Below are 57,671 nucleotides of genomic sequence, written 5' to 3'. Positions count from 1 at the left end.
CCACGCTGGTGCGGGTCGGCAGCCGCCGCTACGCGCGCCAGAACCGCACCTATGGCCTGACCACGCTGCGCCGCCGCCACGTGCAGGTGCGCGGCAGCCGGCTGCGCTTCCTGTTCACCGGCAAGAGCGGCGTCGAGCATGACGTCACGCTGCAGGACCGCCAGCTTGCGCGGCTGGTGCGCACCTGCGCGGACCTGCCGGGCCAGCATCTGTTCAAGTACCGCGACGAGGACGGCGAGCTTCGCGAGGTCGGCTCGGACGATGTCAACGCGTACCTGCGCGAGGTGGCCGGCGAGGACTTCACCGCCAAGGACTTCCGCACCTGGGCCGGCAGCGTGCATGCGCTGGCCGAACTGCGCAAGGCGCCGGCGGCGGAAACCGAGGCCGCCCGCAAGCGCGCGGTGGCGGCCACCATCAAGGTCGTGGCCCGGCGCCTGCGCAATACCGTGGCGGTATGCCGGCAGTGCTATGTCCACCCGACCGTGGTCGACGCCTATATGAACGACAAGATGGCGGCCTGCGGGCAGTGCCGCCGCGCGGTGAGGGCGCTGAGCATGGACGAGACCCGGCTGCTGGCGTTGCTCGAAGGGCAGAGCGCGGCGGCTGGCCGCGGCTAGTGCCGCTGGCGAGGCAGTGCGGCTGGCATGGGTGAGGCGGCTGGGGCTGCTGGGGCAGCTGGCCCGCGGGGCCGGCTGGTGCAGCCTGTGCAACTGGTGCGGCGAGCGCGGGGAGGGCGGTGTCCCGCGGTTCAGCTGTGTTCGAGCAGCTCGTCGATGGTGCGGATCAGCGCTTCCGGCGCGCACGGCTTGCGGCAGTAGCGCACGTTCGGATTCGGCACCTCGGGCATGGTCTGGATGCTGGAGAAAACGACAATCGGTGTACGACTTAGCGACGCATCGCCCAGCAGCAGATGGCACAGCAGCGCGCCGTCGCCGCGCGGCATCACCCAGTCGGTGACCACCACCGAGGGGTGCAGCCGCTGGGCCGCATCGAAGCCGGCCAGTCCATCTTCGGCCAACTCGACGCTAAATCCCGCGCGGCTCAGGGCGCTGGCCACTGCATGGGCCACGGCGGGATCGTCGTCGACGACAAGTACGGTTCGCACGGTAATACCTTGTGTTGGCAGATCGCGATCGTTCCGACCTTGCCATGCAAGCGGCGCGCCAGGGGCGGGCGGCGTGGCCCCGCGCCAAGACGGTATGGCGGTATGACGTTATGACGGTATGGCGTCCGGCGCCCAGCCGTCCGGGCGTGAGGTCGCGAGGGCGCGAGAGCGCGAGGGCGGGAGGGCGCGAAGGCGTGCGGACGTGCGGACGTGCGGTGTCGTTCGGCCGCTCAACCCTTGGGCGCACGGCCCGAGCGCAGTGCCTCGATGCGCCGCTGGACTCCGGTCTGGCTGAACAGCGCCTGCACATCGAAGCGCAGCCGGCGCTGCCAGTTCGGATGGCCGCTGGTGGTGCCCGGCAGGTTGGGCTGCTCGACATCGGCCAGCAGGTCCTCGACCGGCACCAGCCGCAACGGCGTGCGCGCGCGCGACAGCCAGGCCAGGATCGTCGCCACCGGCGCACGGTCGGGGTCGGGCGCCTCGCCCCTGGCCAGTCCCGCTTCGCACAGCGCCTGCCACAGCGCCTGCCGGTCGCGGGCGCGCTCGGCGCGGGCGCCGGCCTCGGTCACGTCGGGGCCGAGCTGGTCCAGACGGGCGCGCCAGGTGATGTCCTGCCCCGCCCACCAGCCGGCGATGGTCGGCAGATCGTGCGTGGTCGACGTCGCGATCGCGTTGGGCGGCCAGCGCTCGGGCGGCACGAAGGGCGCCGGGGCCTCCGGCGCGGGCGTCGCGGTGTGTTCCGCCGGTTGCGGTACGGGTTTGCCGCCCGTGTCGTCGGGCGCGCGGCCGCTCGCATTGCTGTTCATCGCGCCGGTCTCTTCGCTGGTAGAGCGTGCGGCGGACTTGCGGCCGGAACTACCCGCCGTCTCGTCCTTGCCTTCGCTGTCCGGCTGCGCCCGCTCGAACCACAGCACATCGATGCCCAGCATGCCGCGCTCGGCCAGCGTGGTGTTGAAGGTGGCCGGCACCGTGCCCAGGTTCTCCCCGATGATGATCGCGCGATGGCGCCACGATTCGAGCGCGATCAGCCGCAGCAGGTCGTCCATCGGGTAGCGCAGATAGGCGCCCGATTGCGGCGGCACGCCTTCCGGCACCAGCCAGACGCGCGCCAGCCCGAGCGCATGGTCGATGCGCAGCCCGCCGACATGGGCAAGGTTCGCGCGCAGCATCTCGATGAAGGCCGTGTAGCCGTGCCGGCGCAGCCCGCGCGGCGAAAACACCGTGATGCCCCAGCTCTGCCCCAGCGGGTTGTACACATCGGGCGGGGCGCCGGCGGAGAAGCCCTGCAGCATCTCGTTCTGCCGGGTCCAGGCATGGCTGCCGGTGGGGTCGGTGCCGACCGCCAGGTCGCCGATCAGTCCGATCGCCATGCCGGCATCGCGGGCGCTGCGCTGCGCCGCGCGCAGGCCGTCCTCGGCCATCCATTGCAGGAACACGTGATAGCCGATCTCGTCGGGGAAGGCGCTGGCGAAGGCCGTCAGCGCCGCGTCCTGCGGCGAACGGTGCGTGACCGGCCAGCGGCGCCAGTCCCCGGCCACCTGCATCTCGGCGCGCGTCCCCGCCTCGGCCACGTGCTGGGCCTGCAGGGCCTCGAAGGCGGCGTGCGCCAGCAGCGGCGTGCCGCCCTTGCTGCGGAACAGCGCCAGATCGTCGGCGGCGTCGGCGGGCAGCAGCTGGTCCCGGTGGTCCCACAGCCAGCGCGTGATCTTCAGCCGCGCCTGGGCCACCGCCGGCCAGTCGATCTCGGCCTTCGCTTCGAGCGTCTGCATGAGCCCGCCCAGCTGCAGCGCCGAGATGGCGCGCGCCACCGCGGCGTGGCCGAATACCGGCGCCGGGTCGGCATACAGCACGTTCAGGAACAGCCGGCTGGACGGCGAGTAGGGGCTGTAGCGTTCGGGAAAGGCCGCGAAGCCGGCGTGCAGCGGGCTGATGGCGACCGCGTCGGCGCCTTCGCGTGCGGCCGCCTCGGCGAACATCGCCAGCGCGCTCAGGTCGCCCATGCCGGCCGGCGCGCCGCGGCGCAGGCCGTAGACCTGCACCGACGGGCCCCAGGGCTTGCGCCGCATCCGCTCCTGCTCGGACAGGCCAATGCCGCGCAGCGCGTCCTGCACGCCGAAACAGCGCGGCGGCGCGACCGCGACCTTCACCTCGACATCGCCCATCAGCAGGCGATGGTAGCCGGCGCTCTGCACCGCCGGCACGATCAGCGCGCCGCGGGCATCGCGGCGGGCGACGCCGGTCTGCACGCTGCCGTCCTCCAGTTCGAGCCGGAACGGCTGCTCCTGCCGGGTATGCGCCAGCGGCACGCGGATCGGCTTGCCCTGGTCGGCGGTCAGCAGCGGTGCCAACGCCGTGGCGGCGTCGTCGGCCAGCATCCGGGCGCGGGAGGCCTCGCACTGGCCGATGGTCTTGCACGGCAGGCCCAGCCGTTCGAGCACGATGCGCAGCGATTCCTCCGGGACCACGCGATCGCGCCCCTGGGCATCCTGCCAATACACCAGCAGGCCGGCACGCTCGGCGAGCAGGTGCAGCGATGCTAGCGCGGCATCGGGATTGGCTTGGCGCGGCATGGTGGGGCTCCTTTGTGGCTGACTGGTCGGGATGGCGACGTTGGCGGACGATGGCGGACGGTGGCCGGTGATCGGGGCGCTGAATCGGTAGCCGCACCGGGCGCCGAATCGGGTTGCCGAACGAGGCCGTCCGTTACGACGGCCCCGACGGCGCCAGCGTGGCGGCCAGCAGCACCGCGGCGTGCGGCGCGACCGGCTGGACCGGATGATCGAGCGGCGCTTCCGGCAATTCCGGCCGGGCGCTGTCGAACAGGCGGGACCAGATCAGCGCCGGCGGCGGCAGCCGGTATTCGACCGCCTCGGTGCCGGCATTCAGCAGCAGTACCGTCACGTGGACCTGCCCATCGGCGTCGCGTCTGGCGCGCCTGAGCGCCAGCGTCCGTTCCTCGGGATTGGACCACTGTTCGGGCGTCAGCGGTTCGCCATCGACGCCGAACCAGCCGATATCGTGAAGACCTGGTGCGAATTCCTGACGACCGTGGAGAAACTGCCGCTCCGCATAGGCGGGCAGCCGCGCCCGCAGGCCCAGCAGCCGGCGCACGCATTCGACCATGCCGCGCCCGGTGGGCGTCTGCGCGTCGTCCCAGTTCAGCCACGACAGTTCGTTGTCCTGGCAGTAGGCGTTGTTGTTGCCCTGCTGCGAGCGCAGCCATTCGTCGCCGGCGGTCAGCATCGGCGTGCCCTGCGACAGCAGCAGCGTGGCCATCATCGCGCGCGCGACCTGGCCGCGGGTGGCGAGGATCGCGGGATCGTCGGTCGGGCCTTCCACCGACCCGTCGGGGCTCCAGTTGGCGCTGGCGTTGTCGTCGGTGCCGTCGCGGTTGTCCTCGCCGTTGGCCTCGTTGTGCTTGGCGGCGTAGCTGACCAGGTCGGCCAGCGTGAAGCCGTCATGCGCGGTGACGAAGTTGATCGAGGCCCAGGGCTTGCGGTGGCGCCGGTCGAACAGGTCGGCCGAGCCGGTCAGCCGCGCGGCCAGCTCGCCGCGCTGGCCGGGGTCGCCGCGCCAGAAGCGCCGCACCGTGTCGCGGAACTTGTCGTTCCATTCTGCGAAGCCCGGTGGATGGTTGCCGACCTGATAGCCGCCCGGGCCCAGGTCCCATGGCTCCGAGATCAGCTTGACGCGCGACAGCACCGGGTCCTGCAGCACCGCGTCGAAGAAGCCCGCGCCCGGATCGAAGCCGTTGCCCTCGCGCCCGAGCGTGCTGCCCAGGTCGAAGCGGAAGCCGTCGACGTGGTAGCACTGGACCCAGTAGCGCAGCGAATCGAGCACCATCTGCAGCACGCGCGGATGCGACAGGTTCAGCGTGTTGCCGCAGCCGGTGTCGTTGATGTAGTGGCGCTCGTCGCCCGGCACCAGCCGGTAGTAGCTGGCGTTGTCGAGTCCGCGCCACGACAGCGTCGGGCCCAGCTCGTTGCCTTCGCAGGTGTGGTTGTAGACCACGTCGAGAATCACCTCGATGCCGGCCGCGTGCAGCCGGCGGATCGCGACCTTGACCTCGTTGAGCTCGCCGCCGCTGAGGTAGGCCGGCTCGGGCGCGTAGTAGCTCAGCGTGCTGTAGCCCCAGTAGTTGCGCAGTCCGCGCTGGACCAGGAAACGGTCCTGCAGGAAGGCGTGGATCGGCAGCAGCTCGATGGTAGTCACGCCGAGGTGATGCAGATGGTCGACATAGCGCGGGTCGGACAGCGCGGCGAAGGTGCCGCGCTGATGCGGCAGCAGGTCGTCGCGCCGCATCGACAGCCCGCGCAGATGCGCCTCGTAGATGACGGTGCGCTCCCACGGCACCGCCGGCGGGCGGTCGTCGCCCCAATGGAAGCTCTCGTCGACGACGATGGCCTTGGGCATCATCGGCGCGCTGTCGCGCCGGTCCGGCGTCAGGTCGGCGCGCGGGCTCTGCAGCCGGTAGCCGAACAGCGCATCGGCCCAGCGCAGCGGGCCGGTCAGCTTGCGCGCATAGGGGTCCAGCAGCAGCTTGGCGGGATTGAAGCGATGGCCGTGGTGCGGCTCGTACGGGCCGTGCACGCGATAGCCGTACACCGTGCCGAGCGAGGCGTGGGGCAGATAGCCGTGCCAGACCTCGTCGGTGCACTCGGGCATCGTCAGCCGCGCCAGCTCCTTGCGGCCGTTGCGCGAGAACAGGCACAGCTCGACCCTGGTGGCATTGGCCGAGAACACCGCGAAGTTGATCCCGAGGCCGTCCCAATGGGCGCCGAGCGGGTAGGGTTTGCCGGGAAGGAGCGTGCTGGCGATCGGGGAACGCGACAAGCAGGACCCTCCTAGTCGGGCAGATGGCGCAGCAGCAGCATCGCCAGCGGCGGCAGCGTCAGCGACAGCGAGGCGGGCAGCCCGTGCGAGGGCACGGCTTCCGCGAACAGCTCGCCGCCGTTGCCGACATTGCTGCCGCCATAGCACGCGGCATCGGTATTGATGATCTCCTGCCAGCGTCCGGCACGTGGCACGCCGAGCCGGTAGCCCGGCCGCGGCACCGGCGTCATGTTGATCACCGCCAGCACCACGTCGTCGCTGTCGGGCGCGGCGCGGCGCAGATAGGCAAACACGCTGTTATGGCTGTCGTCGCCGATCACCCAGCTGAAGCCGCCGGGATGGTGGTCGCAGGCGTGCAGCGCGGGCAGCTCGCGATAGGCGCGGTTCAGGTCGCGGACCAGCATCTGCATGCCGCGATGGTCGGGATGATCCAGCAGCGCCCAGTCGAGCTCGCTCTCGTGATTCCATTCGTGCCATTGCGCCAGCTCGCCGCCCATGAACAGCAGCTTCTTGCCGGGGTGGGTCCACATGAAGCCGAAATACGCGCGCAGGTTCGCCAGCTTCTGCCAGTGGTCGCCCGGCGCCTTGCCGATCAGCGAGCCCTTGCCGTGCACGACCTCGTCGTGCGACAGCGGCAGCACGAAGGCCTCGGACCATGCGTAGACCATGCCGAAGGTCATGTCCTGGTGGTGCCAGGCGCGGTGCACCGGATCGTGCGACAGATAGCGCAGCGTGTCGTGCATCCAGCCCATGTTCCACTTGAAGGTGAAGCCCAGTCCGCCGCTGTCGACGGGCGCGGTCACGCCCGGCCAGGCGGTCGATTCCTCGGCGATCGTCATCGCGCCGTGGCAGCGTTCGCGCACCACCGTATTGAGCTCGCGCAGGAACGACACCGCCTCCAGGTTCTCCCGGCCGCCGAAGCGGTTCGGCACCCACTGCCCGGCCTTGCGGCTGTAGTCGCGGTACAGCATCGAGGCGACCGCGTCGACGCGCAGCCCGTCGATATGGAACTCGCGCAACCAGTGCAGCGCGCTTGCCAGCAGGAAGCCGCGCACCTCGTTGCGGCCGAGGTTGTAGATCAGCGTGTTCCAGTCCTGGTGGAAGCCCTCGCGCGGGTCCTGGTGCTCGTACAGCGCGGTGCCGTCGAACTCGGCCAGCCCGTGCGGATCGGTCGGGAAGTGCGCCGGCACCCAGTCGAGGATCACGCCGATGCCGGCCTCGTGGCAGCGGTCGACGAAGGCGGCGAAGGCCTGCGGCGGCCCGAAGCGCGCGGTCGGCGCGAACAGCGACAGCGGCTGGTAGCCCCACGAGCCGCCGAACGGATGCTCGGTGATCGGCAGCAGCTCGATATGGGTAAAGCCGAGGTCGCGTACATAGGGGATCAGGCGCTCGCCCAGGATCTCCCAGCCGCGCGCGGGATCATTGACCTCGCGCAGCCACGAGCCGGCATGCACCTCGTAGACCGACATCGGCGTGGAATACGGGTCCTGGCTGGAGCGGCGGCTCATCCAGGCCTGGTCGGTCCAGCCGAACGGCGGCGCCGACACGCCGGCCTGCGTCACCACCGAAGCGGTGCCCGGCGGCAGCTCGGTGGCGAGCGCCAGCGGGTCGGCCTTGTCGGGCAGCGGGTGGCCGTGCGCGTCGCTGAGGTCGTACTTGTAGCGGCTGCCGGGCTGCACACCGAGCCCGGCCGGCACGAACAGCTCCCACACGCCGACGCCGTAGCGCAGCCGCATCGGATGGCGCGCCGGATGCCAGCCGTTGAAGTCGCCGATCACCGAGACGCGGCTGGCGTTGGGCGCCCACACCGCGAAGCGCACGCCCTCGATGCCGTCGACCATCATCCATTGCGCGCCCAGGCAGCGGCCCAGTTCGAAATGCCGGCCCTCGCCGATCAGGTGCAGGTCCAGCTCGCCGAGCAGCAGGTCGAACGAATACGGGTCGGCGCTCAACTGGCGGGTGCCGTCGGGCCAGGTGATATCGAGCCGGTAGTCGCGCCGGCCCAGCTTGTCCGGCAGCGTGCCGGCGAAGATGCCGCCGGCGTGGATGCACTGCATCGGCCCGATGGTATTGCCCAGGGTGTCGGCCAGCGCGACCGACTGCGCGCCGGGCAGGCAGGCGCGCACCACCGTACGGTCGCCTTCGCGGTGCGGCCCGAGCAGCGAGAACGGGTCGGCGTGGCGCGCATCGAGCAGCGCCTCGTATTGCACGGCGGCGTGTTCGGCGTGCCCGGAGTGTCCGTGCGGGCCCCGCGTCGACGCGGGGCCGGAGGAAGTCATGGTGGCCATGGTTGCGTCTCAGACGTGTGGGGCGGGGGGCGGCGAGGCCGGCGGTGCCGCGGCGGTGCCGCCGGGCATGCCCGTCAGCGTGCGGATCAGCCGAGCGAGGCCGTGCACCGGCAGGTCGATCCAGGTCACCCGGTTGTCGGCCTCGTACTTGACCTCGTAGGCGGCGCGCTCGAGCAGGAACAGGTCGAGCAGCGGCTGCAGCTGTGCCGCGCTGGCCCACGGGTGCAGCGCGGTGTCGGCCACCTCGCGGTAGCCGCCGAGGAAGGCGTCGGTCGCGGTCTGGCGGAAGCGCTCCAGCAGGCCTTCGCGCCGCTCGGCCTGCGCCGGTGGCAGCGCCGAATGGGTGCGCTCGCTGCGATCGGTGCCGACCGTGGCCGCGGCATAGTCGAACGAGCGCAGGATGCCCGCGACATCGCGCAGCGGCGAGGTCTTGCGGCGCCGGTAGGCCAGCGGCAGGCCGGGTTCGCCCTCGAAGTCGATGATGTAGGTGTCGTTCTGCGCGATCAGCACCTGGCCCAGATGCAGGTCGCCGTGAATGCGCGTCTGCAGGCTGCCCGGCGCCGCCGCGGCGAGCGAGGCGACCAGCTCGGGCAGCCGCTCGCGGCTGTCGAGCACCGCCTGCACGTCCGCGCGGTAGCGCTCGCCGATCGCGCCCTGCGGCGGCTGGCCGGCGCCGGCGCTCATCAGCTGCAGCGCGGTGTCCAGCGCGGCCATCGCGTCATCGGTCCACTCGCGCACCTGCGCGTCGCCGGCCGGCACGGGCGTGAAGGCCTCGTCCTCGCTCGGCCGCGCCAGCACCGCGTGCAGCTCGGCCAGGCGCCGGCCCAGCGTCGCCGCCATGGCGGCAAAGCCGTGCATCGCCTCGGTGAACTCGTCGTCGCCGTTCTCGTTCTCCATCGGCAGCGCGTCGTCGATGGCGCGGCCGATGTAGTCGAGCGTCCAGTTCCAGCCGTCGCCCTGGTTCAGGATGTAGCCCTGCAGCAGCATCAGCGTGTGTGGAGTGCCGTCCGCGCCGGTGCGCACCACTTCGCCGAGCAGTGCGGCCGCATTGGCGTAGCCCTGTTCGGTCAGGTAGCGCGTCATCTCGCCTTCCGGATGGATGCCGCCGGAGACGCGCCGCACCAGCTTGAGCACCGCCGAGTTGTTGAACGACAGCGAGCTGTTCGATTGCTCGGCGGACATCCACTGGATCGGATCGTCCTCCAGCGCCAGCGCCGCCAGTCCCGGTCCGCCGCGGAAGTGGATCTGCCCGCGCGGCGTGGCGATCTCGGTGCCGGCGCGCAGGGCCTTGACGACCTCCCGCGCGAAGCGCTCGACCACGAAGCCGTCAGTGGCCAGCCCGACGCGGCTGCCGCGGCGCACGCGCGCCATCGCCAGACCGTGCGCCAGTTGGGGGACGCTGGCGCCGGGCGCGTCGTGGTCCCACAGCACGCTGACGGGCAGTTGATAGCACTCGCTTCGTCCCTGCAGTGCGACCTCGACCTCGGACAGATACATCGCCTCGCCGGGCGCGGCGGCGCCGAACGGTACCGCGTAGGCGATCGTGACGCCCTGGATCTTCTCGCTCTTGGCGCCGAACCAGCGGCGCCGCGCGATGTAGTCCGGCAGCACCTCGTTGGACAGGATGCGACGCGACGCTTCGGTCAAGTCGGCTTGCGCGGTGTTTTGCATGATCAGCGTGATCAGCTCGGGCATCTGCTGCGGAGCGTCGACGTGCCAGGACGGCGGCTGCGCCTCGGTGGATAGCACGAACCAGTAGAAGCCATAGGGCGGCAGCGTCAGCAGATAGGTCAACTGGCCGATTGCCGGGAACGGGGTCGCGCCGAGCATCTCGACCGGCACCCGGCCCTCGAACTCGGACAGGTCCAGTTCGACCGCCTGCGGCGCGCGCGACAGATTGGCCACGCAAAGAATGTGCTCACCCTCGTATTCGCGCAGATAGGCGAGGATTTTCCGGTTGCCGGGGAACAGGAAGCGGAAGCTGCCGCGGCCGAAGGCGCGGTGCTGGCGCCGCAGCGCCAGCATGCGGCGCATCCAGTTCAGCAGCGAATGGGTATCGCGCGACTGCGCCTCGACATTGACCGCCTCGTAGCCGTACAGCGGGCCCTGCAGCGGCGGCAGCACCAGCCTTTCCGGATCGGCATGCGAAAAGCCGCCGTTGCGGTCGGGCGACCACTGCATCGGCGTGCGCACGCCGTCGCGGTCGCCCAGATGGATGTTGTCGCCCATGCCGATCTCGTCGCCGTAGTAGATCACCGGCGTGCCGGGCATCGAGAACAGCAGGCTGTTCATCAGCTCGATGCGGCGGCGGTCGCGCTCCATCAGCGGCGCCAGCCGGCGGCGGATGCCCAGGTTGATGCGGGCGCGGCGGTCCGAGGCATAGACCTCCCACAGATAGTCGCGCTCGCTGCTGGTCACCATCTCCAGCGTCAGCTCGTCATGGTTGCGCAGGAAGATCGCCCACTGGCAGTTCGGCGGAATTTCCGGCGTCTGGCGGATGATGTCGGTGATCGGGAAGCGGTCTTCCCGTGCGATCGCCATGTACATGCGCGGCATCAGCGGGAAGTGGAACGCCATGTGGCATTCGTCGCCGTGCGCGGGCCGCTCGCCTGTGGCGGGCGTGCCGCCGAAGTACTGCTGCGCGTCCTCGGGCCACATATTGGCCTCGGCCAGCAGCAGCCTGCCCTGGTAGTGGTCGTCCAGATGCTTGCGGATCTGGCGGATCACCGCATGGGTCTCGGGCAGGTTCTCGTTGCTGGTGCCCTCGCGCTCGACCAGATACGGCACGGCGTCGAGCCGCAGCCCGTCGATGCCCATGTCGAGCCAGAACCGCATCACCGACAGCACGTCGCGCAGCACCAGCGGATTGTCGAAGTTCAGGTCCGGCTGGTGCGAATAGAAGCGGTGCCAGAAGTACGCCCCGGCCACCGGGTCCCAGCTCCAGTTCGACTTCTCGGTATCGCAGAAGATGATGCGCGTGCCGCTGTAGGCCTGGTCGGTGTCGGACCAGACGTAGTAGTTGCGCGCAGCCGAGCCCGGCTTGGCGTGGCGTGCGCGCTGGAACCACGGATGCTGGTCGGAGGTGTGGTTGATCACCAGCTCGGTGATCACGCGCAGCCCCCGCGCATGCGCGGCGGCGATGAAACGGCGCACTTCGGCCAGCGTGCCGTATTCCGGATGGACGTTGCGGTAGTCCGCGATGTCGTAGCCGTCGTCGCGTCGCGGCGAGGGATAGAAGGGCAGCAGCCAGATCGTGTCGACGCCGAGGCTGACCAGATAGTCGAGCTTGGCCAGCAGCCCGGCGAAGTCGCCGACGCCGTCGCCATTGGCGTCGTAGAACGATTTGAGGTGCAGCTGGTAGATGACCGCGTCCTTGTACCAGAGCGGATCGGCGTTGAGCAGCGCGGTGCTGCCGCGCTCGGAGAGGCGCTTCATGCAGACTCCTCGCGTCGTGGCTTGACGTGCCACAGGGCGAACGGCAGCGCGTGCGGATCGAGCCGGATGCGCTGATGCTTGCCCTGCCACTGGAAGCGGTGGCCGTGCATCAGATCCTCGGCGGCCAGCGCGCCGTGATCGGGCAGGCCCCATTCCCACAGCGGCAGTTCGATATCGGCCTCGCGCACCGTGCGCGGGTCCAGGTTGATCGCCACCAGCAGCACGTCGTCGCCGAAGGCCGCGTCCGCATCGTGCGAAGTGGGGACGTAACGCGCGAAGTACAGCACCGCATCGTCGCTCGCATGCAGGAAGCGCAGGCCCAGGTGGTTCTGCAGCGCCGGATGGCTGGCGCGGATCTGGTTCAGCCGCGTGATTTCGGCAACGATATTGCCGGGCCGGTTCCAGTCCCAGGCGCGCAGCTGGTACTTCTCCGAATCGAGATACTCCTCCTTGGTCACGCCGTTGACCACCAGCGGCGTGCCCTCGCACAGCTCGAAGCCGTTGTACATGCCCCAGAGCCCGGACAGCAGCGTTGCCAGCGCGGCGCGGATCAGGAAGCCCGGCCGTCCCGAGTCGTGCAGGAAGTAGGGATTGATGTCCGGCGTGTTGACGAAGAAGTGGGGGCGGAAGTATTCGCGCAGCGGCGTGCGCGTCAGCTCCGTCATGTACTCGATCAGCTCGCGCTTGTGGTTGCGCCAGGTGAAGTAGGTGTACGACTGGCTGAAGCCCAGCTTGGCCAGCCGCGCCATCATCTTGGGCCGCGTGAAGGCCTCGGCCAGGAAGATGGTGTCGGGATGGCGCTCGCGCACGTTGGCGATCATCCATTCCCAGAACGGCAGCGGCTTGGTGTGCGGGTTGTCGACGCGGAAGATGCGCACGCCCTCGTTGACCCAGAACATCACGACGTCGCGCAGCGCGATCCACAGCGCGGGCGCGGCGCCGCCCTTGGCGTAGAAGTCGACGTTGACGATGTCCTCGTACTTCTTCGGCGGATTTTCCGCATAGCGCAGCGAGCCGTCGGGCCGGTGCGCGAACCATTCGGGATGCTCGCGCAGCCAGGGATGGTCGGGCGAACACTGGATCGCGAAATCGAGCGCCAGCTCCAGCCCCGCCGCGGCGCTGGCCGCGCGCAGCCGGCGGAAATCCTCGATGGTGCCCAGCTGCGGGTGGATCGCGTCGTGGCCGCCCTCGGCCGAGCCGATCGCATACGGGCTGCCCGGATCGTCGGGCGCGGCGCGCAGGCTGTTGTTGCGGCCCTTGCGGTTGGCACGGCCGATCGGATGGATCGGCGGGAAATACAGCACGTCGAAGCCCATCGCGCGGATCGCCGGCAGCCGTTCGATCACGTCGTCGAAGGTGCCGTGGCGCTCGGCGTCGCCGCTCTGCGAGCGCGGAAACAGTTCGTACCAGCTGGCAAAGCGCGCCGCCAGCCGGTCGGCCTCGACCGGCATCGCGACGGGGTGGCGCGTGGAGAAGTGGCGCGGATCGGCCGCCTGCATCAGCGTGCGGGTGTGCGGCGACAGCAGGATCTCGAGCCGGCGCAGGTCGTCCTTCGCCGCGGCCTCGAGCTCGGCTACCACCTCTCGCAGCGCGCGCGATGCCTCGCGCTCGCCGGTCCGCCCGTGCCGCAGCGTATTGGCGACCAGGCGCGCGCCTTCCTCGATTTCCAGCGTCACGTCGACGCCGGCCTGCTTCTTCTTGGTGACCTCGTCGCACCAGGTGGCGAAGGCATCGTGCCACGCCTCCACGGTGAATTCGTGCCGGCCCAGCGCGGTCAGCGCGAAGCTGCCGACCCAGCGGTCGTTGACGGTCGGCACCATCGGCGCCTCGTGCCAGCTTTCCTCGCCGGGACCGCGCCACAGCACCACGGCGGCGAGCTTGTCGTGGCCGTCCATCCAGATATCGGCGCTGACTTCCACCCGCTCGCCGGTTACGCGGCGCACCGCGAAGCGGCCGTTGTCGCAGGCCGGCGCGACGTTCTCGATGGCGATGCGCGGCGCCTGCACGGCCGCGGCGACGCTGCGTTCGAGCGCGGCGCGCACCGAGGTGCCGAAGCGCTTGCCCTCGCGCCGGGCCGGCTCGGCCAGCGCCGCCGACGGGGCGGCATGGAACAACTGCACGCCTGCCGGGGCCAGCGTGATGTTGTCCAGCGCATCGAGCAGCGTGCCGGGCTCGACGCCACCGCCAGGTCCGCCATCGGCCGCCAGCAGGGTGCCCGCACCATGCGGCAGCGCGCTGAGGATGCGGTCGGCGCCGAGGCTGGCCGGCTGCTGCAAATCGGGATTGATGACGATGGCCAGTGGCAGCGGCGCGCCGGCGGCGGGCATCGGCAGCCGCGCCAGCGCGACCAGCGCGCCATCGGCGCCGCTCAGCTGGCGCACCGCCAGCGCCGGGGCCGGACCGCGCGCGGCGATCCAGGCGTTGGCATGGATCAGCTCGTGCGACAGGTCGTAGCTGAGTTCAGGATCCGCGTCGCCATCGCGGCCGCCGTGCCGGTCGCGGGATTGCTCGGCGGCTTGGCCGCGGCCTTGATCGCGGGCCTGATCGCGAGGCGGGTCGTCGTCGCAGTCGCCGCCGCCGCATTCGAAGCCGGCGGGCACCAGGATGCCGTCGCCAAGCGCTGCCGCGGTCCACAGCGCGCGCCGCGCCGCCAGCGCGTCGAGGCCGCGCGCCTGCATCGCGGGCGCGGCCAGCACCGCGCCGAAGGGACGCAGCCGGGCGATTTCCTCGGCCAGCCAGGGGCTGCGGTAGTCCCACCACGGCAGCGAGCAGAAGGCGCCGTCAAAGCCTGCACCGGAGCCGCCGCCAGAGCCGCCGCCGGCCAGATCGGCCAGTTGCGCCGGGCTGGTACCGGGCGTCCAGGCCAGCATCAGCGGCGGACGGCGCGCCTCGCCGTGCTTGCCGCCTGCGCCCGCACCCTTCAAAGCCGCGATCAGCTTGCCCCAGTGCCGCCCCGCCACGCGGGCCGGCGCGCGGCACACATAGCCGGCGATATCTAGCTCGGCCAATCCCTGCAGCCGTTCGGTCCACCACGAGACCAGCGCCGCGGCAACGCCTTCGTCGTGCCAGCGCAGGCGCGCCCCGGGCAGATGGTTGTCGGTGTCGCGCGGATCGGGCATCGCGCCGTCGTGCCGCCAGCCCGGATCGATCGGCGCCGCGCCGTCGGGATAGCGGTCCAGCGCCAGCTCCAGCAGGCAGCCCAGCCCTTGGGCCCGGCAGTGGGCGGCCATCGCGGCCAGCGTCTCGGGCGGGGTATGCAGTGGAGAGGCGCCTGCCAGCAGCACATGATCGAAGCCGAGCGCCTTGGCCCGGGCCAGGGCCCCGAGGGTGCCGTCATTGGCCTGGTGGACAAAGTTCGGATCGATCTGGCAGATGCGCACGGATGGGCTCGCCGAAAGAGGACAGTCCGGGCACTGATGCGAAGCGCGTGCCAATATACCGCCGCGTCGGACAAGCACCGACGCGCCCGCGGAGCCTGCCTTGCCCCGCAAGGCATGGCGCGCGATTGCGGCAGGAACGCCGCTTGCCGAAATGACAAGCACCGAAATGTGGCCTGTAAAAACTACAGTGCCGCGCTGGCAGAAAGTATCCGAAGCGGTGCCGCGCGATCCGGCTCAGGCGGCCGGCCGTCCCGCGCCGGGATTGCGAGCACTGCGCCGCCGGCGGGTAGTGCCGGCCGGGCGCAGTGCGGCCGCAACGGGGCGGCTGCCGTCTCCATCCGCGGCGTGCCGGCTTTCGTCTCGGTCTCCGTCTCGATCGGCGGCGGCCAAGGCCGGCGCGGCGCGCGTGGCGGCGGCGGCCGGCAGCGCGGTGCGGGAAGGCGCGGGCGTGGCGCATTCCGCGCTGCGGCGGCACACCAGCACGCAGCCATGGCCGGGCTGACGGCAGTAATCGCGATGCAGCACGGCGGCCACGATGGCCGGATGGCAGTCCAGCAGGCCCGGATAGGTCTCCAGCGCCCACGGCCACGACAGGCCGTCGTCATGCAGCACCAGCAGCGCATGCGGCGGCCAGCCGGCCTGGGCCTGCGCCAGCGGTCCGCGCACCATCGCGCCGCCGTCGACGAGGGCCCCCCTGTGGCGCAGCAACGGCTGTACCGAGACGGTGGCGGCGCCATCGACCGCATCGGCTCCCGGGGTGCCGGGTTCCACCACGCAGGCGCAGAAGCGGCCTGCGCCCGCTACGCGCACGTGGCCCGCATGCGCTTCGATCTGGGCGGCCGCCAGCGCCATGTCGCCGCCCCCGGGCAGCGTGGCGCGGACGCGGTCGATCTGCTGCATCTGCGCGCCGAAGCCCTGCAGCGCGGCGACCCGGCGCGCCGCTTCGGCGCCGCGTCCCAGGCCCAGCACCACGGTCGACAGCCCTCGTGCCGAATGGATGTTGAGTCCGCCCGGCGCGGCATCGCCGTCGGCCGGCGCCCACACCACGCCCACCGCCACGGCCGGCAGAGACACCGGGCCGGGGCGATCGGCCGGGGACAGCGTCATGCGAATCACCGAGCCGGCGGGGCTGTCGTAGCGGTCCAGCGCGGTCACCAGTTCATACAGCTCGGCCAGCCTGCCGGCCACGCGGGTGCGTCCGTGACTGCCATCCCCGCCGCGCAGGGCATCGGGCCGATCGGACCCATCGGGCGTATCGGACGCATCGGAGGTATCGGACACATCGGACACATCGGACGCTTTGGCGGAACGGGGCAGGTCGACGGCCAGGATCTCGACCTGCGGCGCGGCGGCCCCCGTTACCTCCTCCTGCAGCGGCCGCAGATGCAGCACGCCGCCGCCGGCGTGATCCAGCATGCCGGTGGCCGCCGCGACCGCCGCGCGGCCGAGCCGCTCGGTGGCGATTTCGCCGAAGCCGCAGCGCACCGCCAGTTCGGTGGCTGCGTCATGCGCGTTCGCGAGATCGCCGGTCGCGTTGATGGCGATACGAGTCTGCATGGCCGTGTGCCGGGGCGATCAGGCCTGGCCGGCGCGGGCTTCGCTGCCCTGCGCGGTGCGTTTGCCCAGCTCGGCGAACAGCGCGACGATCTCCTGGTTGAACGCGGGGATATCGTCCGGCTTGCGGCTGCTGACCCAGTTGCCGTCGCGCACGACCTCGCGGTCCACCCATTCGCCGCCCGCGTTGCGGATATCGTCGGCCAGCGAGGGCCAGCTGGTCAGCGTGCGGCCCTTGACCAGCCCCGCGGATACCAGCAGCCACGGGCCATGGCAGATCACCGCGATCGGCTTGCCGTCGTCCTGCATCTTCTTGACGAAGCGCTGCGCGGCAGGGTCCATGCGCAGCGCATCGGCGTTCATGGTGCCGCCGGGCAGCACCACGCCGTCGAAGTCGTCGGGATGGGCGTCGGCCAGCGTCGCCTGCACGCCGAAGCGGTCGGCCTTCTTGTCGTGCTGGGCGCCCTGCACCTCGCCATCGTGCGGGGCGACGATCACGGTTTCGGCGCCGGCCTGCTGCAAGGCCTGGCGCGGGCCGGTCAGTTCGACCTGCTCGAACAGGTCGGTGACGAGGAAGGCGATGCGCTTGCCCGTCAGGGGATGATTGGCGTCGGGGGACGTATTGCGGTTCATCTTGCGGTCCTCGTTGCACAGGGAAGTTGCTACGTCGATGCGTCGATGCGAACGCGTCGATACGGAAGCGGACCGGCACGACCTTGTAGCTTTTGCGGCAGGCGGTAAAAAAAGCGCTCGCCGCCGCGCCGCGGGTCTTGCGGGAAGGCGGCGTCCGTGTCCACTTCGGTCCATAGCGGCAAGAAGCGTGCCCCCGCAATTTGGCGCCGCGCCGCGTCGGCCTAAGCCCGATGGGCCGGCGGCGGCCGCTGGCATACCATCGTTGTATCGATGTGCCTGCCGATGGACCCATCGGCCACGCCATCGCAGCCGGAGTCCGCCTTCCATGGACCTTGTCGTAGCGCGGCCCGAGGGCCTGTACTGCCCGCCGGGCGACTTCCATATCGACCCGTGGCGCCCCGTCGCGCGGGCCGTCATCACGCACGCCCATTCCGACCATGCGCGCGCCGGCAGCGGCCGCTATCTGTGCGCGGCGCCGGGGCGCGGCGTGCTGCTGTCGCGCCTGCCCGATATCCATCTGGACAGCCTCGACTATGGCGAGGCCGTGGTGCACAACGGCGTTCGCATCAGCCTGCATCCGGCCGGACACGTGCTGGGCTCGGCCCAGGTCCGGCTCGAATACGGCGGCCAGGTGTGGGTCGCATCGGGCGACTACAAGCTCGCGCACGACGGCACCTGCGCACCGTTCGAGCCGGTTCGCTGCGATACCTTCATCACCGAGAGCACGTTCGGCCTGCCGATCTATCGCTGGCAGTCGCAGGCCGAGCTGATGGCGCAGATCCTGTCGTGGTGGCGCGCCAATGCCGAACAGGGGCGGGCCAGCGTGCTGTACTGCTACGCCTTCGGCAAGGCGCAGCGCATCCTGCATGGGCTGATGACGCAGGCCGGCGAAGCGGGGCTGCCGGGGCCGATCGTCGAGCATGGCGCGATGACGGCGCTGAACCGGGCCTATGCGGCGGCCGGCGTGGCGTTGCCGGCGACGGTGCATGCCTCCGAGTTGCCGCCGCGCAGTCCGTTGCTGCGCCAGGCGCTGGTGATCGCGCCGCCGTCGGCGCAGCGCTCGCCGTGGCTGCGCCGCTTCGGCGATGCCTCGCAGGCCTTCGCCAGCGGATGGATGCGCATTCGCGGCACGCGCCGGCGGCGCGGCGTCGATCGCGGTTTCGTGATCTCCGATCATGCCGACTGGCCCGGCCTGCATGCGGCGATCGAGGCGACCGGGGCCGAGCGCGTGTTCGTCACCCATGGCTATGTGCACGCGATGGTGCGCTATCTGTGCGAGCGCGGGCTGCAGGCGCAGGGCTTCGAGACGCAGTACGGCGACGAGGAAGACCACGACCGCGACGAGCCGGACAGCGAGGCCTTGGCAGAGGCGGATGCGCAGGCCGACGCCAAGACCGACGCCGCTGCCTCGGCCCCCGTCGCGGCCGCGGCAGGGCCGGCCGATGACAAGGCCGGCCCGGCCATCCCCTCCGCCATCGACCCGCGGGACGCATCATGAAGGCCTTCGCCGAGCTGTACGCCGCGCTCGACGCCACCACCTCGAACAACGCGAAGCTGGCGGCGCTGCGCGCCTACCTGCAGGCCGCGCCGCCGGCCGATGCCGCCTGGGCGGTCTATTTCCTCGCCGGCGGCAAGCCCCGCCAGATGGTGCCGGTGGCGATGCTGCGCACGCTGGCCGAGCAGGCGGCGCGGCTGCCGACCTGGCTGTTCGAGGAGAGCTACCAGGCCGTCGGCGACCTGGCCGAGACCATCGCCTTGCTGCTGCCCGAGTCCGAGCATGCCGACGACGCGGGCCTGGCGGAGTGGGTCGAACAGCGGCTGCTGCCATTGCGTGGCCTGCCGCCCGACGTCCTGCTGCCCAGGCTCGATGCACTATGGCGGCCGCTCGACGCGCAGGCGCGGCTGGTGCTGTTCAAGCTGATCACCGGCGCCTTCCGCGTCGGCGTTTCGCGGCTGCTGGTCACCCGCGCGCTCGGCGAGGTGGCCGGCATCGATCCGAAGCGCGTGGCCGAACGGATGGTCGGCTATACCGATATCTCGGCGCGGCCCGATGCCGAGCACTATCTGGCGCTGATCGCCCCCGACGGTGGCGGCGAGCACGGCGAGGGCACCGGCGATGGGACCAACGTGCCGCGCAGCCGAGGCGGGCAGCCGTATCCGTTCTTTCTGGCCCATCCGCTGCAGGCGCCGCTGGAACAGTTCGACGCGGTGCTGGGTCCGGTCTCGCAATGGCAGGTCGAATGGAAGTGGGACGGCATCCGCGCACAGATCGTGCGGCGCGATGGCCAGACCTGGATCTGGTCGCGCGGCGAGGACCTGATCACCGAGCGCTTCCCCGAACTGGCCGAGGCCGCCGCGCCGTTGCCGGACGGCACCGTGATCGACGGCGAGATCGTGGTCTGGCGCGACGAGCGGGTGCAGCCGTTCGCCTTGCTGCAGCAGCGCATCGGCCGCAAGAACCTGGGCGCGAAGCTGCTGCGCGACGCGCCGGCGGTGCTGCTCGCCTACGACCTGCTCGAATGGCAGGGCGAGGACTGGCGCCGGCGGGCGCAGGGCGAGCGCCGCATCGCGCTCGAGAGCGTGCTCGCCGTGCATCGGCATCCGGCGCTGCGGGCGAGTCCCCTGGTGCAGGCGGACGACTGGCCAGGGTACGCGGTGCTGCGCGAATCGTCGCGCGAGCTCGGCGTCGAGGGCTTCATGCTGAAGGCGCTCGATGCCGCCTACGGCGCGGGCCGGACCAAGGATGTCGGCGTCTGGTGGAAATGGAAGATCGATCCGTACGCGGTCGATGCGGTGCTGATCTACGCGCAGCGCGGCCACGGCCGTCGCGCCAGCCTGTACACCGACTTCACCTTCGCGGTATGGAGCGCGCCCCCGGGCACCGAGGGCCGGGTGCTGGTGCCGTTCGCCAAGGCCTACTCGGGCCTGACCGACCAGGAGATGCGGCAGGTCGATGCGATCGTGCGGCGGACCACCATCGAGACCTTCGGGCCGGTGCGCAGCGTCGAGCCGACCCAGGTGTTCGAGCTCGGCTTCGAGGGCATCGCCCGCAGCAGCCGCCACAAGAGCGGCATCGCGGTGCGCTTTCCGCGCATGCTGCGCTGGCGTACCGACAAGACGATCGAGGAGGCCGACACGCTGCAGACGCTGCAGGGCATGCTGCCCTCCGCAGAGCGCGGCGAACGCGCAGAACGTGCCGAACGTGCCGAACGTGCCGAGCGTGCCGAGCGTGATGAACGCGATCAGCGAGATCAGCGCAATCAGCGCGACGACCGCGGCAAACGCGGCAAACGCGGCAAGCGCGGGGAGGCCGCATGAGCGCGCGCGCGGCGGATGCGCTGGCCTCGACCCCGGCGCCGCTGGCGCAGGTGCTGCCGCAATGGTTCGCGCAACGCGGCTGGCAGCCGTTTCCGTTCCAGCGCCAGGTGTGGCAGGCGATCGCCGCCGGCCGCAGCGGCCTCGTGCATGCGACCACCGGCACCGGCAAGACCTACGCGGCCTGGCTCGGCGCGCTGCTGCGCCATGGCGAGCCGGCGGCGCAGTCTTCCATTGCACCGCCGTTGACCGTGCTGTGGCTGACGCCGATGCGCGCGCTCGCCGCCGATACCGCGCGTGCCCTGCAGGCGCCGCTGGCCGATCTCGGACTGAACTGGACCGTCGGGCTGCGCACCGGCGACACTGGCAGCAGCGAGCGCGCCGCGCAAGCACGACGGCTGCCGACCGCGCTGGTGACCACGCCGGAGAGCCTGTCGCTGCTGCTGACACGCGCCGATGCCAAGGAAGCGCTGGGCCGCGTGCGCATGGTGGTGGTCGACGAATGGCACGAGCTGATCGGCAACAAGCGCGGCGTGCAGGTGCAGCTGGCGCTGGCACGGCTGCGCCGCTGGTGTCCCGAGCTGGTGGTCTGGGGTTTGTCGGCCACGCTCGGCAATCTCGACCATGCCAGCGAGGTGCTGCTGTCGGGCACGCCGGCCGAGCGGCGCGAGCTGGTGCGAGGCAAGATCCCCAAGCAGCTGATCGTCGATACGCTGCTGCCCGATGCGGCGGGGCGCTTTCCGTGGGCGGGGCATCTGGGCCTGTCGATGCTGCCGCATGTGGTGCGCGAGATCGATGGCAGCAGCACCACGCTGGTCTTCCTGAACACCCGCTCGCAGGCCGAGCGCTGGTATCTGGCGCTGCTCGAGGCGCGGCCGGACTGGGCGGGACAGCTGGCGCTGCATCACGGCTCGCTCGACCGCGACGTGCGCGATTGGGTCGAGGCGGGACTGAAGACCGGCACGCTGAAGGCGGTGGTCTGCACCTCCAGCCTCGACCTGGGCGTCGATTTCCTGCCGGTCGAGCGCGTGCTGCAGGTCGGCTCGCCGAAGGGCGTGGCGCGGCTGCTGCAGCGTGCGGGTCGCTCGGGCCATGCGCCGGGCCGGCCGTCGCGGGTGACCATCGTGCCGACCCACAGCCTCGAACTGGTCGAAGCGGTGGCGGCGCGCCATGCGGTCATGGCCGGACGCATCGAAGCGCGCGAGTCGCCGGACAAGCCGCTCGACGTGCTGGTCCAGCATCTGGTCACGGTCGCGCTGGGCGGCGGCTTCGTTCCCGACGCGCTGCTCGACGAGGTGCGCGGCGCCTATGCCTACCGCACGCTGACCGACGCCGAATGGCAGTGGTGCCTCGACTTCGTGCGGCAGGGTGGCAGCAGCCTGTCGGCCTATCCGGACTACCGGCGCGTGCAGCCCGACGAGCAGGGCGTCTGGCGCGTGCCGGACGTCCGCCTTGCCCGCCGCCATCGGATGAGCGTCGGCACCATCGTCAGCGATGCGACGATGCAGGTGCGCTACTGGAGTCGCGCGGGACGCGGCGGCGCCTCCCTCGGCACGGTCGAGGAGGGCTTTATCGCGCGGCTGTCGCCGGGCGACTGCTTCCTGTTCGGCGGCCGGCTGCTGGAGCTGGTGCGCGTGCAGGAGATGACCGCCTACGTCCGCCGCGCCGACAAAGGACGCCCCGTGGTACCCCGCTGGAATGGCGGGCGCATGCCGCTGTCGACGGAACTGGCCGACGCGGTGGTCGCCACGCTCGAGGACGCCGCCGCCGGCAAGCTCGATCCCGCGCAGACGCCGGAGCTGCCGCTGATCCAGCCGCTGGTCGATCTGCAGCAGCGCTGGTCGGCGCTGCCGACGCGCACCACGCTGCTGGCCGAGACGCTGCGCTCGCGCGAGGGCTCGCATCTGTTCCTGTATCCGTTTGCCGGCCGCTCGGTGCATCTGGGCCTGGGCAGCCTGCTGGCATGGCGGCTCGGCTCGCAATTGCCGACCACGATCTCGGTCGCGGTCAACGACTACGGGCTGGAGCTGCTGTCGGCCGCGCCGCTCGACTGGGCGCACTGGCTGCCGCTGGTGCTGGCGCAGGAGCGGCAGCGCGATCTGGTCGCCGACGTGCTGGCCAGCCTCAACGCCGGCGAGCTGTCGCTGCGGCGCTTTCGCGAGATCGCACGGGTGTCGGGGCTGGTGTTCCAGGGCTATCCCGGCGCGCACAAGAGCGCGCGCCAGTTGCAGGCCTCGTCGAGCCTGTTCTACGAGGTCTTCCGCAAGCACGACCCCGGGAACCTGCTGCTGGGCCAGGCCGAGCGCGAGGTCCTGAACCAGGAACTGGATGCCGCGCGGCTGTCGCGCACGCTGGACCGGCTGGCGGGGCTGCGGCTGGATCTGCGCGTGCTGAAGCGGCCGACGCCGCTGTCGTTTCCGCTGATCGTCGAATTCCTGCGCGAGAAGTTGAGCACCGAGAAGCTCGCCGACCGCATCGCGCGGATGCTGGCCGAGCTCGAACGGGCCGCGGGGCCGGAGGGCGAGGGCGCCAGCGAGGGCGTTGGCATGTCGGTGCCGGTGGAAGAGCCGCCGGCAGATCGCGTCGCGGAGATCGCGCGCTTCGGCATGGCCGATCATGCCGGGTCGTCGTCGCGGTCGTCCTCGTCCTCGTCCTCGTCTTCGTCTTCGTCTTCTTCGTCGTCTTCGCGCCGTCGGCGCCCGCGCAAGATCTCGAAGCCGCTGCCGCCGCTGTGAGTCCCCCGATGTCGCTTGCTTCTTCGTCGTCTTCGTCGTCTTCGTCGTCTTCGTCCGCTCGCTCGTCGTCCCCCTTGTCCGCGCCCTCGCCCGCATCTACCTCCGCGCGCCGGGTGGAAGTCGCGGGCGAGACGCTGTGGCTGCTGCCCGAGCGCGCGGTCTGGTGGCCGGCCGCGTCGATGCTGCTGGTCGCCGACGTGCATTTCGGCAAGGCCGCGGCCTATCGCGCGCTTGGCCAGCCGGTGCCGGCCGGCACCACGCGCGACAACCTCGCGCGGCTGTCGGACCTTGCGGCTCGTTATCCGGCGCGTGAGCTGGTCTTTCTCGGCGACTTCCTGCATGCCCGCGCGAGCCGAACGCCGGCGGTGCTGGCAGCGCTGGCCGACTGGCGCGCCGGCCTGCAATCCGCGGTGCAACCGGGGCTGCGATGCACGCTGGTACGCGGCAATCACGATGCGCGCGCCGGCGATCCGCCGCCCTCGCTCGACATCGCGGTGGTCTCGGAACCGTGGCGGCGCGGGCCGTTCGCGCTGTGCCATCTGCCGGGCGCGGCCAACGGGGGCTACGAACTGGCCGGGCATCTGCATCCGGCTTATACCTTGCGGGCGGGCTCGGATTCGGTCCGCCTGCCGTGCTTCGTCTTCGATGCGGATGCCGGCATCCTGCCGGCGTTCGGTGCCTTTACCGGCCACGCTCCGGTCAGGCGCGCGCCGCAGCGGCGCGTCTATGTGATCGGCGACGGCCGCGTGTGGGCGGTGCCGGCGCGGTAGTGTCGCGTGGCGCGGAGCCGCGCAGAGGCGTTTTACCGCTCGCTGCGTACCGCTCACCGCGTACCGCTCACAGCTCACAGCTCACAGCTTACGGCTTACGGCTTACGGCTTACGGCTTACGGCTTACGGCTTCCAATTACCGCTTACTGCTCACCGTGGCCACGTCCAGCCGCCCCCCATCGCCTGGTACAGGGCCACGCTGGCATTGAGCCAATCCGCATGCGCCTGGATGAGGTTCAGCTCCGCGCTCAGCAGTCCGCGCTGCGCATCGAGCTGCTCCAGGTACGGCGAATAGCCGGCGCGATAGCGATTGGTTGCGTGACGCAGCGCGGCCGCGAGCGCTTCGCGCTGTTGGCCCAGATGAAGGACCTGTGCTTCGAGTTGACGCAACGCGGCGAGATTGTCGTTGACCTCGCGGAAGGCGGTCAGCGCGGCGCGGCGGTACGCGAAGGCAGCCTGATCGCGCTGTGCCGTCGCAACCTGTGCGCCGGCCTCGATGCGGCCGCCCTCGAACAGCGGTGCCAGGATGCTGCCGCCGAGCGACCAGATACGGACCGGGTTGGCCACGCCGCTGGCGTACAGCAGACCCGCGGAACCGGACAGGTGCAGCTGCGGCAGGAAGGCCTTGCGCGCGGCGCTCAGGTTGGCATCGGTCGCGGCAAGCTGGAATTCGGCCTGCGCGATATCCGGGCGGCGCCGCAGCAGGTCGGCGGGCAGGCCATCGGGCACGGGCGGCGGCCGCAGTGCGGACAGCGCGGCGCCGCGCGCGATCCCGCCCGACGGCGATTCGCCGATCAGCAGCAGCAAGGCGTTCTCCTGTCGTGCGACCGCCAGCTCGGCCTGCGGCACCGCCTGCGCGGTGGACTCGTATTCGGCGCGCGCCTGCGCGAACTCCAGTTGCGAGGTGTAGCCCGCATCGGCACGGCGCCGCGCCAGCCGCAAGGCGTCCTCGCGCGCCGCCAGCGTCTGCCGTACCACGGCGAGCTGGGCATCGAGGGCGCGCAGCGTCAGGTAGGCCCGCGCCGTGGTCGCGGCGACCGACAGCACCGCCGCGTCGTGGGCCGCTTCGCTGGCCCGCGTGCCGGCGCGCGCGGCAGCCGACAGGTCGGCCAGGCGCCCGAACAGATCGATCTCGTAAGCGGCCTGGAACTGCGGCTCGAACGAATTCGAGATCGATTCCCGTCCCAGCGCATTCAGGCTGCGGGAGCGTCCGCCGGTCGCGGTGGCGTCGAGCGTCGGCAGCAGCTGGGCCTGCGCGAGCCGCTGCTGCGCCCGCGCTTCGGCGACACGCGCCGCGGCGACGCCGAGATCGGCGTTGTTGGCCAGTGCGCGTTCGACCAGCTGCGCCAGCACCGGGTCGCCATAGCGGCGCCACCAGTCGCGCTCGAGCGGCGCGCTCGGGCCGGGTTCGACGCGCCATGCGGGGGGCGGCGTCAGCGCGGCTGCGGCCGGCGGCTCCGGCCGCGGGCCCATGCAGCCGAACAGCAGCGGCAGCGCCACCGCGCACAGCGCCATGCGCAACACGGCGCCAATGCGGGCGTGGATACGCGGGCCAATATGCGGGCCAATGCGCGGGGCAATGCGCGGGGCAATGCGCGGGCCAATGCGCGGGGCAATGCGCGGGCCAATGCGCAGGCCAATGCGCGGGCCAATGCGCGGGCCAATGCGCGGGCCGATACGCGGGGCAATGCGCGGGCCTATACGCGGGCCGATACGTGGACCGATGCGCGGACCGACAAGCGGACCGCTACGCGAGTCGAAGCGCCGAATACGTGAGCCGGCCGTCATCGCGCGTGGGACTCCGCCTGCCGGGTATCGACCTCGACCCGCACCGACATGCCGGGCCGCAGCCGCGCCGCAAGAGGCTGGTCCGGATCGATGGCGATGCGCACCGAGATCCGTTGCGCGACCTTGACGAAGTTGCCGGTAGCGTTGTCCGGCTGGATCACCGCGAACTCCGAGCCTGCCGCCGGCGCCAGCTGCTCGACATGGCCGGTCAGCCGCGCATCGTCGAGCCCGTCGACGCGAAAGCTCGCCGGCTGGCCGGGCACCATGTGCGAGGTCTGCGCCTCCTTGTAGTTGGCGATGACCCACAGCGTCGGCGGCACCAGGAACATCGCCTGCGTGCCGGCCGTCACGTACTGGCCCAGGCGCGCGCCGATCTGGCTCAGTTGCCCGTCCTGCGGGGCGCGCAGCACCGTGTTGGCCAGATCGATCTCGGCGAGCTTCAACGCCGCGCGCGCCGCTTCGACCGCCGCCTGCAATCCCTCGCGGCTGACCGCGACGGCCTGCACGTCCTGGCGGGCGATCTCGGCGGCGGCGCGTGCCTGGCGCACGGCGGCCTCGGCCTGCCGCAGCGCGGCGCGGGTCTGGTCGCGCTCGCGCAGCGAGACCGATCCGTCGGCCACCAGCTCGTCGACCCGCCGCATATCGGCCTGGGCCCTGAGCAGTTGCGCCTGCGCGTTGGCCAGGCTCGCCTGCTGCGCCAGCACCGTGGCCTCGCGCGAGCGGCGCGTCTGGTCGGTGTTGCTCAGGTTGGCGATCTGCGTGTCCAGGTTCGCGCGGGCCTGCTCGACGCGCTGCCGATAGATGCGATCGTCGATCTTCAGCAGCACCTGTCCCGCCTTGACCTGCTGGAAGTCGCGCACCGGCACGTCGACCACATAGCCGCTGACCTGCGGGCTGATCACCGTGGTCTGGCCGCGCACATAGGCGTTGTCGGTGCTCTGGATCACGTGCGTGAAGGGCGGGAGTCCCCACGCGTACAGGATGATCAGGATGCTGGCGAGCGCGATCGCGACGACGATGATCGTGGCCCGACGCGTGCCCTTGGGCGGCGACCAGCCGGTCGGCGGGGCGGAGGCCTGCTGCGGTACCTCGACGGGATCCTGCAGACGCTCGGGCGAGTCGGGCTGCGCGGACTTCTGCGCGCTCGTTTGCGCGGAAGCAGCGGGGCCGGGTTCGCGGTTCGGCGTTTGGTCGGTCACCGGTGGCTCCAGATGTTGTTGTTATTGCTGGCGTTGCCGCATCCGTGCCATCGCTTCCAGCGGCTCGGCCATCGGGTTGTGGCCGCGGATGCGATCGCGGATGTAGAGCGCCAGCAGCCAGACGAAGGTGGCGGACGCGATGATGCCGATCAACAGGAAGACGTCGTTGAACGCCAGCACATTGGCCTCGCGCGTGACCTGCTGCGCCAGCAGCGCCGAGCCCTCGGCCTGCCGCAGCGTGGGGTCGGTCAGCACGCGTCCGTAGGCGCCGCCGAGCGCCTGGATGCGCGCCGCATCGAGCGGGTCGGTCAGCGTGATCGACTGCACCAGCGAATGCGAGTGGAATTTCTCGCGATAGATCTGGAAGGTGCCAAGCAGCGCGGAGCCGGCAAGCCCGCCGAGCGATTGCGTGATGCCGAACAGCGCCGAGAAGCTGACGATATGGCTCATGCCCTTCGACAGCGCGCGCAGCATGCCGATCAGCAGCGTCGGCCCCATGAAATAGACCGCGGCGAAGGCGATCAGCGCCTGGCTCAGGTACATGTTGGCCGGGCGCGTCAGGTTGTTCGAATGCGCGTCCATGAAGGCGCCGATCGCGATCAGCAGCAGGGAGATGCGGATCGGCCGTTCCAGGTTCAACGGGTTGACCGTCAGCGCGCTGAGGACGAGGCCGGCGATGGTCGCCAGCGAGACCACCACGTACAGCGGAACCAGCTGGTCGTTGCCCATGCCGAGCGCGGTCAGCAGGCCGACCGCGCCGTAGGCCTGCTCGGACAGCAGCACGCGCACGGCGATGGCGACCAGCGCGAAGCGCAGCATCGCACTGCTGCCGAGCCAGCGGGTATTGAGCAGCGGATTGGCGCGGTTGTGCTCGATCCACAGCGCGGCGGTGATCAGCGCGACCGCTCCGCACAGCGCGTACCCGAGCCACGCGGCCTCGGTCCACCACAGGATGCGGCCCTGGCTCAGCACCGCGCACAGCAGCGCCATGCCGGGCGCGAACAGCGCGAAGGTCACGAAGTCCAGCTTCTCGAAAGCCCGGATGCGCTCGCTGGGCGGCAGCCGCAGCAGCGCCACCGCGACCAGCGACAGCAGCGCCAGGCCGAGTTCAAACAGGTAGAGCGCCTTCCAGTTGCCTGCTTCGAGCATGCCGGAGGTGAACACGCGCGCGAGCGGTGTGGCCAGCTGCGGCACGCCGATGCCGAGCACGATCGCCTTGAGCCGGTGCGCCGCCGGCATCGACTGGATCATGTAATACAGCGCCAGCGTGCTCAGCCCGCTGGCCGCGATGCCGTTGGCCGCGCGTACCAGCAGCGCGGTCTCGAAGGTATGGACGAAGATGTGGGCAAGCGTGATGACCACATAGCCGAGCAGGAACAGCCGCGCGAACTGCTGCAGGCCGTATTGCTGCCGGAACTTGATCAGCAGCATGCTGGCGCAGACGTTGGTCATCACGTAGACCGTCGACAGCCACGCGGCCTGATCGCTGTAGAGGCCGAAGACCCCCTGGATATTGTTCAGGTTGGCGATCACCAGCGCGTTGCCGAAGCCGGCGGTCAGGCCGATCAGCACGCCGACGCAGAAATAGCCGACGCGCCTTGGCGTCGGATGATCGGGCGTCGCAGGGGAGCCCGGAACGGTGGGCCGCTCGTGCGGTTTGAACTGGTATTCGGCCGTGGCAGCGCCCATTGGCATGACGGGGAAGCGGGTTCAGCGAAGGTCCAGCGGGTTCGATCATTGCCGCTGCGGGGCTGAAGTGTCAAGCGATGAGGTAGCCGTCAGGCAAAGGCGCGTGGGGAAGGGAGGTCGGCCTCGGTCGGCCAAAATAGCGATGGCCGGGATCGAAGTCCCGGCCATCCGTGGGCTGCAGTGGGTCTGCCGTCAGGCCGCCATCGCGCGCCGTTCATCCTCGGTCAGCTGCGGACCGTCGAGCGTCACGCGCGAATCGTCGTGGCGGAACTTGCGGATGATGGGCTTGAGTTCCTCCTTGATATGGTCCTCGCTGTAGCCGTTGAACAGGTGGCCGAGCAGGCCGCGGCGCAGATCGCTGGTGCCCATCAGCCAGTCGGCGATCGGGAAGGTCAGGTTCATGTTGTAGTGCATCATGATTCCCTGGTTGTGGTGCGCGGTATGGTGCCGGCGGATCGTGTTGATGAACGGCATATTGCGCACGAACCAGTTGTCATGGACGTGGCAGCAGTAGTGGAATACTTCGTAGACCAGGTAGTGCCCGACCATCGTCATGAAGACGATGTACGCCGCGTTGGCATTGATCAGCAGATAGGCCAGGTAGCCGAGCACACCGCCGCCGACGCCCAGCGTGATCAACACGCGCCAGGGGAAGAACACGATGCGGAATTCGCGCGTGGTGTCGATGGTGGGCTCGATATCGGTGAAGTACTGGTGATGCTGACGCGTGTGCCGCTCGTAGATGGCGCGCAACGCGAACACGTCGATGCGCCGGTGCATCACGTACTTGTGCATGAACCATTCGACCAGGTTGCCGGCGAGAAAGACCGGCAGCACCAGCAGCCACTCCCACGTCGCGTTTTCCAGCTTCGTCGCGCAGTAGTAGAGCGCGGCGATGCCGGCGGCGAAGATCACGCCGATATGCAGCAGGCCGTTGTACAGCGGGCTGATATCGGCCTTGTATTGCTCGCGGAATTTGCGTTGGCGTTCGCTCATCATGATGGTTGTCTCCTGTCTTTGGCGTACTGACATCGTACTAATATATTAGTGGTATATGGCTCGATGTCAAACGATTTGTGCCATCCGCTCGTGCCAAACGATGTCTCGCTGCTGCCTGCCGCTCCAAGAAAACGGCCCTCGCAAGCGAGGGCCGTGGGAAGCGGTCGTCCACGCGTCGGCGCGGACGACATCGCATGTTCGTTCAGCTCGACACTTCCTCCAGGCACTTGCCCTTGGTCTCGATGCCGAGCCACAGCACGGTGATCGCGGCAATTGCGAACGACAGCGCGCCCAGCGTGAAGATGCCGCCCTGGCCGGTGATTGGCAGCAGCACGCCGACCAGATACGGACCGACCAGCGAGCCGATGCGGCCGATCGACGAGGCGAAGCCCGATCCCGTTGCACGCGAGCGCGTCGGATACAGCTCGGGCGTGTAGGCATACAGCACGGACCACATGCCGAACAGGAAGAACTGCATGCACAGGCCAGCGGCGATCAGCTGCTCGACCGGCAGCTTCAGCACGGCGGCCTGGCCGTACAGATAGGCGGACGCGGCGCTGCCCAGCAGCATCAGCGCGCAGGTCGGCTTGCGCCCCCATTTCTCCAGCAGCCACGCCGAGAAGATGAAGCCCGGAATGCCGGCCAGCGAGATATAGACCGTGTACAGCACCGACTTGGTGACCGCGTAGCCGGCCTGCTGCAGCAGTGCGCCAAGCCACGTGGTCAGCCCGTAGTAGCCGAGCAGCGCGAAGAACCAGACGCCCCACAGCATCACGGTGCGTTTGGCGTACGGACCTTTCCACAGTTCGCCGAACATGGCCTTGCGGTCGTGCACGGTAGCGGGCGCGAAGCCTGCCTGTACCGCCGGCAGCGGCTTGCCGCTGGCACGCTCGACGCGCGCCTCGATGCCGGCCATCACGGCCTCGGCTTCGCGTTGCCGTCCCGCCCCTTCGAGCCAGCGCGGGGATTCCGGGACCATCCGGCGCACCACGAAGACGAACGCGGCCGGCAGCGCCATCGCGATGAAGATGCCGCGCCAGCCGATCACCGGCAGCGTCAGATACGCCAGCAATCCCGCCGCGATAAAGCCGATCGGCCAGAAGCCCTCGAGGATTGCGACATACTTGCCGCGGCTCCTGGCCGGCACGATCTCGGAGACCATCGACAGCCCGATCGGGAACTCCATGCCCATGCCGAAGCCGAGCAGCACGCGGTACAGCATCAGCGCCGTCACGCTGTCCGCGAGCCCGCACATCAGGCTGCCCACGCCCCAGAAGATCATGCTGACCTGGAACACCGGCTTGCGGCCGAAGCGGTCGGCCAGCATGCCGGCCACCGCCGCGCCGGCAAACATGCCGAGAAAGCTGGAACTGGCCAGCAGGCCGGTCTGCGCCGCGCTCAGGCCGAACTCGGCTTTGATCGAGCCGAGCACGAAGGTCATCATGCCGAGGTCCATGGAATCGAAGAACCATGCGGTGGCGATGATGCCGAACAAGGTGCGCTGATAGCGGGTCATGGGAAGGCGCTCGAGCCGCGCCGCGACTCCGGGGGTCAGCGCCACACTGCCTGCCGACATGTCCATGGTTGTCTCCTGTCGTTGTCGTGGGGCCGCCTGTGGGCGGTCTGTCTAATATATTAGATGGATGCGATAGGTATGCAAACCGTGTGTGGCAGAACGCGGGCCGCGCTGGCGTCCGCGGTGCCGGGTGGTCGCCCGGAAAGCGTTATGCGGCGCGGCTTGCCGGGCGAAGCTCGGGATTTGCCCTAAGCCCGCCCCAAGCCGGCCCTACGCCGGCCCTAAGCCGCCTGCCTGGCGGACGCGGCGCCGCCATGGGCGGCGAGTTCGCCGCGCCACGCATGCTCGATCACGCGCGCATAGGTGCCCGGCACGTCGTCGACGGGGAACGCCTGCGCCAGCCGCGTGACGGCCAGTGCGTCGCGCGTCAGCGCGGGCAGCGCTTCGCGCGGGACGCCGAAGGCCTGCAGGTTCGAGGGGATGTCGAGCGCGTCGATCAGATTGCGCACGGCCAGCGGCACGCCGGCGATGCGCGCCTCGTCGCTGCCCTGGTCGAGGCCGAACAGCGGCGCCAGCGCCAGCAGATCGGCACCGCGCGTAGTACGCAGCGCGTCCAGTACATAGGGCAGCATCACGGCGTTGGTGCTGCCGTGCGAGCGATGGGTCAGGCCCGCGACGGCATAGGCGATGCCATGTACCGCGTTCAGCCCGGCGCTGCCGTAGGACAGCGCGGCGTAGAGGCTGGCATAGGACATGCCGACGCGTGCCTCGATGTCGCGAACGCCAGCGTCACCGCTGTCGCCGTCGCCCCCCTTGCCGCTGTCGCGGTAGGCGCGCAGCAGGTAGCGGCTGCATAGTGCAATCGCCTCGCGGGAGAACAGCATGGTCAGCGCCGAGCGGCCGCTGTAGCCCGGATCGACGTTGCCTTGCCGTGGATAAGCCGCGCTGTCGACGGTCAGGTACGACTCGATCGCATGCGTCAGCGCATCGATGCCCGCATCCGCGGTCACGCGCGGCGGGCAGGTGTAGGTGAACTCGGGGTCGATCAGCGCAATCTGCGGACGCAGCGCGTTGTCCATCACCGCGATCTTGGTCGCGTTGTCGGGATCGACGAGGATCGCGCCCGGCGTCGCCTCCGAGCCCGTGCCGGAGGTGGTCGGCAGCGCCACCAGCGGGATCGGCCGCATGCCGGCGGGCAACGTACCGGCGAAGTCGCGCACCGGCCGGCCTTCCAGCAGCGTCAGGCTCAGCGCCTTGGCGAGGTCGATATTGCTGCCGCCGCCGAGCGCCACCAGATGGTCCGGGACACGGCGGCCCAGCCGCTTGCGCAGCGCGAGCGTGGCCTCGTCGCACAGCGTCGTGCTGGGATCCGGCATGCCGCCGTCGTAGACCACCGTCTCGATGCCCGCGGCGCGCGCGGCCTCGATGTACTCGCCGACCCACGGCGTGCGTCCGGTGAAGAAGGGATCGGTGACGAGCACGCCGTGGCGATGGCCGAGCCGCTGCAGCAGCGCCGGCAATTGCGCGCGCGTACCGGGGCCGACGATCAGGCGCGCCGGCGCGCAGAAATAGACCAGGTCTTCGATTCTCATGGCAACTCCAGCGGGATGGACGAAGGAAGGGCGGTTGATCCGGCAGGGCGCATCGAATCGGCGAGCTGCTGCAACCAGGGCAGCGCGAGCTCGGCGACGGCAACGGCATGGCCGGTCAGCAAACCGTGGCCCGCCAGTTCGATGGTGGCCAGCCGGCTGCCAGGCAAACCATCGGCCAGCGCCTGCGCGTGCGCCCATGGGCAATCGCCGTCGTCGCGGCCATGGATGACCAGGGCCGGCATCGGCAGCGAGGGCAAGCGCGAACGCTGATCGCTTCCCCGGATCGCCTGCCACGTCCGCGCGACGGCGGCGTGGCCGGCTGCCTCGCTCAAGCCGAGCCGACGCTCGCGCGCGGCGATCTCGTCCATCAGCGCCGCGCCCCCATCGGCGTGAAACCAGCGCGTCTCGCACAGGGCAGGGGAGCCCGACAGCAACAGCAGCGCGAGCGGTGCGCGTTCATCGCGATAGCGGTCGGTGTACTCGAGCGCCACCGACACGCCCATGCTCCATCCCGCCAGCACGAAGGGCCGCGCCTCGGCATGCCGCTGCACGACCTCGCGTACCGCGGCCGCATAACGCTCCAGCGTGTATCCGTCGACGGTGCCGGGCCGCGGCGCCGCCCCCCGTCCCTGCAGATTCGGCAGCACGAAGGTACAGAGCGCGCTCAGGCGCTGCGCCACCCGCAACCACGCCGCCCGCGTGCCCTGGATGCCGTGCAGCGCCACGACGCACAACGGCCCGCTGCCGACTTCGATCACGTCCATGGAGTCTGCTGCCATGGTGTCTCCTGTACATCTAATATATTAGATGGATCATAGTAGTGGACACCGGTGAGTAAACGCAAGCGGGATGTCTCTGTAGTGGACCGTTCCGGGCGCGCGGCGCCATGAATCGTCGCCGGTCTGACGGACCGGGCGCGCGATTTCACTGGAATGCCCATGTGCAACGCTTGCTGAAAATGGTCATTCCAGTGAAAACCAGTCGGAGCCCGGGGGCGCCGCGCCTCCCCCGAAAATGACTCATATACAATTTGCATTCGTCAAACATGCAAACGACGTCAATGGTCAAGAAAGCGGCGACAGTCAGGCGGGCGGCAGCGACCCATGTCGAGGACGAAGGTAGCGAGAACGGGGCGGGGCCGCGCGGGCGGCTGACGGATCAGGCCTATCGGTGGATCGAGGAAGCGATCGTCACGTTGCAGCTCGCGCCCGGTTCGTCGGTCTCCGAATTCCAGTTGAGCGAGATGACCGGTATCGGCCGCACGCCGATCCGCGAGGCGATACAGCGGCTGGCGCGCGAGCATCTGATCGTGGTGCTGCCGCAGCGCGGCCTGCTGATTCCGCCGATCGACGTGGCCAAGCAATTGCGGCTGCTGGAAACGCGTCGGGAGGTCGAGCGGCTGATCTGCCGCAGCGCGGCGCGCCGCGCCACCGTCGAGGAACGCCAGGCTTTCCGGCGGCTTGCCGCGGAGTTCGAGCGCTCGGTCAAGAAGGCGGATGAAGTGGCCTTCGTGCGCGCCGATGCGGGCTTCAACGAACTGTGCCTGCAGGCCGCGCGCAACGAGTTTGCCGAGGGCGCGATGCGGCTGATGCATGGGCTGTCACGCCGCTTCTGGTATTTTCACTACAAGCAGGCAGCCGATCTTCCCGAGATGGCGCGCCTGCACGCCCGTGTCGCCGCTGCCATCGCCGAGGGCGATGTCGAAGGCGCGGGCGCGGCGCTCGACGCGCTGCTGGACAATATCGAGGACTTTACCCGCGCGACCGTGCTGGGCGACCGCCGCTAGGGGTTGCCGGACCAGGCCCAGGCGAGGCCACCGCAACACCAGGGCAGCGCCGACGCAGAGCTCGGTGTGCCAAGGCAGGCCTTGGCAGACCCAGCGAGCAGGCCAAGGCAAGGCTCGCCACGGCCAGGGCCACGGCCACGGCAGGCCAACGGCGTCCAGCCGGCACGGCGCGGGTATGCAAACAAGGAAACCACCAACGCATGCCACGCCGCCAGATTCGCCCGCTTCGACTGATCCCGGCCCTGCTGTGCAGCCTGCTGACGGCCACCGCCGTCGCGCAATCGCCAACGTCGCCCACGTCGCCAACGTCGCCCACGTCGCCCACGTCGCCCACTCCGCTCGCATCGACCGATCCCGTCCCGGCCGCGGTCGAGGTCCGCAACCTGACGACACCGACCACCTGCGCCGAAGAGGACAACGTCTCCTTCTCGCTGTCCGCCGCGTCCATCCAGCGCTTCCGCGTCGAGGCGCTGCATCCCGCCTACATCGGCAAGATCCGCAAGGACAGCTCGGCGCCGGACTTCTCGGGCTGCAATTTCGGCGATACCCCGCATCCCACCGATCCGCGCCACAGCTTCAAGCCGCGCAAGGTTCGTCTGTATGATGGCAAGGACCTCGCGATCGTCGGCATCACCTTCGACAGCTTCTGGCGGCCCCAGCGCGTGCCGGTCACCGTCGGCGGGCGCAAGGATGGCGGTTTTCATCTGATCCAGTTCTTCGACAAGCGCAAGGGCCCCAAGGGCAAGGTCGTCGAGACCGAGGTGCTGGTGCTCTATCCGTCGGACGGCTACTGGCGCGCCAAGCCGCTGCCCGCGGCGCACCTGCCCGACAACGCCTATGGCTCCTCGTTCCTGATGGGGCCGGTACAGCAGGACCTGCGGCCGATCGTCGAAATCGCCCACATCGATATCGATCCGCGCCAACGCACCATCGGCCTGCGCTTTACCGCCGGGGGCGAGGCACAGGTGGCGATCCGCGAGATCAGCCGCACGCGCACCGCGCTCGATGTCGCCTTCCACCCGCCGTATCGCGCGCAGGCGCCGTTCGCGATGCTGCGCTCGATGTACGTGACCGAGGACAACGCCGACATGAGCCGCGTCAGCTGGCAGGACCCGGCGGGGCAGGCGCGCGACGCCACGGTCGCGGAGGTGTCGACCTGGCAGGCCAACGATGTCCGCTTCGGACGCACCGTCCCGTCGCGGCACAACACCAGCGCACCGGACATCCGCTTCAGCGATTTCCGCTGACGTGCCGGCACGGCCTGCCGTCTTTGTAATTCCGGGCAACGGAAGCACGAAGCGGCGGGCGCGCGGTGGCATCGCAACGCGCGGAACGAACTTTGCTTGAGGGACGGGTTGGCCGTACCGCCCCCCGCAGCCTTGCGCCGGGCGATACGAACCGAGCCGCCATCAGGAGACCGCCGTGAACCAAGCCGCCCGTCCCTTTGCCGTCGTCACCGGTGCCTCGTCAGGCATCGGCTTCGAGCTTGCGCGCTGTTGTGCGATGCAAGGTTACGATCTGCTGATCGCGGCCGACGAGCCCGCCATCGACACCGCGGCGGTGGCCCTGCGCGATACCGGCATGGCCGTCGATGCGCTGTGCGTGGACCTGGCCGATCCGGCCGGCGTCGAGGCGCTGTATCGCGCCACGAAGGGGCGTCCCGTCGACGTGCTGTGCGCCAACGCGGGCCGCGGCCTGGGCCGCGCCTTTCTCGACCAGGACTTCCGCGACATCCAGCGCGTGGTCGAGACCAATGTCACCGGCACGCTGGACTTGCTGCATCGCATCGGCCGCGACATGCGCGACCGCCGCACCGGCCGCATCCTGATCACCGGCTCGATCGCCGGCTTCATGCCGGGCACCTATCAGGCCGTCTACAACGCGACCAAGGCCTTCCTCGATTCCTTCTCGTTTGCGCTGCGGCACGAATTGCGCGATTGCGGGGTCACGGTGACCTGCCTGATGCCGGGCGCGACCGAGACCGATTTCTTCGAGCGCGCCGACATGCTCGACACGCGGCTGGGCCAGCAGAAGAAGGACGACCCTGCCGAGGTCGCGCGCGAGGGCTTCGAGGCGATGCTGCGGGGCGACGGCGACGTCGTCACCGGGTGGCAGAACAAGCTGCGCGCCGCGATCTCGAACGTGACACCGGCCGATCTGCTGGCCGAGCAGCACCGCCGCATGGCCGAGCCCGGCGGCGGCATGGAGCGGTGAGCCCGAGGAAGCGAAGGCTCGCCGCGCGCCAAATCGTCATTAAGGACCATTGCATAGCGGCCTTGCGCGTACTAGCGTCGTAGTTGTCGTTCCCCACCGCCGCCGTTCCGGCGCCCCATCCGCGCCGGCGGACGTTCGCATCCCGGGCACCGAGCCAGCCCTGCCAGCTGATGCCCGACAACAAGGAGACAGCCATGCGACAGCGCACGACCTTCGATCCCGCCCTTCCCGCATCCCCGCCGCGCAGACGCCCCCGCGGCTGGCTGATGATGGCCACCGCCGCGCTGTTGCTGTCCGCGTGCGGCGGCGACGATGACGACGACCACCATGGCCACAAGCCGCCGCCCCCGCAACCGGTGGCGGGCTGCGAGCTGAACGGCACGACCGGCGGCGAAGTGATCGTGCTGCCCGGCGAGCCCGGCGCCCCCGAGGTCGCCACCGGCTACGCGCCGAAGCGCACGGTCTATGCGAAGACGTACATGGCGGTGACCAACAATCCGGTGTCGACCAAGGTCGCCTGCGACATCCTGAAGGACGGCGGCACCGCGGTCGATGCGGCGGTGGCCGCGCAGATGGTGCTGAACCTCGTCGAGCCGCAGTCGTCCGGCATCGGCGGCGGCGCCTTCATCATGCATTACGACGCGCAGACGAAGAAGGTCATCGCCTACGACGGCCGCGAAACCGCGCCCTCCGGAGCCGACGAGAACTATCTGCGCTGGAAGTCCTCGACCGACCAGACCCCGCCGCTGCCCAACGCGGTGCGCAGCGGCCGCTCGATCGGCACGCCGGGCACGCTCCGCGTGCTCGAACTCGCCCATCGCGACTACGGCAAGAAGACCTGGAAGGAACTGTTCTCGCCGGCGATCAAGCTGGCCACCGACGGCTTCGCGATTCCGCCGCGCATGGCCGCGTCGATCTCCAGCGCCACCACCGTGCAGAACATCAAGCGCGATCCGGAGATGGCCGCCTACTTCCTGAACCCCGACGGCACGCCGCGCGCGGTCAATACGATCCTGAAGAACCCGGCGCTGGCGCAGACCTTCACCGCGGTGGCCGAGGGCGGGGCCGATGCCTTCTACAAGGACGGGCCGATCGCTCGCGCCATCGTCGACAAGATCCGCACCACCTACGATGGCGGCACCACGCCGGGCGTGACCACGCTCGACGATCTCGCCAACTACCAGGCCAAGAAGCGCGAGCCGGTCTGCACCACCTATCGGCAATACGAGATCTGCGGCATGCCGCCGCCGTCCTCGGGCGGCATCGCGGTCGGGCAGATTCTCGGCATCCTCGAGAACTTCGACATGGCCAGCCATGCGCCCACCAGCATGGACCAGAACGGCGGAAAGCCCAGCGTTACCGGCGTGCACCTGGTCGGCGAGGCCGGCAACCTGGCCTATGCGGATCGCAACCAGTACGTGGCCGACACCGACTTCGTGCCGTTGCCCGGCGGCAGCCCGGACACGATGCTCAACAAGAGCTATCTGGCCCAGCGCGCCGGCATGATCAGCCTGACCGCGGCGATGCCGCGGCCCGTGCCGGCCGGCAACTTCGGTGGGGCGCCGATGGGGGCGCCGATCATCGCCGAGCGCGGTACCACGCATCTGTCGCTGGTCGACAAGTACGGCAACGTGGTGGCGATGACGACGACGATCGAATCGGGACTGGGCTCGTACCACATGACCGGCGGCTTCCTGCTGAACAACGAGCTGACCGATTTCAGCGCGGAGCCGGTCGATGCGAACGGGGCGCAGATCGCCAATCGCGTGCAGCCGCTGAAGCGCCCGCGCAGCTCGATGTCGCCGACGCTGGTGTTCGAGCGCAAGGGCGACGGCAGCCGCGGCGACTTCAAGATGACCACCGGTTCGCCGGGCGGGGCCACCATCATCCAGTACGTCGCCAAGACGCTGGTCGGCGTGCTCGACTGGAAGATGGACGCGCAGCAGGCGGTGTCGATGATCGACTTCGGCTCGAACAACGCGACGATGATCGTCGGCGGCGAGCATCCGAACGTCGATACCAGCACGCCGCAGGGCGGACTGCCCGGCGACAACGATCCGCTGGTCAAGGGCCTGCGCAATCTGGGCCATACCGTCAGCGTGGGGAACCAGTCCAGCGGCCTGAGCGCGATCGTGCGGGAGACGATCGGCGGGGCGCCGGCGCTGGTCGGCGGTGCCGATCCGCGGCGCGAGGGCGTGGTGCTGGGCGATACGTTCCGGCCGTGATGTCGGCGCGCTAGCGCCCTGGTCGTGCGGCGGGCCGGATCCTGTGCGAGCAGGTCCGGCCCGCTGCGCTTGCATTGCCGCTGCGGACCCGGGGAATCCCGGTGTGGCCGCGTGCAGCGCCGGCGCAGCCCCGCGGCACCGCGGCCCCTGCGCCCGGTACAATGCCCGCTTTCCGCCCGCCCTGATTTCTTATCCCCCTCGCTCCCATGACCACGCTAGGAACGCCCCTTTCTCCCCGCGCCACCAAAGTGATGCTGCTCGGCTCCGGAGAGCTCGGCAAGGAAGTGCTGATCGCCCTGCAGCGGCTCGGCGTCGAAACCATCGCGGTCGACCGCTACGACCGCGCGCCGGGCCAGCAGATCGCGCACCACGCGCGCACCATCGCGATGAGCGACCCCGACCAGCTGAAGGCGCTGATCGAGGCCGAGCGGCCCGACCTGGTGGTGCCCGAGATCGAGGCGATCGCCACGCCGATGCTCGAAACGCTGGAAGCGGCAGGCACGGTCCGCGTGATTCCGACCGCCCGCGCCGCGCGCCTGACGATGGACCGCGAGGGCATCCGCCGCCTGGCGGCCGAGACGCTGGGCCTGCCGACCAGCCCGTATCGCTTCTGCGATTCGCTGCAGGAACTGCGCGAGGCCATCGACGGCGGCATCGGCTACCCGTGCGTGGTCAAGCCGGTGATGAGCAGCTCGGGCAAGGGCCAGAGCAAGCTCGACGGCCCGCAGGATGTCGAGCGGGCGTGGGAATACGCGATGGCCGGCGGGCGCGTCAGCCACGGCCGCGTGATCGTGGAAGGCTTCATCGATTTCGATTACGAGATCACGCTGCTGACCGTGCGCGCCCGCGGCGCCGACGGCAGCATCGAGACGCATTTCTGCGAGCCGATCGGCCATCTGCAGCAGGCCGGCGATTACGTCGAGAGCTGGCAGCCGCATCCGATGCATCCCGCCGCGCTGCAGAAGGCGCGCGAAATCGCCCGCGCGGTGACTGGCGACCTCGGCGGGCAGGGCCTGTTCGGCGTCGAGCTGTTCGTCAAGGGCGAGCAGGTCTGGTTCAGCGAGGTCAGCCCGCGCCCCCACGATACCGGCATGGTGACGATGATCACGCAGTGGCAGAGCGAGTTCGAACTGCATGCGCGCGCGATTCTCGGCCTGCCGGTCGATACCACGCTGAAGAGCCCGGGCGCCAGCGCGGTGATCTATGGCGGCGTGGACGGCGAGGGCGTGGTGTTCGATGGCGTCGACCAGGCGCTGCGCGTGCCGCGCACCGATCTGCGCCTGTTCGGCAAGCCGGAGAGCTTCGCCAAGCGCCGCATGGGCGTGGCGCTCGCCTACGACGCCGACGTCGAGGCCGCGCGGGCCAACGCGCGCGAAGCGGCGGGCAAGGTCGTGCCGCGGCTGCCGGACTGATCCACCGCCCGCGGCAGCCACATGCCGACCCACAGCCCGCGCGGCAAGGCATTGCGCGCCGCGATGCCACCGCCGTGCGCCGCGATGCTCGCCATGGCGATGCTCAGGCCAAGCCCGGAGCCCTCACTGTCCGGCCGCGCGCCGTCGCGGACCCGATAGAAGGGCTCGAACAGGTGCGGCAGCGCGTCGGGCGGCACGCCCGGCCCGCCATCGACGATATCGAGTTCGAGGCGATCGCCTGCGGTGCGCAGCGTCACGCGGATCGGCGCGCCCGGATCGGTATGCCGGATCGCGTTGCGCAGCACGTTGTCGATCGCGCTGGACAGGCGCACGCGGTCTCCCATCACCATGGCGGGCGGCGGCGCGGTCCATTCGACGGAGACGCCGCGCGCCGCGGCTTCGAAACGGGCGTCCTCGACCACGGCGTCCACCACGCCGACCAGTTCCAGCGGCTGCAACGGCAGCCCCTTGGCGCCGAGCCGGGCCAGCGTCAGCGTATGCGCGACCAGGCCGTCGAGCCGCTCGATCTCGCGTTCGATCCGATCGAGCTGCACCGACAGCCGGCCATCGTCGCGCCTGGCCAGTTCGCTCGACACCTGCAGCCGCGCCAGCGGCGAGCGCAGTTCATGGGCGATATTGCGCAGCATCCGTTCACGCGATCTGACCAGCGCCTCCAGCCGCGCCGCCATGCTGTCGAAGTCGCGCGCCAGATGGCCGAGTTCGTCGGCACGCGAGGCCATCGCGGGCGGCATGCGCGCGCGCAGATCGCCGCCGGCCAGGGCACGGACCGCCTCGCGCAGGCTCCGCACCGGCGCCGTGACATGGCGCGTCAGCGCCCAGCACAGCGGCGCGCTGACCGCCAGCGCGAACAGGCCCAGCGCCAGCATCACCGGCGACAGGTGCAGCATCTCCCAGCGCGAGGAATCGAACGGCAGGAAGACCATCAGCAGGTCCTCGCCATCAGGCAGCGGGATCGCCTGCGGGTCCCACCATGACACGCTGGCGCCGGGCGCGAGCGGCAGCGTGCCGCGATCGTGGTCGAGCGGCGCGCTCGCGTCGAGCGCATGGCGGGGGCGTTCCAGCGTACTGACCCAGTCATGGACCCGTGTCGGCAGGCGGCGGCCGAGGATGTCGACGTTGTGCTCGTCGACCAGGTAGATCTGCAGCGCCGAAAAGCGCGAGTCCATCGCGCGCACCCAGCGTTCCAGACCCGGCCGGCCCTGCGTGCGCGCGATCTGCAGCGCGTCGTAGGTCAGGCTGGCGGGATTGAGGCCGTCCAGTGCCTGGAAGCGATACCAGGCGACCGACGCGGTCAGCGCCATGCCGATCGCCACGATCGCGGCCATGCCGGCCCAGAAGGCGAGGAAGTTGCGCCAGAACAGCGGCAGCGAGGCCATCGTCACGCCACCAGCACGTAGCCGCGTCCGCGCTGGTTGCGGATCGCGGTCGTGGCCGCGGAGCCGTCCCCGCCGAGCTTGCGGCGCAGGCTGCTGATATGCGTGTCGATGCTGCGGTCGTAGCGGTCGGGCACGCGCCCCAGCGCGTACTGGCCGAGCTGTTCGCGCGCCACCACCTGGCCGGCCGAGCGCATCAGCATTTCGAGAATCCGCGTTTCCGTGCCCGTCAGCGAGGCCTCGCCATGGGCCTGCGTGACCTTGCCGGAGACCACGTGCAAGGTCAGCCCGCCGACCGTCAGCGTGTCGGCCCCGCTGTCCGGTGTCGAGTCGAAGCGGCGCAGCACCGCGCCGATGCGCGCCTTCAGTTCGCGCGGGCTGAACGGCTTGGCCAGATAATCGTCGGCGCCCAGCTCCAGCCCGATCACGCGATCGGTCTCGTCGCCATGCGCGGTGAACATGATGACCGGGCGCTGCGAACGCGCGCGATGCCGGCGCAGCAGTTCGAGCCCGTTGCCGTCGGGCAGCATCAGATCGAGCAGCGCCAGGTCGTGGTCGCCGCGCGCGAGCAGCGCCTCGCCGTCGGCGCCGCGATGTGCGATCGAGAATTGCCAGCGCTCCGGCTCGAAATACTCGCGCAGCATCTGCGTCAGTTCGACGTCGTCGTCGATCAGCAGGATGCGGCGGGGCGCGTCGGGCGAGCGTACTTGCATGCGTGTCGAAGGGGTGAAGCACCGTCCCGGCGGCGCGATCGCGCGCCACGTCAAGAAGTGCAAAGAAGTCAAAAGCTGTCCAAAGCTCGTTGATGAGCCCGGCGGGCCACATTCTAATATGAGAATGATTGTCATTCACAGAATCGGCCGCGTACGACGTGCCGGGCATACGGGGAAATCGCGAGCATGAGCAGTAGCAGCAACGACATGGGCAGCGGCGCGGCCAGCGGCAGCGCGAGCGTGATGACGGTAACGACAGGGACGACTGGAACGACCGGGACGACGGGAATGACGCGGCACCGGGCAACGACTCGGCGACGAAAGCTGCGCGCGGTGGCAAGGGTCGCGGCCATGCTGTGCGCGGGCGGCGGCGGATGGTTGGCAGGCGGTGCGCTGGCGCAGCAAGCCGCCGGCGAGGCGATCTCGCCGGCAACACGCGCCACATCGGCCACACTGGCCGCGCCAGCCACACCAGCCACGCTGGAAACCGTGGTCGTCACCGCCTCCGGCTACGAGCAGCAGATCAAGGAGGCGCCCGCCTCGATCTCGGTGATCACGCGCGAGGAACTCGAGAAGGGCGCCTATCGCGATATCAACGACGCGCTGATCGGCGTGCCCGGCGTGGTCGTCACCGGCGGCGCCGACCGCCAGGACATCAGCCTGCGCGGCATGGGCGCCAAGTACACGCAGATCCTGATCGACGGCAAGCGCCAGAATTCGCGCGAGACCCGCACCAATTCCGACAGCGCCGGGGTCGAGGGCGGCTGGACGCCGCCGCTGGCCGCGATCGAGCGGATCGAGGTGGTGCGCGGCCCGATGTCCTCGCTGTACGGTTCCGACGCAATGGGCGGCGTGATCAACATCATCACGCGCAAGGTGCCGAAGCGATGGACCGGCGAGGTGCGCACCGACGCCACGCTGCAGCAGCACAGCCACTCCGGCAACATCTACCAGGGCAATTTCTATCTGGCCGGCCCGCTGCAGACCGACCTGCTGGGCCTGCAGCTGTACGGCCAGTACACGCACCGCGAAGAGGACCACATCCCCTACGGATTTGGCGGCCGCGACACGCGCAACATCACGGCGAAACTCGCGCTGACGCCGAACCGCCATCACGACATCGTGCTCGAGGCCACCTCGATGCGGCAGAACATCGAGGAGACGCTGGGCAGGACCGTGGCGCCGCTGCCGCCCGGCGCGAGCTGCCCGCGCACCGGCTGCCCGGCATCGTCCGAGACCGACTATCGCAGCGAGAAATACGCGCTGTCGCACACCGGCCGCTGGGGCTTCGCGACCTCGGACAGCTATATCCAGCAGGAGGAGTTCGACAACCGTACGCGCCGGATGAAGATCCGGAATCTGGACATGCGCACCAGCTGGACGATGCCGCTCGGCAACCACATGCTGACCGTCGGCGCGAACTATCTGAACCAGCGCCTGAACGACCAGACCGGCAACCAGATCGCCGGCGGCCCGAACCAGGTCGAGCGCTATCAATGGGCGCTGTTCGCCGAGGACGAATGGCGGCTGACCGAGCGCTTTGCGCTGACCGGCGGCCTGCGCATGGACAAGGACGAGAAGTTCGGCGACCACTACAGTCCGCGCCTGTACGGCGTCTGGCAGGTGGCCGACCGCTGGACCGTCAAGGGCGGCGTCTCGACCGGTTTCCGCGCGCCCGACCTGCGCCAGACTGTGGCGGGCTGGGGCCAGACCAGCCGCGGCGGCAATATGTACGGCAACCCGGACCTGAAGCCCGAGACCTCGGTCACGCAGGAAATCGGCCTGCTGTACGACAACGGCACCGGCTTCCAGGCCGGCTTCACGGTGTTCAACAACGACTTCAAGGACAAGATCACCCGCGTCGCCTGTCCGCTCACGCAGTGCACCGATGGACCGAACCAGTTCGGCGCCAATCCGACCACCTACATGAACGTCGACAAGGCGTACTCGCGCGGCATCGAGGCGAACCTGAAGTGGCCACTGGCGCGCGACTGGTCGCTGGTCGGCAGCTATACCTTCACCAAGTCCGAGCAGGAGAGCGGCCAGTACCAGGGCCAGCCGCTGAACCAGCTGCCGAAACACCTGCTGACCGCGACGCTGAACTGGCAGGCCACCGGCGCGCTGCGCGCCTGGACCCGCGTCAACTATCGCGGCAAGGAAAGCCAGCCGATCACCGGGCCGTCGTCGAGCACCGTGGTGGCGCCGTCGTACACCTTCGTCGACCTCGGCGCTACCTATGGGGTCAACAAGAACGTGTCGGTGTTCGCCGGCATCTACAACCTGTTCGACAAGTCGGTCCGCTATGCCGACTACGGCTATGTCGAAGACGGCCGGCGCTACTGGATGAGCGTCTCGGTCAAGTTCTGAGGAGTGGCCATGCAATCGATTCCGTTCACGATGTCCGCTGCGACGCGGGCCTTGCGCCGCGCCCCTGCCGGCGCGCTCGCCGCGGCGTGCGTTGCGTCTTCTGCGTTCTGCTGCGTCGCCATTGCGGCGGCACCGCCCGCATCGGCGGCACCGGTGGCACCGCTCCCCGCCACCGGGCCCACGCTGTCGATCGCCCATGCAAAGGGCACCACGACGCTGCCGGCGCAGCCGGCCAAGGTGGTCACGATGGACCTGGCCGCGCTCGATACGCTGGACGCGCTCGGTGTGCCGGTCGTGGGCGTTCCCGCCACGACGCTACCCCCGCATCTGGCCCGCTATCGCAGCGACAGCGTGGTCAAGGTCGGCACGCTGTTCGAACCGAACCCGGCCGTGATCGAGGCGATCGCGCCAGGCCTGATCGTCGTCGGCGGACGGTCGGCGAAGCAGTACGAGGCGCTGTCCCGTCTCGCGCCGACGGTGGACCTGAGCATCGATCGCGCCGACCGCATCGGCAGCATCGCGCGCCATGCCGAGAGCCTGGGCCGCGTGTTCGGCCGGCAGCAGCAGGCGGCGACCGCGGTGCAGGCGCTGCGCGCCGGCGTGGAGACGCTGAAGCAAAGGGCGGCCACCGCGGGCACGGCCCTGGTGGTGCTGACCGCGGGCGAGAACATCAGCGCGCAAGGGCCGGGCTCGCGCTTCGGCACCGTGCACGACGCGTTCGGCTTCCAGGCCGCGCTGCCGGATCTGAATCCGGAGGGCAGGGGAACGAAGCTGACGGTGCAGCAGATCCGCGACGCCAATCCCGACTGGCTGTTCGTGATCGACCGCGACGCGGCGGTCGGCAAGCCGCCCTCGGCGGCGCTGGCCTCGCTCGACGGCGGCGCACTGGGGCGCAATGCCGCCGGCAAGCCGGTGCGCGTGGTCAGGCTCGATCCGATCCTGTGGTACCTGATGGATGGCGGTGGGCTGCGCGGCATGCAGCTGACGGTGCGGCAACTGAGCGACGCGATCGGCAGCGCAACGGCGCAAGGATCCGCGGCACCGGCGATCGCGGCAAGCGAGCGCTTTTTGCAGCGTTAGGCCAGCGCCAACCCAGCGCCAGCCCACATGAGGCCAGCCTCAGGCCAGCCTCAGGCCAGCGTCAGGCCAGCGTGAGGTCAGCGTGAGGTCAGCGTCGGGCCAGCGTTATCCGGGCGCGTCCGCCGCGCTGCTCAGGCCAATGGCTCGGCGTGGATCTTCCCCAGCAGCCACTGCATTCCGGCCAGATGCTGCTGGTCGTGGCTGCACAGGTAATGCACGAGGCTGCGGACCGTCAGCGCTCCGTAGCCCTCGAACTCCGCCGTGCGGGCAAGCTGCCGATCGTCCAGGCCGGCGATCAGCGCGACGGTCTTCTCGCGCGCCGCGCGGAAGTCCGCGAGCACCTGCGCGGCATCGGCGGTCGCATAGCCTCGCTCGATCGCCAGCGCGTCGCCGTCGATCGATGGCAGCAGCGGATGCGTCTCGGCGAGTGCGCGCGCGAAGCGCACGTGATAGCCATCGATCTCGATATCGCGAACGTGGCACAGCTGGCCGATCGCGGTGAACGGCTCGCTCGGCACGCCTTCCCAGCTGGCCGGGGACCAGTTGCGATGGGTGGCCGGAACGGCCGCGTGGAAGACTTCCAGTTGGCGCGGGAAATCGCGCAGGGCGGCAAGGGTGGCGGGGTCGATCATGTCGTGAGGGCGTTGGTACGCGACGTGAGGGTACGCATCGCGCAATGTACCCAGCAGCGGGGCACGCGGGCAATCATCACGCCGCTGTTCTCCCTTGCCGGACCGGAACAGAGAGAGTCAGCCCGGACATGCCCGCACAGGCAACACCGACCCCTCGGATCCGCACCAACGCTAGGCGGCGGCCGCCTCGTCCCCGGCATTCCGGTCGATCTGCCGCATCGCCTTCTCGATTTCGTCCGCATCGGTCGGCCTGACCAGCCGCGCCACCTCCTTGCCGTCGCGCAGGAACACCAGGGTCGGCCACAGCTTGATGCGGAACGAGCGGCCGAGCGGGCGGCCGCTGCCGTCCTCGACCTTGATGTGCCGCACCTGCTGATGGCGCGAGAAGGCCGAGGCAATCGGCGCCTGCGCCCGCATGCAGTAGCCGCACCAGGGTGCGCCGAATTCCAGCACAGCGGCGCCGGGCAACGCGTCGATATCCTCGCGTGGCGGTTCGATCGCCATATAGGTTTCCGACATGGCCATTTGTCGTCTCCGTATTTGTCCTCGATATCCCGATCTAGCGAAATTCACGCCAGGCAGGGCTCAAGAGTGCCGCAGGGCTGACGTAAACCCTGAATGAAACCACACTAACATCAGAATTAAGCGGCTACTGAGCCGCTTTTTTGATGATAGCCGTCCCCTGGCCCCATCATGAACATCAGTCAACGTCTGCTTTTCACGCTGTTCTTCTCCCTGCTCGCCTTGCTGGTCGTCGGCATCGGCGGCATCTGGCAACTGAACCAGGCCGAACAACGCCTGGAGTATTTCAACGAAAACACCCTGACCAGCGTGCGCCGGCTCAATGCGATCAAGGACAGCACCACCGCGATCCGGGTCCAGCTGTATCGCCATGCGCTCGCCGACGACGCGAAGGCCAAGGACGACGCCGAGCAGGAGATCGCCAACGCGATCAAGCGCTTCGACGATCTGGCCGCCCGGTACGAGCGCGAGGACATCTCCAACGATGCCGACCGCAAGCTGCTGGAGGAGGACCGCGCCGCGCTGGCACGCTATCGCGCCCAGCATCCCGCTTTCTTTGCGCTGTCCCGCACCAACGACACCGCGGGCCTGCACGCGATGCTGTCGTCGGGCGAGCTGCATCTGGCCTCGGGCGCGCTGCGCAAGCAGATCGACGCGCATCTGGACTTCAACAGCAAGATGGGCGACGACTCGGTGGTGGAGAACCAGCGCGCCAGCGCGATCGCGGTGCGCGTGTTCGGCACCGTCATCGGCGTGACCGTGCTGATCGTCGCCGTGCTGGCGTGGCTGCTGTATCGCCGCATCCGCGACAGCCTGGGCGAGATGCAGGCCAGCATGGAGCATGTCAGCGAAACGCTGGACCTGAGCCATCGCTCGCCGGTGCGCCGTCTCGACGAGGTGGGCCGCACCGCGCAGAGCTTCAATGCGCTGCTCGACCGCGTTGCCGCGGCGATGCGCGAGGTGCGCCAGTCGAGCGATTCGGTCGGCGTGGCCGCACGCCAGATCGCGGCCGGCAACGCCGACCTGTCGTCGCGCACCGAGCAGCAGGCCGCCTCGCTCGAGGAGACCGCGTCCAGCATGGAAGAGCTGACCACCACGGTGCGCCACAACGCGGACAGCGCGCGCCAGGCCAGCACGCTGGCCGACAACGCGGCCGCCGTGGCGCATCACGGCCATGTCGCCACCGGCCAGATGGTCGAGACCATGGGCGCGATCAGCACCAACTCGAACCGCATCGCCGAGATCACGGGCATGATCGAGGGCATTGCCTTCCAGACCAACATCCTGGCGCTGAACGCCGCGGTGGAAGCCGCGCGAGCCGGCGAACAGGGCCGCGGCTTCGCCGTGGTGGCCGGCGAGGTGCGCACGCTGGCGCAGCGCTCGTCGAGCGCCGCCAAGGAGATCAAGGAACTGATCGACGCCTCGGTGTCGACGGTGCGCACCGGCTCGGCCCAGGCCGAAAGCGTGGGCGCGACCATGAACGAGATCCAGCAGGCGGTCAAGCAGGTGTCCGACATCATCGGCGAGATCGCCGCGGCCACCGGCGAACAGAGCCGCGGCATCGAGCAGGTCAACCAGGCGGTCGGCCAGATGGACCAGGTCACGCAGCAGAACGCCGCGCTGGTCGAGGAAGCCGCCGCCGCTGCGCATTCGCTGGACGAACAGGCAACGCGCCTGCTGGAAACGGTCGCGATGTTCCGCCTCGCGGCGGGCCACGGCGCCGCCGCGCAGTCGAAGGGCGCGGCGGTTGCCCGCGCGCAGCTGGCCGCGGCCTGACGCGGGACGCACCGGCCTGAGCCTGGACGGCTTCGGCTTCGACAGCTCGTGCTTGGACGGCGCGCTTCGACGGCTTGGGTTTCGACGGCTCGGATTTCGACGGCTCGGATTTCGACGGCTCGGGTTTCGACGGCTCGGGCTTCGACAACTCGGCCTTCGACAACTCGGGCGTCGACAACTCGGGCTTCGACAGTTCGGGCCGCTAGCCGGCGGCCACCCGATTTGTGGCCACCCGCTGGACGGTGCCGCGATTGCCGTCCACCGCCAGCGTGTCGCCGTCGGCCAATTGCGACAGGATGCCGGGCAGATTGACCACGGCCGGAATGCCGAACTCGCGCGCGACGATCGCGCCATGCGACAGGTAGCCGCCGGTCTCCATCACGAGGCCGCCGGCGCGCAGGAACAGCGGCGTCCAGGCCGGATCGGTGCTGGGCGCCACCAGGATGTCGCCATTGGCCATCGCCGTCGCCTGTTGCGGGCTGCGTGCGACGCAAGCGGGTCCCTGCGCCTGCCCGGCGCCGACCGGCGTGCCGGACCAGCGCCCGGCGGCGGCATCTGCCACCGACGCGGCGCTCGGTTCCGACGAGGGGAACACCGCCGGCAATGCGCCCGGCTGCTCGACGATCACCGCAGGCTCGGTCTGCCCGGCCTGACGCGCCAGCGTTTCGGCGCGCCGCGCCGCGCGCCGGGCGGCGTGCTGCAGCGGCATCCGGCCTTCCGCGGCCGCGAGCAATTCGAACGCGGTCAGATGGAACACATCGTCGGCCCGCTTCAAGCCGGCGTCGTTGCCGTTCTCCTTGTCGTCCTCGTTGCTGCCCTCGTCAGCGTTCGCACCCGCACGGGTCAACTGCGCGCCTAGCGCCAGCGCGGTGCGCCGCACCACTTCGAGATACCGCATCAACGCGCTGCGCGCGGCCTCGCGCTGATTGCACTCGCGCGTCGCGACCCGCACCATCCGCCGCAGCAGCGGCAGCATCGCGGGGCGAGCCAACGGCGGTATCGCGGCGCGCAGACGCTGCCACGCCTGGCGCGCGGCATCGCGCTGGCGCTGCCGCACCGCGTGGGCGTCGCTGCCGATCATGCCAAGCACGGTGTCGAGCAGATAGTCGGGCGCCTCGCGCCAGCGCGGCTGCCGCACATAGCTTTCCGCGGTGGCGCGATGGCCGTAGCGCTCCAGGAATTCGGCGAACGCGCGGCGAAAGGGACTATGCGCGGGCAGCCGTTGCTCCCACTGCGCGCCGATCCGCTGCGGACTGCGCAGCCACGCCAGCGCTTCGGCATCCGCCGCGGCGGTCTCGGCCAACGCGATCAGCGCATAGCCCTGCTGCGCGGTGACGCTCGGCTCGCCCCCGGCCATCAGCGCCGCGGTCACCGCATAGCCCTCGCCGGGGCAGTACTTCTCGACCAGATCGACCAGCCCGGCGAGCGTGCCGCCGGCCGAGCCCTGCAGGAAGAACAGCGGATCGGCCTGCGCCACGGTGCGGAACTGCTCGCGCAGCAGCCGGGCCAGCGCGCCGCGATCGGCCGGCAGCGCCTGCTGGCGCCACTGGCGCGTCTGCTCGGCGGCGCGCGCCAGCGCCGCTTCGCCCAGGCGTCGTTGCCGCGGTGAGCGCGCCAGATAGCGCAGCATGCGCAGGCCGCGGGCGAGGCGGTCGCGCGCGCTGGGAGGCGGCACCGCGATCTCCGGCTGCGTGCCGCCGAGCAGGCCGTTGACGGCGTCGGGACGCACGCCCAGCGCGTCGTAGCACTCCCACTGCATCAGCGACACGTCGAGATACAGGCGGCCGTCGAACAGCGCCGCGTGCTCGGTGCCGGGCAGGATCGGATAGCCGGACAGCGAAAAGCCCAGCGTCAGCATCCGGTTGGCCATCGTGCGGCAGCCGTGCCAGTCGAGCGCGGACAGCGGGTCGGGCATGATCTCGCGGGTATTGCCGCGCGACCAGTAGCGCGGCTGCTCGCGCAGCGCCGGATAGGTGTGCCGCGCACGCGCGGTGACGGGCCTGGCCTGCACGATCCAGAAGCGCTCGCCGTCCCAGACCCATTCGATGTCATAGCGGGGATTGGCGAAGTCCAGCGCGCTGGCGGCATCGCGCGACAGCCCGCCGAGCGCGATGGCCTGCGCGTCGGACAGTACCGCCTCGGCGGCCTGCTGCGCGGGCGTGTCGATCACCGTGGTGCCGCCGCCGGACAGGACCCGCGTCATGCGCTGCTTGCCGCCGAGGCGGCGCGCGATCACGCGCAGCGCATCGTCGCCATCGGTGCTTTCGTTGCTCTGCAGCCGATATTCGTCGCCATCGGCCTGTCCGCCGACCAGCGCTTCGCCCAGGCCCCAATGCGCGTGGATCAGCAACTGATCGTCGCGGCCGGACAGCGGGTCGCAGGTGAAGGCGATGCCGGCCGCCACCGCCGGCAGCAGCGGCATCACGACCACCGCCATCGCCGGTTGGTGTCCTTGCCGGTCGAGACCGAGGCGTTGCCGATAGGCGACCGCCGCCGGCTCCCACACCGAATCCCAGGCCGCCTGCACCGCCTCGGCCACGGCATCCACGCCGGTCACGTTCAGCCGTGACAGGTGAATGCCGGCGAACGAGGCCTGCGCCGAATCCTCCTGCGGGGCCGACGAGCGGACCGCGAGCGGCGTGGTTTCCCAATCCCGCACCGCCAGTTCGCGCGCGAGCGCGTCGCGCAGGGCCTGGGGCACCGGATCGCCGGCGCGCCGGCCGCGGCTCGCGTCGGCATGGATCACGAAGCCGTCGGGCACCGGCACGCCGAGCTGCGCCATCAGCGCCAGCTGCCAGCCCTTGCCGCCGGCGGCGGCCGGCCCTTGCACCGCGGCGGCCGGCCAGTCGAGCAGCAGGGCGCTCATGGTGCGCGCTCCGGCTCGGCCGCGCGTGCCGCGCCGTGGAAGAACAGGTCGACGATGGCCGCGAACTCGGCGCGCAGGTCGCCGGCGGGCGCCGCGAGCCAGCGCATCAGCGCGCCCAGGTACAGATGATGGAACAGCGTGGCGAGCTGCCCCGACGGCAGGTCGCGCCGCAGCTCGCCGCTCTGCTGGGCCGCCGCCATCAGCGCATCGAAGGCGAGGTCCATGCCGCTGCGCCCTGGGGCTGCTTCGCCGCTGCCGTTGCCGTCGCTGTTGCCGCCGGCACTCTGCCCGAAGCGCCCCGGGCCTAGATCGAGAAAGCGGAAACGCAGATAGTGCGGCAGGTAACCGCGGCGCGCCTCGCACCAGTCGGCCGAGGCAGACAGCAGATAGCACAGCCGCGCCTGGAAGCTGCCGAGGCCGTCGAGCGCCCCTCGCAACTGCTGCAGTCCCGCGGCCAGCTCGCCGTGGAACTGGTGGGCCAGCAGCGCCTCCTTGACCGGGAAGTGGTTGTACAGCGTGCCCTTGGCCACGTCGGCCTGCGCGGCGATCTGCTCCATCGTCACCGCGTCGTAGCCATGCGTCTCGAACAGGTCGAAGGCGGTGGCCGCCAGATGGTCGAGCGTCTGATTGCGCTTGCGCTGACGCCGCCCCGCGGGAGGCGGGGCGGCGGTGGGCGGGTCGAACGGAGTCTGGGCAGTTCGATGGGCGGTTCGCCGAGGCGTGGCTTCCATTTGCACGTCGCTTAATTTTGAACGTCGTGCAATTTTATGCTTCGTACTCCCCTTGTCAAGCCGTCCGGTAAATGCGCTCGGATGGTCGTTCAGGCCGTCTCCGCCTCCGTATCCCCGATATAGACGACCTTCTCGGTCATCGGATCGAACGGCAGCGAGCCATGCTCGTGCACCACCAGCCAGCGCCCATCGCGCTTCTGGAAGCAGACCGTGATGCGGATCCAGGTGCCGCCGGCCGGATGGTCGGGCTCGTCCACCGGCGCGATGCGGCTCAGGCAGTGGCAGAACGCGAGATCGGCGCCGACGGTCAGCGCGATGTCCTTGCGTTCGGAGCGGAAGCGCCGGGGCAGATACGGAAAGCACGCCTCCCAGGTGGCGCGATATGCGTCGACACCTTGCAGCGCATAGGGCGGCTTGACGTCGAACAGCGCCACGTCGGGCGCATAGTTCGCCGTCATGGCGGCGGCGTCGCGCCGTTCCAGCGCGCGGGCCCAGTCTTCCATCATCTGCGCGATGGTCTGCTCGTCCTTGCTGATGCTCATGATGTGCTCCTTGTCGGTTCGGTTTCGAACCCGCCGCATGGGGTGGACCCGGCGTGGCCGGTGTGCCAGGGCGGCGGCTCCTGTCCTGTTGTCGAACGGCTTCGAGCCAAATCGACATCCGCCGCTGCATCGGTCGCGCCCCCGAAGTCGTGGCCGATGGCCCCGGGGGCGGCGGCAGGACGCCGGGTCCGCGCGTTGGGGGGGCGCGTCCACGGGGACGACGGACAGCGGTGCCTTAGAATGCACAGAACCGGGTTTGCCACCGCTGGCAGCGGCGGCATTCGCGCCGATACTTGTCGCAAGACCTGTCAGGTCGCAAACCATCGAGGAGTGCGTCATGAGGAAGGTTCGCCTTGTCATCGTGATGGGTGCCGTCATGCTGCTGGTTGGCGGCTGCTTCCTGCTGGGCATGGGGGACCGCGCCACGCTGACGGTGGCGCAGGGCACCGGTCCGTCGCCGACCCTGCCGCCGCCGAACAAGACCCTGCTGCCGACCGTGGACATCGCGCCGGCGATCGGCTGGCCGGCAGGGGCGCGGCCGACGCCCGCGCCCGGGCTCGCGGTGACGGCGTTTGCCGACGGGCTCGATCATCCGCGCTGGCTCTATGTGCTGCCCAACGGCGACGTGCTGGTCGCGGAGTCGAACGCGCCGCCCAAGCCGGAATCGGGCAAGGGCATCCGCGACTGGGTCATGAAGATGGTGATGAAGCGCGCCGGTGCCGGCACGCCCAGCGCCAACCGCATCACGCTGCTGCGCGACACCGATCGGGACGGCGTCGCCGACAAGCGCTCGGTCTTCCTGCAGGGCCTGAACTCGCCGTTCGGCATGGTGCTGGTCGGCAACGACTTCTATGTCGCCAATGCCGACGCGCTGGTCCGCTTCCGCTATCGTCCCGGCGCCGACCGGATCGACGAGCCGGGCGTCAAGGTGGTGGACCTGCCCGCCGGCATCAACCATCACTGGACCAAGAACGTGATCGCCAGCCACGACGGCCGCAAGCTGTACATCACGGTCGGCTCGAACAGCAACGTCGCCGAGAAGGGCATGGAGATCGAGCAGGGCCGGGCCGCGATCTGGGAGCTCGATCGCGCCAGCGGCAAGATGCGGCTGTATGCAACGGGCCTGCGCAATCCGAACGGCCTGGCGTGGGAACCGGTCACCGGCAAGCTGTGGACCGCGGTCAACGAGCGCGACGAGATCGGCAGCGACCTGGTGCCGGACTACATCACGTCGGTGCGGGATGGCGGCTTTTACGGCTGGCCCTACAGCTATTGGGGCCAGCACGTCGATACGCGCGTCCAGCCGCAGCGGCCCGAGCTGGTGGCCACCGCGCTGGTGCCCGACTATGCGCTGGGTCCGCATACCGCCTCGCTCGGCATCACGTTCGCGGACGGACTGCACTGGCCCGCGCCGTTCCGCGAGGGACTGTTCGTCGGCCAGCATGGCTCCTGGAACCGCAAGCCAAAGAGCGGCTACAAGGTGATCTTCGTGCCGTTCCGCGGCGGCATGCCGAACGGCGAGCCGATCGATGTGCTGACCGGCTTTCTCGACGGCGAGGAGCGCGCCCATGGCCGCCCGGTCGACGTCAAGGACGATCGCCGCGGCGGGCTGCTGGTAACCGACGATGTCGGCAACGTGGTCTGGCGCGTGACGGCAATGACGGCGAAGCGTCGATGAGGAGCGGTGGAACGGGGTGGGCGGCGGCCATGCTGCTGCCGCTGTCGGGATGGGCCGGCGCACAGCAAGCGCCCGCCGTGCCGGAGCCGGACGCGCAGCCGGCGCTGGCGCCGGTGGTCGTGACGGCCACGCGCATCGACGCCTCGGTGTTCGATACGCCCGCATCGGCCGATGTGGTGGCTGGCAGCGCGCTGCGCGAGGGCCGGCCGCAGATCAATCTGAGCGAAGGGCTTGGCGGCGTGCCGGGCCTGCTGGTCAAGGACCGGCACAACTATGCACAGGACCTGCAGTTGTCGATCCGGGGCTTCGGCGCGCGTTCGAGCTTCGGCGTGCGCGGGCTGCGCCTCTATGTCGACGGCATTCCCGCCACGATGCCGGACGGGCAGGGGCAGACCTCGAACATCAATATCGCCTCGATCGACCGCGTCGAGGTATTGCGCGGCCCCGCATCGGCGCTGTACGGCAACGCATCGGGCGGCGTGATCCAGGTCTGGACCGAACCCGGCGCGCGTCCGCCACTGCTCGAAGGCAGCTTCGGCGCCGGCAGCTACGGCACCTGGCGCCATGGCCTGAAGGCCAGTGGCGCGCCGGCCGAGGGGGAGCCGGGCCTGGACTATCTGGTCAGCGCATCGCGCTTCACCACCGAGGGATATCGGGACCACAGCGCCGCGCGCAAGAACCTCGGCAATGCGCGGCTGACGTGGCGTCCCGATGCCGACAGCGGCTGGACGCTGGTCGCCAATGCGGTCGACCTGAGCGCGCAGGACCCGCTCGGGCTGACACGCGCGCAGTTCGAGAGCGCGCCGCGCTCGGCGCCGCTGGCCGAACAGTTCCATACGCGCAAGACCGTGCAGCAGGCGCAGGGCGGGCTGCGCCATGAGCGTCGGATCGACGCCGACAACACGCTGATGGCGATGATCTACTACGGCCGGCGCGAGACGCGCCAGTTCCTGTCGATCCCGCCGGCGGCGCAGCGCAGCCCGCTGTCGGCGGGTGGTGTCATCGATCTGGCGCGCGACTACGGCGGCGCCGACCTGCGCTGGACGCACCATGCTCGGATCGGCCACATGCCGCTGACGCTGATTGCGGGGCTCGCCTACGACACGATGGAGGAAGCGCGCCGCGGCTACGAGAATTTCATCGGCGGCTCGGGGCAGCCCGTGCTCGGCGAACAGGGCCGGCTGCGGCGCGACGAACGCAATACGGTGTGGAACTTCGATCAGTATCTGCAGGCGTCGCTGGGCCTCACGCCGCGCTTGACCGTCGAAGCGGGCCTGCGCCACAGCACCGTGCGCTTCTCGTCGAGCGACCGCTATATCGTCGGCGCGAATGGCGACGACAGCGGCTCGGTGCGCTACGACAAATGGCTGCCCGTGGGCGCGCTGCGCTATCGCGTCGGCGAATCGCTGAATCTGTATGCCACCGCAGGACGCGGCTTCGAGACGCCGACGCTGAACGAGATCTCGTATCGGCCCGATGGCGCGGCGGGCCTCAATTTTGCGTTGCGGCCGGCCACCAGCACGTCGGTGGAAGTCGGCGCCAAGCAGAAGCTCGCCGGCGGCCTGCTGACGGCTGCGCTGTTCCAGACCCGTACCGACCAGGAGATCGTCACCGCGACCAGCAGCGGCGGCCGCGCGAGCTATCGCAATGCCGGCCGCACGCTGCGCCAGGGCGTGGAACTGGGCTGGAGCGGCGTGCTGCACCGTCATTGGCAGGCGCAACTCGCGTACAGCTTTCTGGATGCGACCTTTCGCGACACCGTGCCGCCCGGCATCGTCGCCGGCAACCGCCTGCCCGGCACCGCGCGCCACGCGTTCTATGGCTCGCTGGGCTGGGCGCCGCCGCGCGGCTGGCGCGCCGGCATCGATCTACGTTATCTGAGCGCGGTGCCGGTCGACGACCGCAACAGCGACCGCGCGCCGGGCTATGTCGTGACCGGCATCCAGGCGGGCTATGCGACGCCATTCGGCCGCTGGACGGTCAATGCCTTTGCGCGCGTCGACAATCTGTTCGACCGCCGCTATGCGGGTTCGGTGATCGTCAACGATGGCAATGGGCGATATTTCGAGCCCGCGGCGGGGCGCAATGCATTTGCGGGGATATCGCTGTCGTATGCGTTCTGAGCTTCAGGGTTCGAACTCTGGTTCCGATCTCTTGAACGCGGAGCTCCGGACTCCGCGCGCCAATTGCGGTAATCGCTCCGTTAATTCCGGTGGTTCGAAAACGCAATGGAGTTCGCAAAAAGCGCGCCGTGTTTCAGCTCTTACAATATGTCACGCCTTTCCGGAGCGATCGGAAATTATGCTCAAGATTCCCAATAAGGAAGTCAAGGAGAGGGAAATGAGAACCAATTTCAAGTACCGGGGGCTGGCATTCGGCGTGGCCGCGTCTGCCGCAATCCTGGCCGCCTGCGGTGGCGGCGGTGATGACGATGGCGGCGGCAAGGGTACGCTGAGCGTATCGATGACGGACGCGCCCGCCTGCGGTTTCGATCATGTCTTCGTCACCGTCGACAAGATCCGCGTCCATACCAGCGCCAACGCCGAAGACGGCACCGGCGGCTGGGCCGAGATCGACGTCAATCCGTCCCGCCGCATCGACCTGCTGTCGCTGCAGAACGGCACCCTGACCAAGCTGGGGCAGACCGTGCTGCCGGCCGGCCAATACCAGCAGATCCGCCTGGTGCTCGATCGCAATACCGGCAATTCCCTCGCCAACTCGGTGGTGCCCACGGGCGGCGCCGAACAGCCGCTCGATACGCCGAGCGCGACGCAGAGCGGGTACAAGATCATCCGTCCGTTTACCGTGCAGCCCGACACGCTGGTCGACCTGGTGCTCGACTTCGATGCGTGCCGCTCGATCGTGCAGCGCGGCAACGGCTCCTATGCGCTCAAGCCGGTGG

General features: G+C 69.8%; 40 protein-coding genes and 1 pseudogene (2 of these 41 cut by a window edge). 18 read left to right on the top strand and 23 right to left on the bottom strand.

What is annotated here, in order from left to right; genetic code table 11:
* On the top strand, nucleotides 1-617 hold the 3' portion of the coding sequence (locus tag K7G19_RS05405) for a DNA topoisomerase IB (protein WP_370639486.1). 505 nt of this gene lie to the left of the window's left edge; 617 of the gene's 1,122 nt are visible here — the last part of the coding sequence; its start codon lies off the left edge, out of view; it ends in the stop codon at nucleotides 615-617.
* Nucleotides 618-748: 131 nt separating this feature from the next.
* Here the strand turns inward: K7G19_RS05405 and K7G19_RS05400 are convergent, their stop codons facing one another.
* From K7G19_RS05400 to K7G19_RS05365, 8 genes are all read right to left on the bottom strand, one after another.
* Nucleotides 749-1,105 (bottom strand): response regulator, encoded by a 357-nt coding sequence (locus K7G19_RS05400; RefSeq protein WP_187829073.1) that lies wholly within the window; start codon nucleotides 1,103-1,105, stop codon nucleotides 749-751.
* A gap of 230 nt (nucleotides 1,106-1,335) precedes the next feature.
* A complete protein-coding gene (gene malQ / locus K7G19_RS05395; RefSeq protein WP_226106179.1) occupies nucleotides 1,336-3,675 on the bottom strand; it encodes a 4-alpha-glucanotransferase in 2,340 nt (779 codons plus the stop codon).
* A 133-nt stretch (nucleotides 3,676-3,808) separates the two neighbouring features.
* The gene (gene glgX / locus K7G19_RS05390; protein WP_226106178.1) at nucleotides 3,809-5,938 is read right to left on the bottom strand and encodes a glycogen debranching protein GlgX; all 2,130 of its coding nucleotides are present in this window, start codon (nucleotides 5,936-5,938) and stop codon (nucleotides 3,809-3,811) included.
* A gap of 11 nt (nucleotides 5,939-5,949) precedes the next feature.
* Nucleotides 5,950-8,226, bottom strand: a complete 2,277-nt coding sequence (gene glgB, locus K7G19_RS05385) for a 1,4-alpha-glucan branching protein GlgB (protein ID WP_226106177.1) — start codon at nucleotides 8,224-8,226, stop codon at nucleotides 5,950-5,952.
* A gap of 9 nt (nucleotides 8,227-8,235) precedes the next feature.
* Entirely contained in the window at nucleotides 8,236-11,661 is a 3,426-nt protein-coding gene (gene treS / locus K7G19_RS05380) for a maltose alpha-D-glucosyltransferase (protein ID WP_226106176.1), read from the bottom strand.
* The gene (locus K7G19_RS05375) at nucleotides 11,658-15,041 is read right to left on the bottom strand and encodes an alpha-1,4-glucan--maltose-1-phosphate maltosyltransferase (protein WP_226106175.1); all 3,384 of its coding nucleotides are present in this window, start codon (nucleotides 15,039-15,041) and stop codon (nucleotides 11,658-11,660) included. The genes treS and K7G19_RS05375 overlap by 4 nt, the downstream gene beginning before the upstream one ends.
* A 234-nt stretch (nucleotides 15,042-15,275) precedes the next feature.
* Nucleotides 15,276-16,598, bottom strand: coding sequence for an anti-sigma regulatory factor (locus K7G19_RS05370; protein ID WP_149316294.1), 1,323 nt, complete (start codon nucleotides 16,596-16,598; stop codon nucleotides 15,276-15,278).
* 18 nt (nucleotides 16,599-16,616) lie between these two features.
* Nucleotides 16,617-17,228: a type 1 glutamine amidotransferase domain-containing protein gene (locus tag K7G19_RS05365; RefSeq protein WP_149316293.1), complete on the bottom strand. Its 612-nt coding sequence runs from the start codon at nucleotides 17,226-17,228 to the stop codon at nucleotides 16,617-16,619.
* Nucleotides 17,229-17,553: 325 nt separating this feature from the next.
* Here K7G19_RS05365 and K7G19_RS05360 point away from each other — a divergent pair, with 325 nt between their 5' ends.
* The 4 genes and pseudogenes from K7G19_RS05360 to pdeM all read left to right on the top strand — a co-directional run bounded on the left by K7G19_RS05360 (nucleotide 17,554) and on the right by pdeM (nucleotide 24,048).
* Nucleotides 17,554-18,726 (top strand): ligase-associated DNA damage response exonuclease, encoded by a 1,173-nt coding sequence (locus tag K7G19_RS05360; protein ID WP_226106173.1) that lies wholly within the window; start codon nucleotides 17,554-17,556, stop codon nucleotides 18,724-18,726.
* Nucleotides 18,723-20,396 (top strand): annotated as a pseudogene (locus K7G19_RS05355) (ATP-dependent DNA ligase); the annotation flags it as partial. The gene K7G19_RS05360 and the pseudogene K7G19_RS05355, both read left to right, overlap by 4 nt.
* 146 nt (nucleotides 20,397-20,542) lie before the next feature.
* Nucleotides 20,543-23,278, top strand: a complete 2,736-nt coding sequence (locus K7G19_RS05350; RefSeq protein WP_226106168.1) for a ligase-associated DNA damage response DEXH box helicase — start codon at nucleotides 20,543-20,545, stop codon at nucleotides 23,276-23,278.
* A 113-nt stretch (nucleotides 23,279-23,391) separates the two neighbouring features.
* Nucleotides 23,392-24,048 (top strand): ligase-associated DNA damage response endonuclease PdeM, encoded by a 657-nt coding sequence (pdeM, locus tag K7G19_RS05345; protein ID WP_226106166.1) that lies wholly within the window; start codon nucleotides 23,392-23,394, stop codon nucleotides 24,046-24,048.
* A gap of 150 nt (nucleotides 24,049-24,198) precedes the next feature.
* Here pdeM and K7G19_RS05340 read toward each other — a convergent pair whose 3' ends face one another.
* Nucleotides 24,199-25,563 carry an efflux transporter outer membrane subunit gene (locus tag K7G19_RS05340; RefSeq protein WP_226106164.1) on the bottom strand — a complete coding sequence of 455 codons (1,365 nt, stop codon included), beginning with the start codon at nucleotides 25,561-25,563 and terminating at the stop codon, nucleotides 24,199-24,201.
* Between the two features lie 42 nt (nucleotides 25,564-25,605).
* On the opposite strand from K7G19_RS05340, the gene K7G19_RS05335 reads away from it, so the two are divergent.
* Nucleotides 25,606-25,824, top strand: coding sequence for a hypothetical protein (locus tag K7G19_RS05335; protein WP_226106162.1), 219 nt, complete (start codon nucleotides 25,606-25,608; stop codon nucleotides 25,822-25,824).
* Between the two features lie 8 nt (nucleotides 25,825-25,832).
* On the opposite strand, the gene K7G19_RS05330 is transcribed toward K7G19_RS05335, so the two are convergent.
* From K7G19_RS05330 to K7G19_RS05305, 6 genes are all read right to left on the bottom strand, one after another.
* The gene (locus tag K7G19_RS05330) at nucleotides 25,833-27,035 is read right to left on the bottom strand and encodes an HlyD family secretion protein (protein ID WP_226106160.1); all 1,203 of its coding nucleotides are present in this window, start codon (nucleotides 27,033-27,035) and stop codon (nucleotides 25,833-25,835) included.
* Nucleotides 27,036-27,056: 21 nt separating this feature from the next.
* Nucleotides 27,057-28,724 (bottom strand): MFS transporter, encoded by a 1,668-nt coding sequence (locus K7G19_RS05325; protein ID WP_226106158.1) that lies wholly within the window; start codon nucleotides 28,722-28,724, stop codon nucleotides 27,057-27,059.
* A 192-nt stretch (nucleotides 28,725-28,916) separates the two neighbouring features.
* Nucleotides 28,917-29,723 (bottom strand): sterol desaturase family protein, encoded by an 807-nt coding sequence (locus K7G19_RS05320; protein WP_149316288.1) that lies wholly within the window; start codon nucleotides 29,721-29,723, stop codon nucleotides 28,917-28,919.
* Between the two features lie 202 nt (nucleotides 29,724-29,925).
* Nucleotides 29,926-31,305 carry an MFS transporter gene (locus K7G19_RS05315; protein ID WP_226106156.1) on the bottom strand — a complete coding sequence of 460 codons (1,380 nt, stop codon included), beginning with the start codon at nucleotides 31,303-31,305 and terminating at the stop codon, nucleotides 29,926-29,928.
* Between the two features lie 215 nt (nucleotides 31,306-31,520).
* Nucleotides 31,521-32,831, bottom strand: coding sequence for an iron-containing alcohol dehydrogenase (locus K7G19_RS05310; protein WP_226106154.1), 1,311 nt, complete (start codon nucleotides 32,829-32,831; stop codon nucleotides 31,521-31,523).
* Nucleotides 32,828-33,610, bottom strand: a complete 783-nt coding sequence (locus K7G19_RS05305) for an alpha/beta fold hydrolase (protein ID WP_226106152.1) — start codon at nucleotides 33,608-33,610, stop codon at nucleotides 32,828-32,830. Before K7G19_RS05305 ends, K7G19_RS05310 begins: the two co-directional genes overlap by 4 nt.
* Before the next feature lie 281 nt (nucleotides 33,611-33,891).
* Between K7G19_RS05305 and K7G19_RS05300 the strand changes: the two genes are divergently transcribed.
* From K7G19_RS05300 to purT, 5 genes are all read left to right on the top strand, one after another.
* The gene (locus tag K7G19_RS05300; protein WP_149316521.1) at nucleotides 33,892-34,617 is read left to right on the top strand and encodes a GntR family transcriptional regulator; all 726 of its coding nucleotides are present in this window, start codon (nucleotides 33,892-33,894) and stop codon (nucleotides 34,615-34,617) included.
* Nucleotides 34,618-34,817: 200 nt separating this feature from the next.
* Nucleotides 34,818-35,864, top strand: coding sequence for a hypothetical protein (locus tag K7G19_RS05295; protein WP_226106149.1), 1,047 nt, complete (start codon nucleotides 34,818-34,820; stop codon nucleotides 35,862-35,864).
* A 175-nt stretch (nucleotides 35,865-36,039) separates the two neighbouring features.
* Nucleotides 36,040-36,831: an SDR family oxidoreductase gene (locus K7G19_RS05290; RefSeq protein ID WP_149316285.1), complete on the top strand. Its 792-nt coding sequence runs from the start codon at nucleotides 36,040-36,042 to the stop codon at nucleotides 36,829-36,831.
* Between the two features lie 194 nt (nucleotides 36,832-37,025).
* Nucleotides 37,026-39,056 carry a gamma-glutamyltransferase family protein gene (locus K7G19_RS05285; RefSeq protein WP_150082476.1) on the top strand — a complete coding sequence of 677 codons (2,031 nt, stop codon included), beginning with the start codon at nucleotides 37,026-37,028 and terminating at the stop codon, nucleotides 39,054-39,056.
* Between the two features lie 206 nt (nucleotides 39,057-39,262).
* Nucleotides 39,263-40,468 carry a formate-dependent phosphoribosylglycinamide formyltransferase gene (purT, locus tag K7G19_RS05280; protein WP_149316283.1) on the top strand — a complete coding sequence of 402 codons (1,206 nt, stop codon included), beginning with the start codon at nucleotides 39,263-39,265 and terminating at the stop codon, nucleotides 40,466-40,468.
* On the opposite strand, the gene K7G19_RS05275 is transcribed toward purT, so the two are convergent.
* From K7G19_RS05275 to K7G19_RS05265, 3 genes are all read right to left on the bottom strand, one after another.
* On the bottom strand, nucleotides 40,390-41,865 hold the full coding sequence (locus K7G19_RS05275) for a cell wall metabolism sensor histidine kinase WalK (protein WP_149316282.1): 1,476 nt from the start codon (nucleotides 41,863-41,865) through the stop codon (nucleotides 40,390-40,392). The genes purT and K7G19_RS05275 overlap by 79 nt on opposite strands.
* A 2-nt stretch (nucleotides 41,866-41,867) precedes the next feature.
* Nucleotides 41,868-42,575, bottom strand: coding sequence for a response regulator transcription factor (locus K7G19_RS05270; RefSeq protein WP_149316281.1), 708 nt, complete (start codon nucleotides 42,573-42,575; stop codon nucleotides 41,868-41,870).
* Between the two features lie 131 nt (nucleotides 42,576-42,706).
* Complete coding sequence (locus K7G19_RS05265; protein ID WP_149316280.1) at nucleotides 42,707-42,928, bottom strand: hypothetical protein; 222 nt, start codon at nucleotides 42,926-42,928, stop codon at nucleotides 42,707-42,709.
* On the opposite strand from K7G19_RS05265, the gene K7G19_RS05260 reads away from it, so the two are divergent.
* Together K7G19_RS05260 and K7G19_RS05255 are read left to right on the top strand one after the other, a co-directional pair.
* Entirely contained in the window at nucleotides 42,927-44,942 is a 2,016-nt protein-coding gene (locus K7G19_RS05260) for a ligand-gated channel protein (RefSeq protein WP_370639499.1), read from the top strand. The two genes, K7G19_RS05265 and K7G19_RS05260, sit on opposite strands and share 2 nt — an antisense overlap.
* Nucleotides 44,943-44,951: 9 nt before the next feature.
* Nucleotides 44,952-46,022, top strand: a complete 1,071-nt coding sequence (locus tag K7G19_RS05255; RefSeq protein ID WP_226106147.1) for a siderophore ABC transporter substrate-binding protein — start codon at nucleotides 44,952-44,954, stop codon at nucleotides 46,020-46,022.
* Between the two features lie 131 nt (nucleotides 46,023-46,153).
* Here K7G19_RS05255 and K7G19_RS05250 read toward each other — a convergent pair whose 3' ends face one another.
* Together K7G19_RS05250 and K7G19_RS05245 are read right to left on the bottom strand one after the other, a co-directional pair.
* A complete protein-coding gene (locus K7G19_RS05250; RefSeq protein ID WP_149316519.1) occupies nucleotides 46,154-46,651 on the bottom strand; it encodes a DinB family protein in 498 nt (165 codons plus the stop codon).
* Between the two features lie 174 nt (nucleotides 46,652-46,825).
* Nucleotides 46,826-47,179, bottom strand: a complete 354-nt coding sequence (locus tag K7G19_RS05245; protein ID WP_226106145.1) for a thioredoxin family protein — start codon at nucleotides 47,177-47,179, stop codon at nucleotides 46,826-46,828.
* Nucleotides 47,180-47,347: 168 nt separating this feature from the next.
* On the opposite strand from K7G19_RS05245, the gene K7G19_RS05240 reads away from it, so the two are divergent.
* Together K7G19_RS05240 and K7G19_RS24890 are read left to right on the top strand one after the other, a co-directional pair.
* Nucleotides 47,348-48,952, top strand: a complete 1,605-nt coding sequence (locus K7G19_RS05240; RefSeq protein ID WP_226106143.1) for a methyl-accepting chemotaxis protein — start codon at nucleotides 47,348-47,350, stop codon at nucleotides 48,950-48,952.
* Between the two features lie 74 nt (nucleotides 48,953-49,026).
* Nucleotides 49,027-49,158, top strand: coding sequence for a hypothetical protein (locus K7G19_RS24890; protein WP_255650641.1), 132 nt, complete (start codon nucleotides 49,027-49,029; stop codon nucleotides 49,156-49,158).
* Here K7G19_RS24890 and K7G19_RS05235 read toward each other — a convergent pair.
* The 3 genes from K7G19_RS05235 to K7G19_RS05225 form a co-directional block, all read right to left on the bottom strand.
* Nucleotides 49,155-51,818: a PEP/pyruvate-binding domain-containing protein gene (locus tag K7G19_RS05235; protein WP_226106142.1), complete on the bottom strand. Its 2,664-nt coding sequence runs from the start codon at nucleotides 51,816-51,818 to the stop codon at nucleotides 49,155-49,157. The genes K7G19_RS24890 and K7G19_RS05235 overlap by 4 nt on opposite strands.
* Nucleotides 51,815-52,549: a TetR/AcrR family transcriptional regulator gene (locus tag K7G19_RS05230; RefSeq protein ID WP_226106141.1), complete on the bottom strand. Its 735-nt coding sequence runs from the start codon at nucleotides 52,547-52,549 to the stop codon at nucleotides 51,815-51,817. The genes K7G19_RS05235 and K7G19_RS05230 overlap by 4 nt, the downstream gene beginning before the upstream one ends.
* An 89-nt stretch (nucleotides 52,550-52,638) precedes the next feature.
* The gene (locus tag K7G19_RS05225) at nucleotides 52,639-53,091 is read right to left on the bottom strand and encodes an SgcJ/EcaC family oxidoreductase (protein WP_187829070.1); all 453 of its coding nucleotides are present in this window, start codon (nucleotides 53,089-53,091) and stop codon (nucleotides 52,639-52,641) included.
* Between the two features lie 337 nt (nucleotides 53,092-53,428).
* Between K7G19_RS05225 and K7G19_RS05220 the strand changes: the two genes are divergently transcribed.
* From K7G19_RS05220 to K7G19_RS05210, 3 genes are all read left to right on the top strand, one after another.
* On the top strand, nucleotides 53,429-54,769 hold the full coding sequence (locus K7G19_RS05220; RefSeq protein WP_150082485.1) for a sorbosone dehydrogenase family protein: 1,341 nt from the start codon (nucleotides 53,429-53,431) through the stop codon (nucleotides 54,767-54,769).
* 29 nt (nucleotides 54,770-54,798) lie between these two features.
* Nucleotides 54,799-56,892: a TonB-dependent receptor gene (locus K7G19_RS05215; RefSeq protein ID WP_226106140.1), complete on the top strand. Its 2,094-nt coding sequence runs from the start codon at nucleotides 54,799-54,801 to the stop codon at nucleotides 56,890-56,892.
* Nucleotides 56,893-57,109: 217 nt separating this feature from the next.
* Nucleotides 57,110-57,671: the start of a DUF4382 domain-containing protein gene (locus K7G19_RS05210; RefSeq protein WP_149316273.1), read on the top strand. Its footprint extends 608 nt past the window's final position; only the first 562 of its 1,170 coding nucleotides appear in the window; it begins with the start codon at nucleotides 57,110-57,112; its stop codon lies off the right edge, out of view.

The sequence above is a fragment of the Cupriavidus sp. DB3 genome (assembly GCF_020418465.1).
In the GTDB taxonomy this organism is placed as follows: Bacteria; Pseudomonadota; Gammaproteobacteria; order Burkholderiales; family Burkholderiaceae; genus Cupriavidus; species Cupriavidus cauae.
The sequence above is the reverse complement of the archived record's forward strand: the minus strand, read 5'-3'. Positions and strand labels throughout refer to the sequence as shown.

Coding starts and splice junctions, on each gene's coding strand:
- K7G19_RS05275 (WP_149316282.1), bottom strand. CDS start 41,865: ATGGCCTCGCTGCCGCTGTTCTGGCGCAACTTCCTCGCCTTCTGGGCC.
- K7G19_RS05365 (WP_149316293.1), bottom strand. CDS start 17,228: ATGAACCGCAATACGTCCCCCGACGCCAATCATCCCCTGACGGGCAAG.
- K7G19_RS05265 (WP_149316280.1), bottom strand. CDS start 42,928: ATGGCCGCGACCCTTGCCACCGCGCGCAGCTTTCGTCGCCGAGTCGTT.
- K7G19_RS05370 (WP_149316294.1), bottom strand. CDS start 16,598: ATGCAGACTCGTATCGCCATCAACGCGACCGGCGATCTCGCGAACGCG.
- K7G19_RS05315 (WP_226106156.1), bottom strand. CDS start 31,305: ATGGACATGTCGGCAGGCAGTGTGGCGCTGACCCCCGGAGTCGCGGCG.
- K7G19_RS05350 (WP_226106168.1), top strand. CDS start 20,543: ATGAGCGCGCGCGCGGCGGATGCGCTGGCCTCGACCCCGGCGCCGCTG.
- K7G19_RS05235 (WP_226106142.1), bottom strand. CDS start 51,818: ATGAGCGCCCTGCTGCTCGACTGGCCGGCCGCCGCGGTGCAAGGGCCG.
- K7G19_RS05360 (WP_226106173.1), top strand. CDS start 17,554: ATGGACCTTGTCGTAGCGCGGCCCGAGGGCCTGTACTGCCCGCCGGGC.
- treS (WP_226106176.1), bottom strand. CDS start 11,661: ATGAAGCGCCTCTCCGAGCGCGGCAGCACCGCGCTGCTCAACGCCGAT.
- K7G19_RS05305 (WP_226106152.1), bottom strand. CDS start 33,610: ATGGCAGCAGACTCCATGGACGTGATCGAAGTCGGCAGCGGGCCGTTG.
- K7G19_RS05240 (WP_226106143.1), top strand. CDS start 47,348: ATGAACATCAGTCAACGTCTGCTTTTCACGCTGTTCTTCTCCCTGCTC.
- K7G19_RS05255 (WP_226106147.1), top strand. CDS start 44,952: ATGCAATCGATTCCGTTCACGATGTCCGCTGCGACGCGGGCCTTGCGC.
- K7G19_RS05270 (WP_149316281.1), bottom strand. CDS start 42,575: ATGCAAGTACGCTCGCCCGACGCGCCCCGCCGCATCCTGCTGATCGAC.
- K7G19_RS05215 (WP_226106140.1), top strand. CDS start 54,799: ATGCTGCTGCCGCTGTCGGGATGGGCCGGCGCACAGCAAGCGCCCGCC.
- K7G19_RS05325 (WP_226106158.1), bottom strand. CDS start 28,724: ATGGGCGCTGCCACGGCCGAATACCAGTTCAAACCGCACGAGCGGCCC.
- K7G19_RS05230 (WP_226106141.1), bottom strand. CDS start 52,549: ATGGAAGCCACGCCTCGGCGAACCGCCCATCGAACTGCCCAGACTCCG.
- K7G19_RS05295 (WP_226106149.1), top strand. CDS start 34,818: ATGCCACGCCGCCAGATTCGCCCGCTTCGACTGATCCCGGCCCTGCTG.
- K7G19_RS05260 (WP_370639499.1), top strand. CDS start 42,927: ATGCTGTGCGCGGGCGGCGGCGGATGGTTGGCAGGCGGTGCGCTGGCG.
- K7G19_RS05220 (WP_150082485.1), top strand. CDS start 53,429: ATGAGGAAGGTTCGCCTTGTCATCGTGATGGGTGCCGTCATGCTGCTG.
- glgB (WP_226106177.1), bottom strand. CDS start 8,226: ATGGCCACCATGACTTCCTCCGGCCCCGCGTCGACGCGGGGCCCGCAC.
- K7G19_RS05225 (WP_187829070.1), bottom strand. CDS start 53,091: ATGAGCATCAGCAAGGACGAGCAGACCATCGCGCAGATGATGGAAGAC.
- K7G19_RS05300 (WP_149316521.1), top strand. CDS start 33,892: ATGGTCAAGAAAGCGGCGACAGTCAGGCGGGCGGCAGCGACCCATGTC.
- malQ (WP_226106179.1), bottom strand. CDS start 3,675: ATGCCGCGCCAAGCCAATCCCGATGCCGCGCTAGCATCGCTGCACCTG.
- purT (WP_149316283.1), top strand. CDS start 39,263: ATGACCACGCTAGGAACGCCCCTTTCTCCCCGCGCCACCAAAGTGATG.
- K7G19_RS05285 (WP_150082476.1), top strand. CDS start 37,026: ATGCGACAGCGCACGACCTTCGATCCCGCCCTTCCCGCATCCCCGCCG.
- K7G19_RS05340 (WP_226106164.1), bottom strand. CDS start 25,563: ATGGCGCTGTGCGCGGTGGCGCTGCCGCTGCTGTTCGGCTGCATGGGC.
- K7G19_RS05335 (WP_226106162.1), top strand. CDS start 25,606: ATGCGGGCCAATGCGCGGGGCAATGCGCGGGGCAATGCGCGGGCCAAT.
- K7G19_RS05310 (WP_226106154.1), bottom strand. CDS start 32,831: ATGAGAATCGAAGACCTGGTCTATTTCTGCGCGCCGGCGCGCCTGATC.
- K7G19_RS05320 (WP_149316288.1), bottom strand. CDS start 29,723: ATGATGAGCGAACGCCAACGCAAATTCCGCGAGCAATACAAGGCCGAT.
- K7G19_RS05245 (WP_226106145.1), bottom strand. CDS start 47,179: ATGGCCATGTCGGAAACCTATATGGCGATCGAACCGCCACGCGAGGAT.